The sequence below is a fragment of the Frigoribacterium sp. RIT-PI-h genome (assembly GCF_001297205.1).
Lineage (GTDB): Bacteria > Actinomycetota > Actinomycetes > Actinomycetales > Microbacteriaceae > Frigoribacterium.
Genome location: NZ_LHOZ01000059.1, coordinates 1 through 57,671, shown reverse-complemented (window position 1 = coordinate 57,671; position 57,671 = coordinate 1). Strand labels below are relative to the sequence as shown.

Annotated in this window: 50 protein-coding genes and 1 pseudogene (1 of these 51 running past the window's edge); 49 read left to right on the top strand and 2 right to left on the bottom strand. The window is 70.6% G+C overall.

From position 1 onward, the window contains the following. The 21 genes from argS to AEQ27_RS05670 all read left to right on the top strand — a co-directional run. Positions 1–703: the 3' portion of an arginine--tRNA ligase gene (argS, locus tag AEQ27_RS05770; protein ID WP_054145795.1), read on the top strand. Its footprint begins 959 nt before the window's first position; only the last 703 of its 1,662 coding nucleotides appear in the window; its start codon lies beyond the left edge, outside the window; its stop codon occupies positions 701–703. 83 nt (positions 704–786) lie between these two features. After that, on the top strand, positions 787–1,566 hold the full coding sequence (locus tag AEQ27_RS05765) for a DUF2993 domain-containing protein (RefSeq protein ID WP_054145794.1): 780 nt from the start codon (positions 787–789) through the stop codon (positions 1,564–1,566). A gap of 103 nt (positions 1,567–1,669) precedes the next feature. After that, a complete protein-coding gene (lysA, locus tag AEQ27_RS05760; RefSeq protein ID WP_152970192.1) occupies positions 1,670–3,064 on the top strand; it encodes a diaminopimelate decarboxylase in 1,395 nt (464 codons plus the stop codon). 69 nt (positions 3,065–3,133) lie between these two features. After that, positions 3,134–4,465, top strand: coding sequence for a homoserine dehydrogenase (locus AEQ27_RS05755; RefSeq protein ID WP_054145792.1), 1,332 nt, complete (start codon positions 3,134–3,136; stop codon positions 4,463–4,465). Further along, positions 4,465–5,547 carry a threonine synthase gene (thrC, locus tag AEQ27_RS05750; RefSeq protein ID WP_054145791.1) on the top strand — a complete coding sequence of 361 codons (1,083 nt, stop codon included), beginning with the start codon at positions 4,465–4,467 and terminating at the stop codon, positions 5,545–5,547. The genes AEQ27_RS05755 and thrC overlap by 1 nt, the downstream gene beginning before the upstream one ends. Next, positions 5,544–6,497, top strand: a complete 954-nt coding sequence (gene thrB / locus AEQ27_RS05745) for a homoserine kinase (protein ID WP_054145790.1) — start codon at positions 5,544–5,546, stop codon at positions 6,495–6,497. The genes thrC and thrB overlap by 4 nt, the downstream gene beginning before the upstream one ends. A 290-nt stretch (positions 6,498–6,787) precedes the next feature. Next, positions 6,788–9,094 (top strand): transcription termination factor Rho, encoded by a 2,307-nt coding sequence (gene rho / locus AEQ27_RS05740; RefSeq protein ID WP_054145789.1) that lies wholly within the window; start codon positions 6,788–6,790, stop codon positions 9,092–9,094. A 2-nt stretch (positions 9,095–9,096) separates the two neighbouring features. Continuing rightward, positions 9,097–10,179, top strand: a complete 1,083-nt coding sequence (gene prfA / locus AEQ27_RS05735; protein ID WP_054145788.1) for a peptide chain release factor 1 — start codon at positions 9,097–9,099, stop codon at positions 10,177–10,179. Continuing rightward, positions 10,176–11,066, top strand: coding sequence for a peptide chain release factor N(5)-glutamine methyltransferase (gene prmC / locus AEQ27_RS05730; protein WP_235450992.1), 891 nt, complete (start codon positions 10,176–10,178; stop codon positions 11,064–11,066). Before prfA ends, prmC begins: the two co-directional genes overlap by 4 nt. Before the next feature lie 39 nt (positions 11,067–11,105). Beyond that, positions 11,106–11,783 (top strand): L-threonylcarbamoyladenylate synthase, encoded by a 678-nt coding sequence (locus AEQ27_RS05725; RefSeq protein ID WP_054145787.1) that lies wholly within the window; start codon positions 11,106–11,108, stop codon positions 11,781–11,783. Beyond that, positions 11,780–13,060: an MraY family glycosyltransferase gene (locus AEQ27_RS05720; protein WP_054145786.1), complete on the top strand. Its 1,281-nt coding sequence runs from the start codon at positions 11,780–11,782 to the stop codon at positions 13,058–13,060. Before AEQ27_RS05725 ends, AEQ27_RS05720 begins: the two co-directional genes overlap by 4 nt. Continuing rightward, positions 13,057–13,482, top strand: a complete 426-nt coding sequence (locus tag AEQ27_RS05715) for a hypothetical protein (protein ID WP_054145785.1) — start codon at positions 13,057–13,059, stop codon at positions 13,480–13,482. Before AEQ27_RS05720 ends, AEQ27_RS05715 begins: the two co-directional genes overlap by 4 nt. Before the next feature lie 182 nt (positions 13,483–13,664). Further along, entirely contained in the window at positions 13,665–14,471 is an 807-nt protein-coding gene (gene atpB / locus AEQ27_RS05710) for a F0F1 ATP synthase subunit A (protein ID WP_043594504.1), read from the top strand. A gap of 54 nt (positions 14,472–14,525) precedes the next feature. Next, positions 14,526–14,759 (top strand): ATP synthase F0 subunit C, encoded by a 234-nt coding sequence (gene atpE, locus AEQ27_RS05705; RefSeq protein WP_043594505.1) that lies wholly within the window; start codon positions 14,526–14,528, stop codon positions 14,757–14,759. 20 nt (positions 14,760–14,779) lie between these two features. Beyond that, a complete protein-coding gene (locus AEQ27_RS05700) occupies positions 14,780–15,340 on the top strand; it encodes a F0F1 ATP synthase subunit B (protein WP_054145784.1) in 561 nt (186 codons plus the stop codon). Positions 15,341–15,342: 2 nt separating this feature from the next. Further along, on the top strand, positions 15,343–16,137 hold the full coding sequence (locus AEQ27_RS05695) for a F0F1 ATP synthase subunit delta (RefSeq protein WP_054145783.1): 795 nt from the start codon (positions 15,343–15,345) through the stop codon (positions 16,135–16,137). Between the two features lie 59 nt (positions 16,138–16,196). Further along, complete coding sequence (gene atpA, locus AEQ27_RS05690) at positions 16,197–17,834, top strand: F0F1 ATP synthase subunit alpha (RefSeq protein ID WP_054145782.1); 1,638 nt, start codon at positions 16,197–16,199, stop codon at positions 17,832–17,834. 44 nt (positions 17,835–17,878) lie between these two features. Beyond that, positions 17,879–18,778 (top strand): F0F1 ATP synthase subunit gamma, encoded by a 900-nt coding sequence (locus tag AEQ27_RS05685; protein ID WP_043594511.1) that lies wholly within the window; start codon positions 17,879–17,881, stop codon positions 18,776–18,778. Between the two features lie 41 nt (positions 18,779–18,819). Next, entirely contained in the window at positions 18,820–20,280 is a 1,461-nt protein-coding gene (atpD, locus tag AEQ27_RS05680) for a F0F1 ATP synthase subunit beta (protein ID WP_043594513.1), read from the top strand. Positions 20,281–20,282: 2 nt separating this feature from the next. Beyond that, the gene (locus tag AEQ27_RS05675; RefSeq protein WP_043594515.1) at positions 20,283–20,543 is read left to right on the top strand and encodes a F0F1 ATP synthase subunit epsilon; all 261 of its coding nucleotides are present in this window, start codon (positions 20,283–20,285) and stop codon (positions 20,541–20,543) included. 28 nt (positions 20,544–20,571) lie between these two features. Then, complete coding sequence (locus tag AEQ27_RS05670; RefSeq protein WP_054145781.1) at positions 20,572–21,327, top strand: YaaA family protein; 756 nt, start codon at positions 20,572–20,574, stop codon at positions 21,325–21,327. Positions 21,328–21,360: 33 nt separating this feature from the next. Here AEQ27_RS05670 and AEQ27_RS05665 read toward each other — a convergent pair whose 3' ends face one another. Continuing rightward, on the bottom strand, positions 21,361–21,921 hold the full coding sequence (locus AEQ27_RS05665; protein ID WP_082383277.1) for a methylated-DNA--[protein]-cysteine S-methyltransferase: 561 nt from the start codon (positions 21,919–21,921) through the stop codon (positions 21,361–21,363). A gap of 380 nt (positions 21,922–22,301) precedes the next feature. On the opposite strand from AEQ27_RS05665, the gene AEQ27_RS05660 reads away from it, so the two are divergent. The 9 genes from AEQ27_RS05660 (at position 22,302) to AEQ27_RS05620 (ending at position 38,562) form a co-directional block, all read left to right on the top strand. Further along, positions 22,302–22,658 carry an FHA domain-containing protein gene (locus AEQ27_RS05660; protein WP_054145780.1) on the top strand — a complete coding sequence of 119 codons (357 nt, stop codon included), beginning with the start codon at positions 22,302–22,304 and terminating at the stop codon, positions 22,656–22,658. Continuing rightward, entirely contained in the window at positions 22,655–23,452 is a 798-nt protein-coding gene (locus AEQ27_RS05655) for a PP2C family serine/threonine-protein phosphatase (protein ID WP_054145779.1), read from the top strand. Before AEQ27_RS05660 ends, AEQ27_RS05655 begins: the two co-directional genes overlap by 4 nt. A gap of 175 nt (positions 23,453–23,627) precedes the next feature. Next, positions 23,628–25,049: a serine/threonine-protein kinase gene (locus AEQ27_RS05650; protein WP_054145778.1), complete on the top strand. Its 1,422-nt coding sequence runs from the start codon at positions 23,628–23,630 to the stop codon at positions 25,047–25,049. Beyond that, positions 25,049–30,865, top strand: a complete 5,817-nt coding sequence (locus tag AEQ27_RS05645; protein ID WP_054145777.1) for an Ig-like domain-containing protein — start codon at positions 25,049–25,051, stop codon at positions 30,863–30,865. The genes AEQ27_RS05650 and AEQ27_RS05645 overlap by 1 nt, the downstream gene beginning before the upstream one ends. 36 nt (positions 30,866–30,901) lie before the next feature. Then, positions 30,902–31,873: a MoxR family ATPase gene (locus tag AEQ27_RS05640; protein ID WP_054145776.1), complete on the top strand. Its 972-nt coding sequence runs from the start codon at positions 30,902–30,904 to the stop codon at positions 31,871–31,873. A 125-nt stretch (positions 31,874–31,998) separates the two neighbouring features. After that, the gene (locus tag AEQ27_RS05635) at positions 31,999–33,333 is read left to right on the top strand and encodes a DUF58 domain-containing protein (RefSeq protein ID WP_054145807.1); all 1,335 of its coding nucleotides are present in this window, start codon (positions 31,999–32,001) and stop codon (positions 33,331–33,333) included. After that, positions 33,330–35,702, top strand: a complete 2,373-nt coding sequence (locus AEQ27_RS05630) for a transglutaminase domain-containing protein (RefSeq protein ID WP_054145775.1) — start codon at positions 33,330–33,332, stop codon at positions 35,700–35,702. The genes AEQ27_RS05635 and AEQ27_RS05630 overlap by 4 nt, the downstream gene beginning before the upstream one ends. Beyond that, positions 35,702–37,606: a zinc-ribbon domain-containing protein gene (locus tag AEQ27_RS05625; protein ID WP_054145774.1), complete on the top strand. Its 1,905-nt coding sequence runs from the start codon at positions 35,702–35,704 to the stop codon at positions 37,604–37,606. The genes AEQ27_RS05630 and AEQ27_RS05625 overlap by 1 nt, the downstream gene beginning before the upstream one ends. A 95-nt stretch (positions 37,607–37,701) precedes the next feature. Then, positions 37,702–38,562 carry a hypothetical protein gene (locus AEQ27_RS05620; protein WP_054145773.1) on the top strand — a complete coding sequence of 287 codons (861 nt, stop codon included), beginning with the start codon at positions 37,702–37,704 and terminating at the stop codon, positions 38,560–38,562. On the opposite strand, the gene AEQ27_RS05615 is transcribed toward AEQ27_RS05620, so the two are convergent. Beyond that, a complete protein-coding gene (locus AEQ27_RS05615) occupies positions 38,559–39,575 on the bottom strand; it encodes an asparaginase (RefSeq protein ID WP_054145806.1) in 1,017 nt (338 codons plus the stop codon). The genes AEQ27_RS05620 and AEQ27_RS05615 overlap by 4 nt on opposite strands. A gap of 69 nt (positions 39,576–39,644) precedes the next feature. On the opposite strand from AEQ27_RS05615, the gene AEQ27_RS05610 reads away from it, so the two are divergent. The 19 genes and pseudogenes from AEQ27_RS05610 to AEQ27_RS05525 form a co-directional block, all read left to right on the top strand. Next, positions 39,645–40,136, top strand: a complete 492-nt coding sequence (locus AEQ27_RS05610; protein WP_054145772.1) for an OsmC family protein — start codon at positions 39,645–39,647, stop codon at positions 40,134–40,136. A gap of 74 nt (positions 40,137–40,210) precedes the next feature. After that, the gene (locus tag AEQ27_RS05605) at positions 40,211–40,771 is read left to right on the top strand and encodes an FKBP-type peptidyl-prolyl cis-trans isomerase (RefSeq protein WP_054145771.1); all 561 of its coding nucleotides are present in this window, start codon (positions 40,211–40,213) and stop codon (positions 40,769–40,771) included. Between the two features lie 36 nt (positions 40,772–40,807). Continuing rightward, a complete protein-coding gene (locus AEQ27_RS05600; protein WP_054145770.1) occupies positions 40,808–41,821 on the top strand; it encodes an FKBP-type peptidyl-prolyl cis-trans isomerase in 1,014 nt (337 codons plus the stop codon). 86 nt (positions 41,822–41,907) lie between these two features. Next, a complete protein-coding gene (gene dxr / locus AEQ27_RS05595; RefSeq protein WP_054145769.1) occupies positions 41,908–42,984 on the top strand; it encodes a 1-deoxy-D-xylulose-5-phosphate reductoisomerase in 1,077 nt (358 codons plus the stop codon). 84 nt (positions 42,985–43,068) lie between these two features. Beyond that, a complete protein-coding gene (locus AEQ27_RS05590; protein WP_200908327.1) occupies positions 43,069–44,400 on the top strand; it encodes an RIP metalloprotease in 1,332 nt (443 codons plus the stop codon). 80 nt (positions 44,401–44,480) lie between these two features. Continuing rightward, entirely contained in the window at positions 44,481–45,629 is a 1,149-nt protein-coding gene (ispG, locus tag AEQ27_RS05585) for a flavodoxin-dependent (E)-4-hydroxy-3-methylbut-2-enyl-diphosphate synthase (RefSeq protein WP_171007237.1), read from the top strand. Positions 45,630–45,860: 231 nt separating this feature from the next. Further along, complete coding sequence (locus AEQ27_RS05580; RefSeq protein WP_054145768.1) at positions 45,861–46,784, top strand: MetQ/NlpA family ABC transporter substrate-binding protein; 924 nt, start codon at positions 45,861–45,863, stop codon at positions 46,782–46,784. An 84-nt stretch (positions 46,785–46,868) separates the two neighbouring features. Beyond that, positions 46,869–47,930, top strand: a complete 1,062-nt coding sequence (locus tag AEQ27_RS05575; RefSeq protein WP_054145767.1) for a methionine ABC transporter ATP-binding protein — start codon at positions 46,869–46,871, stop codon at positions 47,928–47,930. Between the two features lies 1 nt (position 47,931). Beyond that, positions 47,932–48,588: pseudogene (locus AEQ27_RS18040) on the top strand (methionine ABC transporter permease); the annotation flags it as partial. A 108-nt stretch (positions 48,589–48,696) separates the two neighbouring features. Further along, the gene (locus AEQ27_RS18035; protein ID WP_054145804.1) at positions 48,697–49,677 is read left to right on the top strand and encodes a MoxR family ATPase; all 981 of its coding nucleotides are present in this window, start codon (positions 48,697–48,699) and stop codon (positions 49,675–49,677) included. 5 nt (positions 49,678–49,682) lie between these two features. Further along, complete coding sequence (locus AEQ27_RS05565) at positions 49,683–50,570, top strand: DUF58 domain-containing protein (protein WP_054145766.1); 888 nt, start codon at positions 49,683–49,685, stop codon at positions 50,568–50,570. After that, on the top strand, positions 50,557–51,039 hold the full coding sequence (locus AEQ27_RS05560) for a hypothetical protein (RefSeq protein ID WP_054145765.1): 483 nt from the start codon (positions 50,557–50,559) through the stop codon (positions 51,037–51,039). The genes AEQ27_RS05565 and AEQ27_RS05560 overlap by 14 nt, the downstream gene beginning before the upstream one ends. Further along, positions 51,030–52,028: a VWA domain-containing protein gene (locus AEQ27_RS05555; protein WP_054145764.1), complete on the top strand. Its 999-nt coding sequence runs from the start codon at positions 51,030–51,032 to the stop codon at positions 52,026–52,028. Before AEQ27_RS05560 ends, AEQ27_RS05555 begins: the two co-directional genes overlap by 10 nt. Beyond that, positions 52,025–53,131: a VWA domain-containing protein gene (locus AEQ27_RS05550; RefSeq protein WP_054145763.1), complete on the top strand. Its 1,107-nt coding sequence runs from the start codon at positions 52,025–52,027 to the stop codon at positions 53,129–53,131. The genes AEQ27_RS05555 and AEQ27_RS05550 overlap by 4 nt, the downstream gene beginning before the upstream one ends. After that, complete coding sequence (locus tag AEQ27_RS05545) at positions 53,128–53,964, top strand: hypothetical protein (protein WP_054145762.1); 837 nt, start codon at positions 53,128–53,130, stop codon at positions 53,962–53,964. Before AEQ27_RS05550 ends, AEQ27_RS05545 begins: the two co-directional genes overlap by 4 nt. Before the next feature lie 25 nt (positions 53,965–53,989). Beyond that, on the top strand, positions 53,990–55,750 hold the full coding sequence (locus AEQ27_RS05540) for a proline--tRNA ligase (protein WP_054145761.1): 1,761 nt from the start codon (positions 53,990–53,992) through the stop codon (positions 55,748–55,750). Positions 55,751–55,914: 164 nt separating this feature from the next. Beyond that, positions 55,915–56,904 carry a transcription termination factor NusA gene (gene nusA / locus AEQ27_RS05535; protein WP_054145760.1) on the top strand — a complete coding sequence of 330 codons (990 nt, stop codon included), beginning with the start codon at positions 55,915–55,917 and terminating at the stop codon, positions 56,902–56,904. 92 nt (positions 56,905–56,996) lie between these two features. After that, the gene (locus AEQ27_RS05530; protein ID WP_054145759.1) at positions 56,997–57,299 is read left to right on the top strand and encodes a YlxR family protein; all 303 of its coding nucleotides are present in this window, start codon (positions 56,997–56,999) and stop codon (positions 57,297–57,299) included. Between the two features lie 89 nt (positions 57,300–57,388). After that, the coding region (locus AEQ27_RS05525; protein ID WP_152970188.1) for a translation initiation factor IF-2 N-terminal domain-containing protein at positions 57,389–57,671 on the top strand (283 nt) is incomplete at its 3' end.

The window sequence follows — 57,671 nt, the reverse complement described above, 5'->3', positions numbered from 1 at the left end:
CAAGCGCGAGCGCGGCTTCGAGCGCAACCTGATCATGCTCGGCGCCGACCACCACGGCTACGTCGGTCGCATGATGGCGATGTGCGCGGCGTTCGGCGACGAGCCCGGCGTCAACCTCGAGATCCTCATCGGCCAGATGGTCAACCTGTTGCGCGACGGCGAACCGATGCGCATGTCCAAGCGTGCGGGCACCGTCGTCACGATGGAGGACCTCGTCGACGCCGTCGGCGTCGACGCCGGCCGGTACTCGTTGGTCCGCAGCCCGGTGAACAGCTCGATCGACATCGACCTCGACCTGCTCACCAAGCGCAGCAACGACAACCCGGTCTTCTACGTCCAGTACGCCCACGCCCGCACCCGCGCGGTCGCCCGCAACGCCGAGGCGGCCGGGGTCACGCGTGACGCGTTCGACGCCTCACTGCTCACGCACGAGACCGAGAGCGCCCTGCTCGGAGCCCTGTCCGAGCTGCCGCGCGTCGTCGTCCAGGCCGCCGAACTGCGCGAGCCGCACCGCGTGGCCCGCTACGTCGAAGAGCTCGCCGGCACCTACCACCGCTGGTACGACACCTGCCGCGTCACGCCGCTCGGCGACGACGAGGTCACCGACCTGCACCGCACCCGCCTGTGGTTGAACGACGCGGCGGGCCAGGTCATCCGCAACGGGCTCGGCCTGCTGGGCGTCTCGGCACCGGACCGCATGTGACCTCCCGCGCCGCGCCTCCTCGGACTCGACCGCAGGAGGCGCGGCGTGAGCGATCCTCGCCGCCCGGCTGACAAGATGGCCCGATGAGCGACATCGACTCCGACTTCTTCGAGGCCAAGCCCGTCGCCCGCCGCCGAGGTCGAGGCTTCGGGATCTTCCTCTTCGTGCTGGTCGGTCTCGTGGTGGTCCTCGGCATCCTCGCTGTGGTCGCCGACCTCGTCGTCCGGACCGTCGCCGAGGACCAGGCCGAGAAGCAGATCTCGCAGCAGCTCGGTGACGCCGCCGGCCCCGTCGACGTGCAGATCGGCGGCTTCTCGATGCTCTGGCAGCTCGTGCAGGGCACCATCGACCAGGCCACCATCTCGTCCGCCGGGTCGTCGGGTGGGCTCTCGTTCGACTTCGACGTCCGGGACGTCCCGACCGACCTGAGCGGTTCGACCGGCGCGATCACCGGCACGGTCACCGCCGACGCGGCGACCGTCAACGGTCTGGCGGCCGTGCAAGAGAGCGGAGGAGCGATCTCGTTCGGCGACGGACAGGTCACCTACGCCCGCGACTTCACGATCCCGCTGGTGAACACGGTCGTCCCCGTGGACGTCGTCGCCACGCCCTCGATCACGAGCGAGGGCCGGGTCATCTCGCTCACGCCGACGACGGCGTCGCTCCGGGACACGTCGGTGTCGCTCGACCTCGCGCCCTTCATCGGCGGCTACGCCTTCGACGTGTGTGCGGCGCAGTACCTGCCCCAGGGCACCACCCTGACCGGCGTCGACGTCACGTCGTCGGCGGCGACCCTCGACGTCACGTCGCCGGGCCTGCCGATCTCGTCCAGCGGCATCGGCACCAAGGGCTCCTGCTCCTGACCTCGCCTGCGCCGTCGAGGGCGTCCCGACCGTGGCCGTCACGCCCGCCGGCGGTGGGTAGGCTCTGATGTCGTTCCCCGTCCTTCGAACCCCCGAGGTCCGCGTGTCCCCGAACCCCCTGGCCCCTGCCTGGCTCGTCGAGCCGACCGACGCCGACGCCCTCGATCCGGCGGTCTGGTCGGCCACGGCCCAGCGGTCGCCCGACGGTGAACTCGTGCTCGGCGGCGTCACCGCCTCCGACCTCGTGGTGTCGTTCGGCACCCCGCTGTACGTCCTCGACGAGGACGACGCCCGCACCCGGGCCGTCGAGGCCGTCCGTTCGTTCGAGCGCGAGGCCGCCCGCATCGGCACGACGGCGACGGTCTACTACGCCGCCAAGGCGTTCCTCTCGGCCGAGGTCGCCCGCTGGGTGGCCGCGGCGGGCACGGCCGTCGACAGCTGCCCCCGAGGCGCGTTCGCCCTCCCCCGGGCCGCGGGTGTCGCCCCGGCCCGCATGGGGTTCCACGGAAACAACAAGTCGCTCGCCGAGATCGACCGCACCGTCGAGGCAGGCATCGGCACCGTCGTCCTCGACAACGCTGCCGAGGTCGGCCGGGTCGCCGCGGCGGCCGAGCGTCACGGGCGCGTCCAGCGCGTGCGCCTGCGGGTCAATTCGGGCGTGCACGCCTCCACCCACGAGTACCTCGCCACCGCCCGCGAAGACCAGAAGTTCGGCGTCCCGCTCTCCGAGACCGCCGAGATCGTCGGCTCGATCCGCCGGCAGCCCTCACTCGAATTCGTGGGACTGCACTCGCACATCGGTTCACAGATCTTCGGTTCGGACGGCTTCGCCGAGGCCGCCCGTCGCCTGCTCGCCGTGCACGCCGACCTGCTCGCGACCGGCCCGGTCCCCGAGCTCAACCTCGGCGGCGGCTTCGGCATCGCCTACACGAGCGCCGACGACGCCCGCCCGCTCGACGACCTCGCCGTCGCCCTGGTCGACATCGTGCAGGCCGAGTGCCTCCGCCTCGGCGTCGACGTGCCGCTCCTCGCGGTCGAGCCCGGGCGCGTCATCGTGGGCCCCGCCGGCACCACGCTCTACGAGGTCGGCACCATCAAGGACGTCACGGTCACCTCCGACGAGGGCACCGCGGTGCGACGGTACGTCAGCGTCGACGGGGGCATGAGCGACAACGCACGGACGGCCCTCTACGCGGCCGAATACTCCGTGCGCATCGCGAACCGCACCTCCTCGGCTCCGCCCGCGCTCGTGCGCGTGGCCGGCAAGCATTGTGAGAGCGGCGACCTCGTCGTGCTCGCGGACTACCTGCCCGGCGACGTCGCCCCGGGCGACCTGCTCGCCGTGCCCGCCACCGGCGCCTACTGCCACAGCCTCGCGAGCAACTACAACCACGTCGGGCGTCCCCCCGTCGTGGCCGTCCGTGACGGCCGGGCCCGCGTGATCGTCCGGGGCGAGAGCGAGGCCGACCTCCTGGCCCGCGACGCCGGTCTCGACTGATCGACCCGCGCCTCCTGACCTCGTGCGAGCACCGCCCCCCGACGACGAAGCACCCGAGAACGGACTGACATGATCGAATACCGCAACGTGAGGGTCGCCCTGCTGGGCGCCGGCTCGGTGGGGTCGCAGGTGGCGCGGCTGCTGCTCGAGCAGGGCGACGACTTCGCCGGGCGCGCGGGCGCCGGACTCGAGCTCGTCGGCATCGGCGTGCGCGACGTCGACGCGCCCCGCGACGTCGACCTGCCGCGCGAACTGTTCACGACCGACGTCGAGTCGCTCATCGTCGGTGCCGACATCGTCGTCGAGCTGATCGGCGGACTCGAGCCGGCCCGCAGCTACGTGCTGCAGGCCCTCAACTCGGGGGCCGACGTCATCACGGGCAACAAGGCCCTGCTCGCGAGCCACGGCACCGAACTCTTCGACGCCGCCGAGCAGGTCGGCGCGCAGGTCTACTACGAGGCCGCGGTGGCCGGGGCCATCCCGATCATCCGCCCGTTGCGCGACAGCCTCGCCGGCGACCGCGTCCAGCGCATCATGGGCATCGTCAACGGCACGACCAACTTCATCCTCGACCGAATGGACACCGACGGCTCGAGCCTCGAGGACGCCCTCGCGACGGCCACGGCCCTGGGGTACGCCGAGGCCGACCCCACGGCCGACATCGAGGGCTACGACGCGGCTCAGAAGGCCGCCATCCTGGCCAGCCTCGCCTTCCACACGGCCGTCCCCCTCGCCGCCGTGCACCGCGAAGGCATCACCTCGGTCACGCACGACCAGGTGGTCGCCGCGCGCAAGGCCGGGTACGTCGTGAAGATCCTCGCGATCTGCGAACGCCTGGTCGACGACGACGGAGTCGAGGGCGTCAGCGCCCGCGTCTACCCGGCGCTCGTGCCTTTGAGCCACCCGCTCGCGGCCGTGCACGGAGCCAAGAACGCCGTCTTCGTCGAGGCGGAGTCGGCCGGCGACCTCATGTTCTACGGTGCCGGCGCCGGGGGAGTCGAGACGGCGTCCGCCGTGCTGGGCGACCTCGTCTCGGCCGCTCGACGGCACGTCATCGGAGGCCCCGGCGTCGCCGAGTCGACCCACGCGAACCTGCCCGTCCTGCCGATCGGCCGTGTGTCGACCCGGTACCAGATCACGCTCGACGTGGCGGACCAGCCGGGTGTGCTCGCCGAGGTCGCCGGGGTGCTCAGCGACCACGGCGTGAGCGTCCACAGCGTCGAGCAGACGTCGGGTGCGACGCCGGGCGTCACGGTCGAGGGTGACGCCGTGGCCACCGCTACGCTGATCATCGGCACCCACCGGGCGCGCGAGTCCGACCTCGCCGCGACGGTGACCGCCCTGAAGAACGCCACGGTCGTGAACTCCGTCACGAGCGTGCTGAGAGTCGAAGGAGCCTGATGGCCCACCAGTGGCAGGGTGTCCTGCGCGAATACGCCGACCGTCTCGACGTCACCGACGCCACCCCGATCGTCACGCTGGGCGAGGGCGGCACGCCGCTGATCCCGGCTCCGGCCCTGTCGAACCGCACGGGTGCCAAGGTCTACGTCAAGTACGAGGGCATGAACCCGACCGGTTCCTTCAAGGACCGCGGCATGACGATGGCCATCTCGAAGGCCGTCGAGCACGGTGCCAAGGCCGTCATCTGCGCCTCCACGGGCAACACGTCGGCCTCGGCCGCCGCCTACGCCGCCCACGCCGGCATCACGGCCGCCGTGCTCGTGCCCGAGGGCAAGATCGCCATGGGCAAGCTCAGCCAGGCCGTCGCGCACGACGGCCAGCTGTTGCAGATCCAGGGCAACTTCGACGACTGCCTCGACATCGCGCGCGACCTCGCCGCGAACTACCCGGTGCACCTGGTCAACTCGGTCAACAACGACCGCATCGAGGGGCAGAAGACCGGTGCGTTCGAGGTCGTCGACGTGCTCGGCGACGCCCCCGACTTCCACTTCATCCCGGTCGGCAACGCCGGCAATTACACCGCCTACACGCGCGGCTACCGCGAGGACCTCGAGATCGGTCGCGCCACCAAGCTGCCGCGCATGTTCGGATTCCAGGCCGCCGGCTCCGCGCCCATCGTCGCGGGTGAGGTCGTCAAGGCCCCCGAGACCATCGCCAGCGCGATCCGCATCGGCAACCCCGCCTCGTGGCAGCTCGCCCTCGAGGCGCGCGACCTGACCGACGGCTGGTTCGGCGCCATCACCGACGAGGCCATCCTCGCCGCGCAGAAGATCCTCTCGGCCGAGGTCGGCGTGTTCGTCGAGCCCGCGTCGGCCATCAGCGTCGCCGGTCTGCTCGAGCGAGCGGACGCCGGGGTCATCCCCGCCGGTGCCACCGTGGTGCTCACCGTCACCGGCCACGGCCTGAAAGACCCCCAGTGGGCCCTGCGTCGCGCCGACGGCAGCGACGTGCAGCCGACCGTGGTCGCGAGCGACACGGCCCGGGTGGCCGAGGTGCTCGGTCTCGCACCGGCCTCTGCATGACCTCCGGGGTCGTCGGGCGCTCGGTGCTGGTCAAGGTCCCCGCGACCTCGGCCAACCTCGGTCCCGGCTTCGACACGCTGGGCCTCGCGCTCTCGCTCTACGACGAGCTCGAGGTCACGGCTACCGATGAGCCAGGGGTCTCGGTCGAGGTCACGGGCGTCGGGGCCGGTCAGGTGCCCACCGACGGGTCGAACCTCGTCGTCCAGGCCGTCGCCGCGGCGTTCGCCTCGGTCGACGTCCCCTTGCCCGGGCTTCGCCTCCGGGCTCGCAACGCCATCCCGCACGGCCGGGGACTCGGGTCGTCCGCGGCCGCGATCGTCTCGGGCATCATGGCCGCCAAGGGGCTCCTCGAGGGCACGGTCGAGCTCGACTCGGCGGCGTTGCTCGCCCTGGCGACCGAGATGGAGGGGCACCCCGACAACGTGGCGCCGGCGCTGTTCGGCGGCCTCACGATCGCGTGGATGAACTCGCACGGCCCGTCGCACAAGCGACTGCTCGTGCACCGCGGTGTCTCGCCCGTGGTGTTCGTGCCCGAGTCGACGCTCTCGACCAAACTGGCCCGCAGCCTGCAGCCCGCCTCCGTCCCGCACGAGGACGCCACGTTCAACGTGTCGCGGTCGGCGCTGCTGGTGGCGGCCCTCGTGCAGAGTCCCGAGTTGCTGCTCGCGGCCACCGAGGACCGCCTGCACCAGAGTTACCGCGCCAGTGCCATGCCCGAGACCGACGCCCTCATCCGCATGCTCCGCGACGCCGGCCTCGCGGCCGTCGTCTCGGGTGCCGGTCCCTCGCTCCTGGTGCTCGGCAGCGACCCGGCGCAGCGCCTGTTCGCCGCCGAACTGGTGCGCGAACACGCCGTCTCGGCGTGGCGTCCGTTGATGCTGGCCGTCGATCTCAAAGGTGCTACAGTGGTGCCGCACCCGGTAGAAAACTCAGATTTCCTGGGCATCTAGCTTCGTCCCCGCCGTTCTTCGTGGGGGCTTCCGCGTGGGGTCACAAGTCTTCGAGTCCCCGGGTCGCACATCCCGTAGTGCACATCTAGCAGTGTTCGTCTGCCGATCCGGTCGGCGCGCACCGCACCTCCCAGGCCTCCTGCTCATCCCGAGCAGCTGCTCGTTCAGGGCAGAACCGGCACAGGGTCGCCCCCTCGGGGCGAACCCGATCAGTGCAGGTCCGAAGCCACGAGGTGTGACCAGCTCTGCCCCGCCGATCAACGCGGGGGAGCGAAAGGAACCCATCACTCGTGACTGACGTCCAGAACGGCGCCGCTGCGCCGTCCACGCCCGAACTCACCGCCATGCGCCTGCCCCAGCTGCAGGCCCTCGCCTCGTCGCTGGGCATCAGCGGCATCTCGAAGCTGCGCAAGGGCGACCTCGTCGCCGCCATCGCGGCGAAGCAGGGCGAGGGGGCCGCCGTCGAGGTCGCCCCCCAGCCGACGCTCGACGGGGTCGTCGACGCAGGCGTCCCGGCCTCGGTCGAGACCGCTGTGGCCGAGGGCGCCGAGGCTCCCGTGGTCGAGGCGACCACCGAGCCCGCCGAAGCACCGACCCGCGCCCGCCGCGGCTCGCGTCGGGCCACGTCCGCGGCCGGGGCCCCCGCGCCCCGTACCGCAGGCGAGCACGTCAACGCCCGCCAGCCCGGTGGCCCCCCTCCCGGCGCGGCCCCCGCCACCGAAGCCGCCACCGTCGAGGCGCCCGCCGCCGAGCAGGCCCCGACCGAGCAGGCTCCGACCGAGCCGGTCGCCGTCTCCGAGCGCCCGTCCCGCCGGCGTGGCTCGCGCCGCGCCTCCGACGCGTCCGTTGCCGCCGACGCGGCGCAGCCCGGTGCGGCGGCCGAGGCGCCCGCCGCCGCCGAGTCGGCCTCCGCCGAGACCGCCCCGTCCGCGACCGCCGACGAGGTCGGCTCCGACCAGCAGGGCCAGAACGACCAGCAGGCGTCCGACCAGCAAGCGTCCGACCAGCAGGGCGGCGACCAGCAGAACGGTGGCCAGCAGGGTGGCGGCCGCCGCAGCCGCAACCGCAACCGCGGCAAGGGTGGTCAGCAGCAGGCCCAGGCAGACCAGAACGGTGGCCAGCAGAACGGTGGCCAGCAGAACGGCGCCCAGAAGGCCGATGCGCAGCAGAACGGCCAGCAGCGTGGCGACCAGCAGCAGAACGGCCAGCAGCGCAGCGAGCAGCAGCGCGCGGACCAGAAGGCCGAGCAGCAGGCCCAGCGTGAGGCCGGCGAGAAGAACGACGCCGCCCGCGGTGAGCATTCCGGCAACGGCCCGCAGTCCGGTGGACAGAACGACGAGGGCGGCCGACAGGGGCGTGGCCGTCAGCGTGACCGCAAGCGCGGCCGTGGTGGTCAGAACGACGACGTCGAGCCCGAGATCGGCGAGGACGACGTCCTCATCCCCGTCGCGGGCATCCTCGACGTCCTCGAGAACTACGCCTTCGTGCGCACCACGGGCTACCTGCCCGGTGCGAGCGACGTCTACGTCTCGCTCGGCCAGGTCAAGAAGTACCACCTGCGCAAGGGCGACGCGGTCGTCGGCGCCATCCGTCAGCCCCGTGAGGGCGACCAGGGCCAGGGGCGCCAGAAGTACAACGCGATCGTCCGGATCGACTCGATCAACGGCCAGCCCGTCGACGAGGCGGCCAAGCGCGTCGAGTTCAGCAAGCTGACCCCGCTCTACCCCCAGGAGCGCCTCCGTCTCGAGACCGAGCCCCAGAAGCTCTCGACCCGCATCATCGACCTCGTGTCGCCGATCGGCAAGGGGCAGCGCGGTCTCATCGTCTCGCCGCCCAAGGCGGGCAAGACCCTCGTGCTGCAGTCGATCGCCAACGCCATCGCGATCAACAACCCCGAGGTGCACCTCATGGTCGTGCTCGTCGACGAGCGCCCCGAAGAGGTCACCGACATGCAGCGCACGGTCAAGGGCGAGGTCATCGCCTCGACCTTCGACCGTCCCGCCGAAGACCACACCACGGTCGCCGAGCTGGCCATCGAGCGCGCCAAGCGCCTCGTCGAGCTGGGCCACGACGTCGTCGTGCTGCTCGACTCGATCACGCGTCTCGGCCGGGCGTACAACCTGGCCGCACCCGCGTCGGGTCGCATCCTCTCGGGTGGCGTCGACTCGTCCGCCCTGTCCCCGCCGAAGCGCTTCTTCGGCGCGGCGCGCAACATCGAGAACGGCGGTTCGTTGACCATCCTCGCGACCGCCCTCGTCGAGACCGGTTCGAAGATGGACGAGGTCATCTTCGAGGAGTTCAAGGGCACCGGCAACATGGAGCTCCGCCTGTCGCGCCACCTGGCCGACAAGCGCATCTTCCCCGCCGTCGACGTGAACGCCTCGGGCACGCGACGTGAAGAGATGCTGCTCAGCCCCGACGAGGTCAAGATCACCTGGCGCCTGCGCCGGGCCCTGGCCGGACTCGACCAGCAGCAGGCCCTCGAGATCGTCCTGCGCAACCTGCGCGAGACGCAGTCGAACGTCGAGTTCCTCGTCCAGGTCCAGAAGTCGGTCCCCGCCTCGAACGGACACGACTCCGGCCACAAGGAGCACTGAGCGTGTTCGAGTCGGTGGCCGTGCTGCTGGCCGAGCACGACGACCTGCAGACGCAGCTCAGCGATCCGGCCGTCCACGCCGACGCCGCCCGCGCCAAGAAGATCAACCGCCGCTACGCAGAGCTCAGCCGCATCGTGGCTGCCCACTCGGCGTGGCAGCAGGCGGGTGAAGACCTCGAGGCCGCGCGCGAACTCGCGAAAGAGGACGAGGCGTTCGCCGACGAGGTGCCCGGCCTCGAGCAGGCGCTCGACGAGTCCCAGGAACGCTTGCGGCGCCTCCTGATCCCGCGCGACCCGGACGACGGGCGCGACGTGATCATGGAGATCAAGGGCGGGGAGGGCGGGGCCGAGAGCGCCCTGTTCGCGGCCGACCTGCTGCGCATGTACCTGCACTACGCCGAGTCGAAGGGCTGGAAGTCCGAGATGATCGCGAGCGACGACTCCGACCTCGGCGGCTACAAGAACGTGCAGGTCGCGCTCAAGTCGAACGCGTCCGACCCCTCGCAGGGCGTCTGGGCGCACCTCAAGTACGAGGGCGGCGTGCACCGCGTGCAGCGGGTGCCGGCGACCGAGTCGCAGGGGCGCATCCACACCTCGACCACGGGCGTGCTCGTGTTCCCCGAGGTCGACGAGCCCGAAGAGGTCGACATCAACCAGAACGACCTCAAGATCGACGTCTACCGGTCGAGCGGCCCCGGCGGACAGTCGGTCAACACGACCGACTCCGCCGTCCGCATCACCCACCTGCCCACGGGCATCGTGGTCGCGATGCAGAACGAGAAGAGCCAGCTGCAGAACCGCGAGGCCGGCATGCGCGTCCTGCGGGCCCGCATCCTGGCCCGTCAGCAAGAAGAGCAGGCGGCCATCGCGTCGGACGCCCGCAAGAGCCAGATCCGGGGAATGGACCGGTCGGAGCGCATCCGCACCTACAACTTCCCCGAGAACCGCATCGCCGACCACCGCACCGGCTACAAGGCGTACAACCTCGACGCGGTCATGGACGGTGCGCTCGACCCCGTGGTCGAGTCGTGCATCCAGGCCGACGAAGAGGCGCGTCTCGCCGAGATCTGCGACACCGCGTCGTGACCGACGCGATCGCCACGGCCTTCGACGGCGTGACGACGGTCGACGCGGCCCTCCGGGTCGCATCGGCCGTCCTCGCCGACGTCGGGGTGCCGTCGCCCGACGTCGACGCCGAACTCCTGCTCGCGCACGTCACGGGCCTGGCCAGGGGAGTCGTCCGGGCGAGGGCCGTCACCGCGGCGCCGTTGACGACGGACGAGCAGGAGGCGCTGGTCGCCGTCATCACGCGCCGCGCCTCCCGCGAGCCACTGCAGCACATCACGGGGCGGGCGTCCTTCCGACACCTCGAGCTGCACGTGGGGCCCGGCGTCTTCGTCCCGCGGCCCGAGACCGAAGGCGTCGCGCAACTGGCGATCGACGCCCTCCGCGCCGTGCCGGACGCGTCACCCGTCGCCGTCGATCTCGGAACCGGCAGCGGTGCCCTCGCGTTGGCGATGGCCTCCGAGGTGCCGACGGCGAACGTCACCGCCGTCGAGCTGTCTCCCGAGGCGGCGGTGTGGACCCGTCGCAACATCGCCGCGGTGGGCGTCGACAACGTGCGCCTCGTCGAGGGCGACCTCGCCGACGCCCTTCCCGAACTCGACGGCACGGTCTCGGTCGTGGTGTCGAACCCGCCGTACGTGCCCGTGGGCATGATCGCGCGCGACCCCGAGGTGCGCCTCCACGATCCCTCTCTCGCCCTGTACGGCGGCGAGGACGGCCTCGACCTCGTCCGGGCGCTGTCCCTCACCGCCCGACGACTCCTGCGCCCCGGGGGAGTGCTGGTCATCGAGCACGGCGAGCTCCAAGGAGGCGCGATCCGCGACCTCCTGACGGCCGACGGATGGCGATCCCCGGCCACGCATCCCGACCTCACCGATCGCGACCGGGCCACGACGGCGGTGCGCTGACCGGGTTCTCCCGGTCCGTCGCACTATCATCGTCAGGTCATGGCCACTTTTCACGACTGCTCCGTCGACTCCGAACTGCTCGCCGGCATGCGCATGGCGCGCGGTGCCATCGGGCGAGGCGAGCTCGTCGTCCTGCCGACCGACACGGTGTACGGCGTCGCGGCCGACGCGTTCGATCCGACCGCCGTGCAGCGCCTGCTCGACGCCAAGGGTCGTGGCCGTCAGTCACCGCCTCCGGTGTTGATCAAGGGGCAAGAGACCCTCGCCGCGCTCACCGACCGGGTGCCCGAGGTCGTCCGTCCGTTGCTCGACGAGTTCTGGCCCGGCCCGCTCACGGTGATCTTCCGTGCGCAGGCGTCGCTCAGCTGGGACCTCGGCGAGACGCGCGGCACCGTCGCCCTGCGCGTGCCGAGCCACCGGATCGCCCTCGAGCTGCTCGAAGAGACCGGCCCGCTCGCGGTGTCGAGCGCCAACCTCACCGGCCGACCCGCTGCCGAGTCGGCGGGCGACGCGCGTCGCATGCTCGGCGACTCGGTGTCGGTCTACCTCGACGACGGCCCCGCGGGCACGTCGTACGAACACCGGGTCGGCGCCAACACGGGGTCGACGATCGTCGACGCCACGGGGGGTGCCGACGGGGTTCTGCGCATCGTGCGCCACGGCGTCCTGTCCGACGCCGACATCATCCGCGTCGTCGGGGTCGACGCCCTCGCGTGAGGTACTACCTCCTCGCGCTGGCGATCTCGGCGGCGGTCAGCTTCGTGCTGTCCGTCGTCGTCTGGCGGGTGGGTCTCAAGTACCGCCTCTATCCCAAGATCCGCGAGCGTGACGTCCACCAGACGCCGACGCCACGACTCGGGGGCATCGCGATGTGGGCGGGCATCGTCGTGGCGCTGCTCGCGGCGTGGTTCGTCTTCCCGCTGATCTCGGGAGTCGACTACTTCCGTCTCGTCTTCGCCGACGCGGGGCCTCCGTTGGCCATCATCGGAGCCGCCACGATCATCGTCGTCATCGGAGTCGTCGACGACCTGTACGACCTCGACTGGATGACCAAGCTCGCGGGTCAGATCATCGCCGCCGGCGTCCTCGCCTGGCAGGGCGTGCAACTCGTCTCGCTGCCCATCGGCGGCAGCCTGGCCATCGGCTCGCCGTACATGTCCCTCGTTCTCACGGTCCTGACGATCGTCCTCGTGATGAACGCCGTCAACTTCATCGACGGTCTCGACGGCCTCGTGGCCGGTGTCGCCATCATCGCCAACGGCGTCTTCTTCGTCTACAGCTTCGTCATCTCGATCACCATCGGCCAGACCGAGTACTTCAACCTCGCGGCCCTGCTCTCGGCCGTGCTCATCGGAGCCTGTCTCGGCTTCCTGCCGCTGAACTGGCACCCGGCCAAGCTCTTCATGGGCGACGCGGGCGCGCTGCTCACCGGCCTCGTCATGGCGACGAGCGCGATCTCGGTCACCGGGCAGATCGACCCGGCCGGGATCTCCCGGACGGCCCTGCTGCCGGCATTCATCCCGATCATCCTGCCGTTCGCGATCCTCGTCGTGCCGTTGCTCGACTTCGGCCTGGCCGTCCTCCGACGACTGAGCGCCGGCAAGTCCCCGTTCACCGCGGATCGCAAGCACCTGCACCACCGCCTGCTCGACATGGGGCACTCACACTTCCAAGCCGTCCTGATCTTCTACGCCTGGACGATCGTGGCGGCCGTCGGCGGTCTCATGTTCCTCTTCGTCAAGCCGACCTACCTGGTCGCCGTGTTCCTCGGCGTCGGGTTGGTCGCCTGCACCGCTGCCACGTTGTCGCCGCTCAGCCGCCGCAAGAGGGTCGAGATCGCCGTCCAGACGACCCGCACGGATGAACTCTCGACGACGGAGTCCGACCGGTTCGACCCGCTCGACGCCGCCTCGGACGTCCTCGATCCGCACGACACCGACACCGCGGCCGAGGCCGTGGTGCCCGAACTGACGAACCCGAAGGACCACCCATGAACGCCAGCTCGATCTTCACCCAGATCCTGAAGTACACGGGCCTGCTCGCCCTCGTCATCGCCGTGGTCGGAGGGGGGCTCGGCTACCTCTTCGCCGGCACCGACGGCCTGTGGAGCGCCCTCGTCGGGGTGGGGCTCGCGATCCTCTTCGCGGCGATCACGGCCGCGAGCATGCTGGTGGCGATCCGGTTCACTCTCGGGGCGTTCTTCGGCATCGTGATGGGTGCCTGGTTGCTCAAGCTGGTCATCTTCATCGTGTTGCTCGTCGTGCTGCGTGACCAGCCGTTCGTGAACGACGTGGTGCTCTTCCTGGCCCTCGTCGTCTCGATCATCGGCACGCTCGCGGTCGACGCCCTCGTGGTCGTCCGGGGGCGCCTGGCGTACGTCAGCGACGCGGCGCTGCCCCCTGCTCCCCAGGACTGACGGTCATGCGTGCACACGGTGAAAATACCTCGACCGATTCGTGCAAGCAACCATTACCTTGATAGGGTTGGCAGTGTTCCCCGGCCGCGTCTCCAGCGTGCACGGATGACAAACCCCACCAATCGTCGCGACACTTCAGGGTGCTCGCCCCGACACAGGAGATAGCGCTGATAGCGAACGCTGTGAACCTGCTCTCCGCTGCCGAAGCCGGCCACGGGGACGGGGGATTCCACGCCCCGACTCTTGACGAGTTCTTCCCTCCCGCCATCTTCTTCGAGGGCACCCCCTTCGAGCTGAACCGCATCATGCTGGTCCGCCTCTTCGCGATCGCCGTCATGTTGCTGCTGTTCTGGCTGGCCCTGCGCAAGGGACGGCTCATCCCGTCCCGTGGGCAGAGCATCGCAGAGCTGGGCCTCGACTTCGTCCGCATCCAGATCGTCGAGGAGATCCTCGGCGAGAAGCTCGGACGCAAATACCTGCCGTTGCTGGCGGCGATGTTCTTCGGCATCTTCGCCATGAACATCACGGGCATCATCCCGGGTCTCAACATCGCGGGCACCTCGGTGATCGCCATGCCGCTGCTCCTGGCGGTCGTGGCGTACATCATGTTCATCTACGCGGGCTTCCGTGAGGCCGGCGGAGCGACGTTCCTGCGCAACGCCCTCTTCCCGCCCGGTGTGCCGTGGGTCATGTACATCCTGCTGACGCCCATCGAGTTCATCAACATCTTCATCGTGCGGCCGATCTCGCTGGCCCTCCGACTCCTCTTGAACATGATGGTCGGCCACCTCCTGCTGGTGCTCTGCTTCGCGGCGACGCACTTCTTCTTCTTCAGCATGAGCGGGGGCTTCATGGCCTTCGGCGCTCTCACCCTCATCGGTGGCTTCGTGATGACCATCGTCGAGATGGCCGTCGCCGTGCTGCAGGCCTACGTCTTCACGCTCCTCGCCTCGGTCTACATCCAACAGGCCGCGGCGAAAGAACACTAAATACAGACGACGCACGTCATCCGACGTGCATCGCCCAACCGGAAGGAAACACAAGTGGACACCACCACGATCCTCGCTGAGATCAACGGCAACATCGCGACCGTCGGCTACGGCCTCGCTGCGATCGGCCCCGGCATCGGTATCGGCATCGTCGCGGGCAAGACCGTCGAGGCCATGGCTCGCCAGCCCGAGCTGGCCGGCCGCCTCCAGGTCACGATGTTCCTCGGCATCGCGTTCACCGAGCTGCTGGGCTTCATCGGCCTCGCCGCCGGCTTTATCTTCTCCTGATCAGTTAGGACGACACACCGATGATCGAGACGATCCTCGCGGCCGAGGGTGGTGCGCCCGAAGGCGCCGCCATCTTCTTCCCCGCTGGTTACGACATCCTCTGGTCCTTGGTCGTCTTCGTGGTCATCGCCGCGTTCTTCGGGCTCTTCGCGATCCCCAAGTTCCGCAGGATCCTCGACGAGCGTGCCGAGCGCATCGAAGGCGGCATCAAGCACGCCGAGGCCGCACAGGCCGAGGCTGCCAAGGCCCTCGACGAATACAAGAAGCAGCTGGCCGACGCTCGTGCCGAGGCGGCCCGCATCCGTGAGGCCGCGCGCGCCGAGGGCAACGAGATCATCGCCGAGCTCAAGCAGCAGGCGCAGGCCGATGCCGACCGCATCACCGCCTCTGCCCACGCGCAGATCGAGGCCGAGCGTCAGGCCGCCGTGGCCTCGCTCCGGTCCGAAGTCGGCTCGCTGGCGATCGACCTCGCGTCGGGCGTCATCGGTGAGTCGCTGAGCGACGATGCCAAGGCCTCGGCCGTGGTCGACCGCTTCCTCGCCGACCTCGAGGCGGACGAGAACGCTAAGGCGGGCAACTGACGATGGGTTCCATGTCCCGAGAAGCACTCGGTTCGGCGCGGTCGGTCCTCTCCGATCTCGGCGGGTCGGTCGACCTGACGACGGGTGAGCAACTGCTCGACGCCGGCCGGGTCGTCGGCGGCTCCGTTCAGCTGCAGTCGTACCTCGCCGACCCCGCCGTCGACGTCACGACGAAGAAGCAGCTGCTCGACCGGCTCTTCGGGTCGTTCTCCGAGTCGACACGAGCGGTGCTCGTGTCGGTCGTCGGCAGCCGCTGGTCGTCGTCCGACGATCTGCTCGCCGGCATCGAAGAGGTCGCCTTCCGGGCGATCGCGTCGACCACCCCGGCCGACAGCAGCATCGAGAACGAGTTGTTCGCCTTCGACGCCGCCGTTCGCACGGACGCGCAACTCGAACTGGCCATCGGCTCCAAGCTGGGCGACCCGGACGCGAAGGCGGCCCTGGTCCAGCGTCTCCTCGGAGGCAAGGCCAGCCCTCAGACGATCGCCATCGCCATGCACCTGGTGCGACAGCCTCGCGGTCGTCGCATCGGCGAGTTGTTGCGTCATGCGGCCGACGTCGTCGCCGACCAGTCCGACCAACTCGTCGCCACCGTCACGAGTGCCGTCCGTCTCGACGAGGCCCACGTCACACGACTGCAGCACGGTTTGGCCAGGCAGTTCGGGCGTAGCCTGCGCATCAACCAGGTCATCGATTCCGCCGTCGTCGGCGGTCTCCGGGTCCAGGTGGGCGACGAGGTCATCGACGGCACCGTCGCGACCAAGCTCAGCCTGCTCCGCCTGCAGCTCGCCGGCTAGTCACGCTCTCACACACAGACTCGAGGCCTCCCGAAGCCTCGCTACGAATAGGAATCACAATGGCAGACATCAAGATCAGCCCGGATGAGATTCGCGACGCGCTGAAGGACTTCGTCTCGTCGTACGACCCTTCGAAGGCCTCGACCACCGAGGTCGGCCACGTCACGGACGCAGCCGACGGCATCGCCCACGTCGAGGGGCTCCCCGGCGTCATGGCCAACGAGCTCATCCGCTTCGCGGACGGCACGCAGGGCCTGGCCCAGAACCTCGACGAAGACGAGATCGGCGCCATCGTGCTCGGCGAGTTCTCCGGCATCGAAGAAGGCATGGAGGTCACCCGCACGGGTGAGGTCCTGTCCGTCCCCGTCGGCGACGGCTACCTGGGTCGCGTCGTCGACCCGCTGGGTGCTCCCATCGACGGTCTCGGCGACATCGCCACCGAAGGACGCCGCGCCCTCGAGCTGCAGGCTCCCGGCGTCATGCAGCGCAAGTCGGTCCACGAGCCCATGCAGACCGGGATCAAGGCGATCGACGCCATGATCCCCGTCGGACGTGGCCAGCGTCAGCTCATCATCGGCGACCGCCAGACCGGCAAGACGGCCATCGCGATCGACACGATCATCAACCAGAAGGCCAACTGGGAGTCCGGCGACGAGAACAAGCAGGTCCGCTGCATCTACGTCGCCATCGGCCAGAAGGGCTCGACGATCGCCTCGGTCAAGGGCGCCCTCGAAGAAGCCGGAGCCATGGAGTACACGACGATCGTCGCCGCTCCCGCCTCGGACCCCGCCGGCTTCAAGTACCTCGCCCCGTACACCGGTTCGGCCATCGGCCAGCACTGGATGTACAGCGGCAAGCACGTCCTCATCATCTTCGACGACCTGTCGAAGCAGGCCGAGGCCTACCGTGCCGTCTCGCTCCTCCTGCGCCGTCCGCCGGGACGCGAGGCCTACCCGGGTGACGTCTTCTACCTGCACTCGCGTCTCCTCGAGCGTTGCGCGAAGCTGTCCGACGAGCTGGGCGCCGGTTCCATGACGGGTCTGCCCATCATCGAGACCAAGGCCAACGACGTGTCGGCGTACATCCCGACCAACGTCATCTCGATCACCGACGGTCAGATCTTCCTGCAGTCGGACCTCTTCAACGCCAACCAGCGTCCTGCGGTCGACGTCGGCATCTCGGTGTCGCGCGTCGGTGGTGACGCCCAGGTCAAGTCGATCAAGAAGGTCTCGGGCACCCTGAAGCTCGAGCTCGCCCAGTACCGTTCGCTCGAGGCCTTCGCGATGTTCGCGTCCGACCTCGACGCGGCGAGCCGCCGTCAGCTCGCACGTGGTGCTCGCCTGACCGAGCTCCTCAAGCAGCCGCAGTACTCGCCGTACCCGGTCGAGGACCAGGTCGTCTCGATCTGGGCCGGTACCAACGGCAAGCTCGACGAGGTCCCCGTGCCCGACATCCTGCGCTTCGAGCGGGAACTTCTCGACTACATGGGTCGCAACACGTCCGTGTTGTCCGATCTCCGTGAGAAGAACGTCCTGACGGACGAGATCGTCGCAGCTCTCGAGAGCGGCATCGACTCGTTCAAGCAGGAGTTCCAGACCGGTGAGGGCAAGCCCCTCGCTTCGGTGGGACGCGAAGAGTTCGAGGCCACCGACGCCGACGACGTCAACCAGGAGAAGATCGTCAAGACGAAGCGCTGACGCGCCCGTTCGACGTTCACGACTGACGAGACAACAGGAGAGTAATGGGAGCCCAACTCCGGGTCTACCGGCAGAGGATCCGCTCTGCGCAGACGACCAAGAAGGTCACTCGCGCGATGGAGCTCATCTCGGCCTCGCGCATCCAGAAGGCGCAAGCCCGGATGAAAGCCTCCGGGCCGTACTCGCGGGCCATCACGCGTGCGGTGTCGGCCGTGGCGACGTTCTCGGACGTCGACCACGTGCTGACCACCGAGCCCGAGACGGTCGAACGTGCCGCGATCGTCGTGTTCACGTCCGATCGCGGTCTCAACGGTGCGTTCAGCTCGAACACGTTGAAAGAGAGCGAGCAGCTCGCACAACTGCTGCGGAGCCAGGGCAAAGAGGTCGTCTATTACCTCGTGGGTCGCAAGGCCCAGGGGTACTTCGCCTTCCGACGTCGTGACGCCGAGCAGGTGTGGACCGGCAACACCGACCAGCCCGAGTTCGCCACGGCGAAAGAGATCGGCGACGCGGTCGTGTCCAAGTTCCTCACCGAGGCGGCCGAGGGCGGCGTGGACGAGATCCACATCGTCTACAACCGCTTCGTGAACATGGTCAGCCAGGTCCCCGAGGTCGTCCGTCTGCTTCCCCTCGAGGTCGTCGAGGGCATAGAAGAGCCCGGCGAGGACGAGGTCCTCCCGCTGTACGACTTCGAGCCCGACCCGACCGAGGTCCTCGACGCCTTGTTGCCGGTCTACATCGAGAGCCGCATCTTCAACGCCATGCTGCAGTCGGCCGCTTCCGAGCACGCCGCCCGTCAGAAGGCCATGAAGGCAGCCAGTGACAACGCCGACACCCTCATCCGCGACTTCACCCGCCTGGCCAACAACGCGCGCCAGGCCGAGATCACGCAGCAGATCTCCGAGATCGTGGGCGGCGCAGACGCCCTCGGGTCGGCCAAGTAGAGCTCTGCACCACAGCATCATCATCCGAAGAGAGAGAAGCCATGACTGACACCGCAACCGCACCGGTCGCGACCGAGTCGGCTCCCGGCGTCGGGCGCATCGCCCGGGTCACGGGCCCCGTCGTCGACATCGAGTTCCCGCACGATGCCATCCCCGGCGTCTACAACGCGCTGACCACGAAGATCACCATCGGTGACACGACCACGCAGATCACGCTCGAGGTCGCCCAGCACCTCGGCGACGACCTCGTCCGTGCCATCGCCCTCAAGCCCACCGACGGCATCGTCCGCGGGCAAGAGGTCATCGACACCGGCGCCCCCATCTCCGTGCCCGTCGGTGACGTCACCAAGGGCAAGGTCTTCAGCGTCACGGGCGAGATCCTCAACCTCGAGGGTGACGAGACCGTCGAGATCACCGAGCGTTGGCCGATCCACCGCAAGCCCCCGAAGTTCGACCAGCTCGAGTCGAAGACCCAGCTCTTCGAGACGGGCATCAAGTCCATCGACCTCCTGACGCCTTACGTGCAGGGCGGCAAGATCGGCCTCTTCGGTGGTGCGGGCGTCGGCAAGACCGTCCTCATCCAAGAGATGATCCAGCGTGTCGCCCAGGACCACGGCGGTGTGTCGGTGTTCGCCGGTGTCGGCGAGCGTACCCGTGAGGGCAACGACCTCATCGCCGAGATGGACGAGGCGGGCGTGTTCGACAAGACCGCCCTGGTCTTCGGCCAGATGGACGAGCCGCCGGGAACCCGTCTCCGCGTCGCGCTCTCGGCCCTCACCATGGCCGAGTACTTCCGTGACGTGCAGAAGCAGGACGTGCTGCTCTTCATCGACAACATCTTCCGCTTCACACAGGCCGGTTCCGAGGTCTCGACCCTTCTCGGTCGCATGCCCTCGGCCGTGGGTTACCAGCCCAACCTCGCCGACGAGATGGGAGTGCTCCAGGAGCGCATCACCTCGACGCGTGGTCACTCGATCACCTCGCTTCAGGCGATCTACGTGCCGGCCGACGACTACACCGACCCGGCCCCCGCGACGACCTTCGCGCACCTCGACGCGACCACCGAGCTGTCGCGCGAGATCGCGTCGCAGGGTCTCTACCCCGCGATCGACCCGCTGACGTCGACCAGCCGCATCCTCGACCCCCGTTACCTGGGCCAGGCTCACTACGACACGGCCATCCGGGTCAAGGCCATCCTGCAGAAGAACAAAGAGCTGCAAGAGATCATCGCCATCCTCGGTGTCGACGAGCTGTCCGAAGAGGACAAGATCACGGTGTCGCGTGCCCGTCGCATCCAGCAGTTCCTCTCGCAGAACACCTACATGGCGAAGAAGTTCACCGGTGTCGAGGGGTCGACCGTCCCGCTTAAGGACACCATCGAGTCCTTCACCGCCATCGCCGACGGCGAGTTCGACCACGTCGCCACGCAGGCGTTCTTCAACGTCGGTTCCATCTCGGACGTCGAAGAGAAGTGGGCTCAGATCCAGAAGGAGAACGGCTGATCGTGGCTGCTCTCACTGTCAGCGTCGTCTCGGCCGACCACGAGGTGTGGTCGGGCGAGGCGTCGTCGATCGTCGCTCGCACCGCCGAGGGTGAGATCGGAATCCTTCCCGGTCACGAGCCGATCCTCGCCATCCTGGCCTCAGGCCAGGTGAGGGTCCGGTTGTCCGACGGCACCACCGTCGAAGCGACCGCCGACGACGGCTTCCTCTCCGTCGAGAACGACACCGTGACGGTCGTCGCACGCAACGCGCAGCTCAACTGATCACCTGTCGTCTGCACCACCGAGCTCCATGCTGTTCCTGCTGCCCCCGTCCGAGACCAAACTCGACGGGGGCAGCGTCGGTTCACGGCTCGATGTGGCGGCACTGTCGTTCGACGGACTCGAGGGCCCTCGCCGCGCCTCCTTGGCCCTGCTCGACGAGATGTCGGAGGACGTCTCGGCGGCCGCCGTCGCCCTCAAGCTCGGACCCACCCAGGCGCACGAGGTCGAGCGCAACCAGCGTGTGGAGGTGTCGCCCACGATGCCGGCTCTGGCGCGCTACACGGGCGTCCTCTTCGATCCCCTCGGCGTGGCACTGCTCGGTGCCGACGCATGGAGCTGGGCCCACCGACACGTGGTGGTGCACTCGGCCCTGTTCGGTTTGCTCCGGGCCGGCGACGAGATCCCGGCCTACCGGCTGTCGCACGATTCCAAGCTGCCTCGGACGTCGTTGAAGAAGCTCTGGCGCGGGCCGGTGTCCGACGTGCTGGCCGACGTCGACGAATTCGTCGTCGACCTGCGATCGGAGGGATACGTCGGCCTCGGGCCGACAGGTCCCCGATCGACGTACGTCCGGGTCGTCTCGGACGCGGGCGACCGACGTCGGGCCCTCAACCACTTCAACAAGAAGAGCAAGGGGTTGTTCGTCCGGGCTCTCCTGGCGGATCGCCCCGAACTGTCCGACATCGACGACCTGACGCACTGGGCCCGCGGTCGGGGCTTCGTGCTCGAGCCAGGGGACGAGACCGTCCTCGTGGCCGAGTCGGTCCTCGAGGCATCGGTCTGATCGTCGGCCGAACGACCTGTCGCCGTCCCCGGCTCAGTCGAGGGGCACAGGACCGTCTCGGAACGCGATGCCCTCGTGGCGGAGGAGCCACTTCTTCGTCTCGACACCTGCACCGACGGTGTAGCCGGTGACTCCGCCCGTCCGACCGAGCACGCGGTGGCAGGGGACGAGCAGGGGCAGCGGGTTCGCCGCGACGGCTCCACCGACGGCTCGCCCGGCCCGGGGGTTGCCGAAGGTCCCGCCGAGCCGTCCGTAGGTCGTGGCCCGTCCCCACTCGACGTCGAGCAGCGCGGACCAGACCGAGCGCTGGAAGCTCGAACCGACCAGGCGGAGGGGGAGGTCGAAGCGGGTGCGCACCCCTTCGAAGTAGCCGTCGACCTGTCGCCGGGCGGCATCGAGCAGACTGTCGGGCCGTTCGGGTTGATCGTCGTGGGGCAGCACGCCGCCGCGCTCGATCGCCAGGCCCTCGACGGCGAAGTGCCGGCTGACGATCTCGATGCGTCCGACGGGGGAGTCGAGCCGGACCAGTCCCGGCGGTTCGTCGGCGCCGGCTCGGCCGGGCGGCAGCGGGGGCACGAGGACGAGGTCGGTCATGGCGTCACGCTAGGGCCGGAATGCGACCCGGATGATGGTGCACGGCGCCGATGTGCATCGACGGCACCCCGCCGAGCATGGGGAGGAGGCGTCGCGCGGCGCCACGCCGACGCGGTCTGCGTCACTCCGCGCGCTAGCGTGGAGGTCGTGGTCGCCGACGCGCGCCACGGCCCCGGGGAGAGGAACGAGATGTCCGCCGCACAGTCACCAGACCCGGGCACGAACGCCACGGGATCGACGACACGGTCGGCGGCCGTCGCGCCCGCCCCTCGGACGCCGCGGCCGCGGGCGCCACGGCCCCCCGGGTGCCCCCGCCGGGGCCCGCGGCGACGGGCCGGGAGCCGGACGCGCCCCCCCGCCCCGCACCGCGCCTCCACGGCGTGAGGGTCGCCGGGCAGGACCTGCTGCTCGACGCGCCCGTCGTGGTGGGGCGTCGGCCCGCCGGGCCGCGCGTCGGCTCGGGGCCCGTCCCACGGCTGGTGACCGTGCCGTCTCCCCGCCAGGAGGTCTCGGGCGCCCACGTGGACGTGCGCCAGCAAGGAGGCATCGTCGTGGTCACCGACCTGCGCTCGACGAACGGGACCCGGGTGATCGAGCCGGGACGCGTTCCCGTGGTTCTCCGGCAAGGCGAGTCGCTCGTCGCGCGTGCAGGCACGATAGTGGACGTAGGTGACGGGAACCTTCTCGAGATCCTGCCTCCCCAGCGCATCATCCCGACGAAAGAACCCCTCCTGTGACAGAGCTCGGCCGCCCCACGACCGCCCACGCCCTCGGCCTCGACGGCCCGGGGCTCACCTTGGACTGGGCGGGGGTGACCGACGTCGGCCGTCGCCGAGCCCACAACGAGGACAGCTACCTCGCCGAGGCCCCGCTCTTCGTGGTGGCGGACGGCATGGGCGGGCACAGCGCCGGCGACGTGGCCAGCGACGCGGTCGTGCGCCGCATGAGCGAGATCGCGTCCCGGCCGTTCGCCACGACGGGCGACGGCGAGACGGCCCTGCGCGTCGCCCCCGAGGACATCGCCGGCGCGGCTGCCGACACCGAGCTCGGGGTCGGCACGACGGCCACCGGGGCGTTCCTCTCCCGCGAAGCAGACGGTGCCGAGGTCGACTTCACGGTCTTCAACGTGGGTGACTCGCGCGTGTACATGTTCGAGGACGGTCGTCTGCGCCAGGTCACCGTCGACCACTCCGTCGTCCAGGAGATGGTCGACGCCGGGCTCCTGCACGCGGACGACGCCGAGAAGCACCCCGACAGCAACGTCATCACCCGGGCGGTCGGGTTCGACGTCGACCCGCGACCGGACTACTGGCGGGTCCCCGCCCGACCCGGCCTGCGCCTCCTCGTCTGCTCGGACGGCCTCACCAAAGAGCTCTCGGCGGATCGGATCGCCGAGGTGCTGGGCGGTGTCGAGGGTGCCGAACCGGCGGCGACGGCCCTCGTCGCGGCCGCCGTCGAGGCGGGCGGGCGCGACAACGTCACGGCCCTCGTCGTGGACGTCCGAGGCGTGGAAACATCTGAGGCCGACTAGGCCCGACACGCACCCGTGCACGACCCGGCCCCCGAAATGGGGGGACCCGGGCTGTCCACAGGGTGGCTCTCGGGCCTCTCGGGCGTCAGGGGCCCCCGCGTAGAATGGCTGCGGTCGGACCGACGCCGACCGGCTCCACCCAGCCGACCCGGCATCGATCCCCAGAGGAGGCGACGTGGCTCGACGACTGCCTTCGGCGCCCCCCGTGCTGCCGGGCTTCTCGCACGTGCGCGTGCTGGGATCGGGCGGCTTCGCCGACGTGTTCCTCTACGAACAGAACATGCCACGCCGGCAGGTGGCGGTGAAGGTCATGCTCAGCGAGGTCGTGAACGACCAGGTCCGGCAGATGTTCCAGGCCGAGGCGAACCTCATGGCCCAGCTCAGCGCCCACCCGTCCATCCTCACGGTGTTCCAGGCCAGTGTCTCGGCCGACGGCCGCCCCTACCTGGTGATGGAACTCTGCTCGTCGTCGCTGAGCGAGAGGTACCGGCGCGACCGCATCCCCGTCGCGGACGTCCTGCGCATCGGCGTCAAGATCGGCAGCGCGGTCGAGACGGCCCACCGGCAGGGCGTCCTCCACCGCGACCTCAAACCGTCGAACATCCTCATGACGGCCTACGGCCATCCCGTGCTGTCCGACTTCGGCATCGCCGCGTCACTCAGCGAGAGCGAGCCGCAAGAGGTCGTCGGCATGTCCATCCCGTGGTCGGCGCCCGAGGTGTTGCTCGACGAGACGAACGGCACGATCGAGTCCGAGGTGTGGTCGCTCGGCGCGACGGTGTACTCGTTGCTCGCCGGTCGGAGCCCGTTCGAGGTCCTCGGCGGCGACAAGAACGGCGCCTCCGACCTGATCGGCCGCATCGACAAGGCCAAGCTCGTGCCCACCGGTCGGACGGACGTCCCGCCCACGCTCGAGCGACTGCTCGCGAGGTCCATGTCGCGTCGCCCCGAGAACCGCCAGGCCAGCGTCCTCGAGTTCGTGCGCGAGCTGCAGCAGGTCGAGAGCGAGATCGGCGTCGTCCAGACGCCCATCGAGGTGGCCGTCGACGACTGGGCCCTCGCGACCGTGGCAGACCTCGAGGACAAGACGCGCCTCCGAGGGGTCACCCCCGTGCAGGCCTCCCGGCGTCGTCGCCGACGTCGGGCGACCGAGGCGCAGGTCCAGGCGCAGCACGGCGGTTCGCCCCAACAGAGTCGCGCGGTTCCTCGCAGCACGGGAACGCGCCCGGCGCGACGTCGGTCCGTGCTCGTCATGACCTGGGCCCTCGTGGCGGTGTCCGTCGTGGGCATCGGCCTGGCGGCCGCAGCGACGCTCGTGCTCGTCCGCTCGACGTCGACCGACATCCCCCGGGTGGCCGACGTCGCGTCGTCGAGCGACGGGTCTTCGGTGGTCTTCACCTGGAGCGACCCGGGACTCCGGGCAGGTGACACCTACGTCATCTCGACCGGCGGGCAGACGAGCCAGCAGTCCGCCGACCGGTTCGTCGCCACCCCCGCCGACCCGGGGGACGAGGTCCGCATCACCGTCACCGTGAGCCGCGGTGGGTCGACCGGCCCGGCGAGCAACGAGAACTGCGCAACGGCGGGTCAGGGCTGATGGGGCGGCGGCGCGACTGGGCCGCCCGTCGCCGATCCGCCGTGGTCACCGGCGTCGGGGTCGTTGTGGTGGCCGCGCTGGTGACGACGATCGCCGTGGCCAGCAACGGCTACGAGGCCCAGCGCGTGGACCTGTCCGACGGCACGGTCTGGGTGGCGAATGGTGAACGGTCCGCGATCGGCCGGGCCAACACCGACGTCCTGCAGCTGAACTCCGCCGTGCGCGGCACCGGTGCCGACCTCTCGGTCGTGCAGCGCGGGCAGGACGTCCTCCTCGTCGACCGCAGCAACGCGACGGTCGGCGTCGTCGACACCGCGACGGCCGAGGTCGCCGAGAGCGTCCCGCTGCCCCCGGAGTCACCCGACGTGTCGATCGCGGGCGACCGGGCGCTCGTCGTCTCGCAGGGTACGGGCGAGGTGTGGAGCCAACCGCTCTCCGACCTGTCGTCCTTCAGCAACGAGGTCGATCCCGACCTCAGCCTCGGCAAGGGACTGGTCACCAGCGTCACGGCCGACGGCACCGTGGCCGCCTATTCGACCGACACCGGTCAGGTCTCGCTCTTCGACGGCACGGTGTCACCCGATGTCACCGAGACGCACGACGTGCCGGCCTCGTCGTCGGCCGGGTACCAGGTGGCCTCCGTGGGCAGCCACTGGGCCGTGCTCGACGCCGTCACGGGGGCCCTGGTCGTCGACGGACGTCAGGTCGACCTGTCCGATCGGGCCTCGGGTGGGCTCGCCCTGCAGGCCGGGTCCGACACGGGCGACGAGGTCCTCGTCGCCACGTCCACCGGCCTCCTGTCCGTGTCGACCGACTCGTCGCGGGTGACCGAGGTCGTCGGCGGACGCGCGGGCAAGCCCGCGCGACCCGTGGTCGTCGGCGACTGCCGTTTCGCCGCCTGGGCGGGCGGTTCGGCGTGGAGCGACTGCGCATCGGCCCGCGGGGGAGTCCTCGACCTCGACCAGGCCACCGGAGGCGCGGACCTCGTCTTCGACGTCAACGCACGTCGGGTCGTGCTGAACGATCCGGCGACGGGGCGGTCGTGGGCCGTCCAGCGCTCCGGCCAGCTGATCGACAACTGGTCCGACCTCTTCCAGGAGGACCGCGACCAGGAGGAGCAGCAGGAGAACGACGACGAGCAACCGCCCGAGCTCGATCTCGACCAGAAACCACCGGTCGCCGTGGACGACGCGTTCGGTGCACGACCGGGTCGGGCGAGCACCGTGCCCGTCCTGCTCAACGACTACGACCCGAACGGTGACCCGCTCGTGATCGACGACGTGTCCACTCTCGACGACTCCGTCGGCCGACTCGACCTCGTCAACGATCGGCAGCAGGTGCTGCTCACCCTCGCCGACTCGGCTTCGGGCACGTTCACGTTCGACTACACGATCTCCGACGGCCGTGGCGGCCAGGCGAGTGCGACGGTCGCCGTCACCGTGCGACAGCCGTCCGAGAACTCGCCGCCGCAGCAGGCGCGCAGGACGACCGCGTCGGTGTCGTCGTCGGGGCGCGTCACCACCTCGGTCCTGGGCGACTGGATCGACCCCGACGGCGACGCCTTCTACCTGACCTCGGCGGGTGGGGTGGCCGGGGTGTCGTACAAGCCGTCAGGCGACGTCGTCTACCAGGACGCCGGTGCGGGCGAGACGACCGTCGACGTCCCGTTGACGGTCTCGGACGGCCGTGACGAGGGGCGGGGGGCGCTCTCGATCGGCGTGATGGGGGCGGGCCAGGTACCGCTCGAGGCCCTGCCCTTCTCACAACAGGCCTACGCGGGCCAGCAGCTGACCGTGCGACCGCTGACCTACGCACGGGGCGGCACGGGCACGATCAAGTTGAACAGCGTCCCGGCGAAGGACGGCGTCACCGTCACGCCGAACTACGAACAGGGGACGTTCCGGTTCCTCAGCGACGCGCCGGGGACCCACCTCCTCGAGTACACCGTGACGGACGGCGACCAGACGGCGACCGGCACGGTCCGGGTGGACGTCCAGTCCCCTCCGGATGCGGGCACACCACCGATCACGACGCCCAAGACGATCTTCGTCGAGACGCTGGGCACGCAGACGCTCGACGTCGTGGCGACCGATCGAGACCCGGCCAACAACGTCCTCATGCTCACGGCGACCGACGTCGTACCCGCCTCGTCCGGCATCAGGGTCGAGACACTCGACCAGCGCTACGCCCGCATCACGCTCGCAGCTCCGCTCGACGACGGGCCGGTGACCTTCGGCTACACCGTCAGCAACGGCCTCGCCTCGGCCACCGGTACGGTGACGGTCGTCGAGATCCCGCGCCGGGCGATCACCCAGCCCCCGATCGCGACCGACGACCAGGTGACCGTCCGGGTGGGGGACTCGATCGACATCGACGTCCTCGCGAACGACGAGCAGCCCGACGGCGACGAGCTGACGCTGGTGCCACGACTCGAGAGCGACGTCCCGGCCGGCAGCGGGTTGCTGTTCGCGTCGGGCAACCGTCTCCGATACCTGGCCCCGTCCACCCCGGGCAACGTCACGGCGACCTACACCGTCGAGGGCCCGGACGGGCAGCGGGCGTCCGCCCAGGTCGCCATCGCGGTCCGTGAAGTCGACGCCGGCAGCAACGCGGCGCCTGCACCCCAGTCGGTGACGGCGCGCGTCGTCGCCGGCGAGACGGTCCGCGTGGGGGTCCCCCTCGACGGGATCGATCCCGACGGCGATTCGGTCCAGCTGCTCGGGGTGGGCACGAACCCCGAGAAGGGCAGTGTGTCGACCGTCGGCACCGACTACGTCGAGTACCAGGCGAACGCCAGCTCGGCGGGCACCGACAGCTTCACGTACACGGTCGTCGACGGGTTGGGTGCCCGGGCCACCGGTACGGTCCGCGTGGGCATCTCGACCCGCGCCGACGGGTCGCGCAACCCGATCGCGGTCGCGGACGCGGTCACGATGCGACCGGGGGGTTCCATCACGGTCCGGGTGCTCGACAACGACTCGGACCCCGACGGGGGCGTGTTGTCGGTCGACGCGGTCGAGGCGAACGGCGAAGGCATCGTCGCCAAGGTCGTGTCGGGGACGATGGTGTCGGTGACGCCTCCCGAGACACCGGGCACGTACGGTCTCGTCTACACCGTGTCGAACGAGCGCGGTGGCCAGAGCTCGACCTTCGTCACCGTGACGGTCGATCCGGACGCGCCGCTGAACTACCCCCTCGCCGACGACACGGTGCTCGGACTCAGCGACATCTCCGGTCGGCAGACCGTCACGGTCAACCCGCTGACGAACGTGTTCTTCTCGGACGGCAGCACGTCGCAACTCGACCTCGGACTGGCGCCGGGCTTCGGCTCGACCGCCCAGGTGACACCGAACTCGCGCGTCACCGTCCGCATCACCGACTCGAGCCAGATCATCCCGTTCTCCGTCTCGAGGAAGGACGACCCCGGCATCCGCGCCTACGCGTTCATCGTCGTGCCCGGTTTCGACGACGCCCTCCCACAGGTCGACCGGACCGTCCGGCCGATCACGGTCGAGAGCGAGAAGGCCGTCACGATCGACCTCGACCGTTACGTCATCTCCGCCGGTACCAACGGCGTCCGACTGACCGACCCCGGAACCGTCCGGGCGACGAACTCGAACGGTGACGATCTCGTCGTCGACGACACGACCCTCCGCTTCACGTCGGCCGACCTGTTCTCGGGCACGGCCTCGATCTCGTTCCAGGTGACCGACGGCCGCTCGGCCGACGACCCGGACGGACGGACGGCGTCGCTCGTGTTGCCCATCACGGTGACGTCAAGAGAGAACCAACCGCCCGTCTTCAACGGCACCTCGATCGACCTCGAACCGGGCCAGTCCCGCACGCTCGACCTCGCCAGGCTCACCACGTATCCCTATCCGGACGACGTCGACGAGCTCAGCTACTCGATCGAGCAGAGCGGTGCGGCGGGCTTCGGCTTCGACCTGTCGGGGTCCAAGCTCACGGTGTCGGCGGACGCGGGCACGGCCAAGGGGACGAGCAGATCGCTGCCCGTCGCCGTCAGCGACGCACTCAATCCGGGCCGGAGCGGTGCCGTCACCCTGTCCGTGGTGGGATCGACCCGACCCCTCGCCCAACCGGCGGCCGACCGTGCCGTCGTCAAGCGCGGGGCATCGACCACGGTCGAGGTGCTGCAGAACGACCAGGCCACGAACCCCTTCCCCGGCCAGGCGCTCCGGGTGGTGGCGATCCGGGGACTGAACGGGTCGTCCGTCCCGGCAGGTGTCTCCATCACGCCGAGCGGTGACAACCGCAGTCTCGCCGTCTCGGTCGCGGCCTCCGCCGCCCCGGGCGACACCAACCTCCAGTACCAGGTGGCCGACGTCACGAACGACCCCGACCGCTACGTGTGGGGCACCGTCACGATCAGCGTGCAGGACGTTCCGAACGCCCCCAACGCACCGGTCCGGTCGGGCACGTTCAAGGGGGGACAGCTCACCCTCAGCTACACGGCTCCCGCGGCCAACAACTCGCCGCTGACCGGCTACCGTCTGATCGGCACCGGCTCGGCCGGCGGTTCGTATTCCAAGGACTGCGGTCTGGCCACCGTGTGCACCCTGACCGACCTCGACCCCGAGCAGACCTTCCGGTTCTCCGTGACCGCGGTCAACGGCATCGGCGAGTCGCCTGCCAGCGCGTCGAGCGCCCCGTACAGCGCCGACTACGTGCCCGCGGCACCGACCGGGGTGAGGGTCGTGCCGACCAGCACCGCCGGTGAGCTCCAGATCTCCTGGAACGCCGTTCCCAAGCCGAACCCCGGCACCGCGGTCGCGGGCTACACGGTGGAGGGCACGGGCCAGAACGCACCTGCACGACGTGACACGACCTCGACGTCGATGGTCGTCGGCGGGCTCGTCCCGGGGCAGCCTTACACCTTCAGGGTCTTCGCCCGGAACGCCGCCCAGGTCACCAGCGACACCGATTGGGCGCGGAGCGACGCCGCGCAGGCCTCCGCTTTCGGTCCTCCCGGTCAGACGGCCCCGAGTGCCGTCGTGCAGGCCGACGGTTCCATCCGGGTCTCGTGGTCGGATGCGTCGCCGGCCGGGTCCGCACCCGTCAGCTACTCCCTCTGGCGAAGCGAAGGCAACGTCGCGAGTACGGACTGTTCCCCGTCTCGGACACGACTCTCGTCGAACGCGTCCAGCCCCTCGGACGACAAGACGGCCGAGAACGGCAAGCGCTACACGTACTTCGTCTACGCGGACAACACCGTCTTCTGCTCCGCCTCGGCAACGTCCGTCTCCAGCCTGCCGGGGAAGGCGCGAGGAACGGTCACCGTCGAGAACAGCGGACAGGACCGGTTCGACGTGCGGGTGACGGATCTCGCCGTCGAGGGTGACGCCGACGGCGTCTTCTTCCAGGCGAAGTTCGGGGACAAGGACTGGGTGACCCCCTCGGCGGACGGTTACGTGACGTCACTCGCCGACTCGTCCGTCTACGGGCGCAACGCGTCAGTGGTCATCCGAGCCTGCCGGGCGACGAGCTGTTCCAACCAGAACTCGGATGCGAGCGCCGGCGTCACCCCGCTCCAGACCGTCGGGGAGATCACCTCGTGTCAGCCGGCAGGGAGGCTGAACACCAACGATCCTCGAAACAGCGGCGGTAGCACCTCCACCACGTTCGAGATCCAGTACAACGTGCCGATCCTCGGCATCACCAGCTGGCGGAACGCTTCGTCCGACGATCCGAGGGCCGTTCCGGAGGACGCCGAGCAGGTCCGGATCAGGGCGACGGTCGTCCCGGCGAGCGGCGATCCGCAGACTGCAGCGGGCTGGGTCACGGCAAACTGTGGCTGACGCCGCGACTCCCTCCCTCGAGAAAGACACGACACGATGAGCATGACCCCCGAGCAGGCGACCTGGTTCTCCGACATCTTCGGGCGCCTGGTGGCCAACGTCGACCAGGTGCTCCTAGGCAAGACCTTCGTCGTGCGGCTGTCGTTCACGGCTCTGCTGAGCGAGGGGCATCTGCTGCTCGAGGACTTCCCGGGCACCGGCAAGACCTCGCTCGCCCGCGCGATCGCGCAGAGCGTCCAGGGCACGAGCAACCGGGTCCAGTTCACGCCCGACCTCCTGCCCGGTGACATCACCGGCGTCAGCATCTACGACCAGAAGGCCGGTGAGTTCGAGTTCCACCGCGGGCCGATCTTCTCCAACATCGTGCTCGCCGACGAGATCAACCGGGCCAGCCCCAAGACGCAGTCCGCCCTGCTCGAGGTCATGGAAGAGAGCCGCGTGACGGTGGACGGCATCAGCCATCCCGTGGGTTCGCCGTTCATGGTGATCGCCACGCAGAACCCGGTCGAACAGGCCGGCACCTACCGTCTTCCCGAGGCCCAGCTCGACCGGTTCATCATGAAGACCTCGATCGGCTATCCCGACCACGCGGCGACCGTGCGCATCCTCGAGGGCTCGGCCACACGCGTCCACGAGGGCACCCTCAACCCGATCGTCCAGGCGGGGGTCATCACCGAGATGGCCCAGCTCGCCCGCACGGTGCACGTCGAGCCCACCATCAGCGACTACGTCGCCCGACTCGTCGACGGCACGCGCACCGCCCAGGAGGTCCGTCTCGGCGTGAGCGTGCGAGGTGCGCTGGCCCTCGTCCGCTCGGCCAAGACCTATGCGGCGTCCCTCGGCCGCCACTACGTGATCCCGGACGACGTCAAGTCGCTCGCCGAGCCCGTGCTCGCGCACCGTCTCGTGCTCGACCCCGAAGCGGAGTTCGACGGCGTCACGCCGTCCAGCGTCGTCAGCCAGCTGCTCATCGAGACGGCGCCACCCGCCGAACGGGTAGCCGTGTGAGCGAGCGTCCCCGAGGCACCGACCGGGCCGCCCGGCCCGTGCCGGGGTCGACCGCGGACGGCTCCCGCGCCGGTCGCACACGACCGCGGGGCGGCACCCGTGGTGTCGACCAACGCTTCGATTCCGTGTTCTCGACGGGAACACAGGGGCTGACGAACGCCCGCACCCGGATCGTCGGCGATCGCACCGGCATCGGAGCAGACCTCCTCGTCCTGCTGGTCAGGACGACCCGTGGGGCTCGCCGGGCCGTCCGCGGGGCCTTCACCAGCGCCTCCTCGGTCGTCACGCCCTTCGGGTGGTCGATGCTCGTCGCCGCACCGGTGGCGCTGCTCGTCGGCTACCTGCTCGGCTGGACCGAGTTCGTGGTGGTCGGTTTCGCCGCGATCGTCCTGCTGCTCGTCGCGGGGCTGGCGCTGATCGGTCGGAACTCCGTCCGCATCACCCTCGAGATCCCGCACGAACGGGTGGCCGTGGGCGCAGAGGCCGCCGGCACCGTGCGGGTGCGCAACGCGAGCGCCCGCCGGATCCTCGGCGTGTCCGTCGAGGTCCCCGTCGGCCCGGGGCTCGCCGAGATCGACCTGCCGAGCCTGCGATCGGGCGACGAGGTCACCGAGTCGTTCGATCTGCCCACCACGCGCCGAGGTGTCATCGCCGTGGGACCGGTCAGCACCGTCCGCGGCGATCCGGTCGGCCTGGCCCGACGTGAGATCGAGTGGACCGGCGTCACCGAGGTGTTCGTCCATCCCCGCACCATCGGCATCCCGAGCACGAGCACGGGTCTCATCCGCGACCTCGAGGGAAACCCGACGCGCGACCTCTCGCCCAGCGACATCTCGTTCCACGCCCTGCGTGAGTACCAACCCGGTGACGAACGACGGAACATCCACTGGAAGTCGACCGCCAAGACGGGCACCTACATGGTGCGGCAGTTCGAAGAGAGTCGTCGCAGCCACCTCGTCATCGCCCTGAGCCTGGCGGCCGGCGACTTCGCCAACGAGGACGAGTTCGAGCTCGCCGTCAGCGTCGCAGGCTCCCTCGGCGCCCGGGCGATCAGGGACGCCCGCGAGGTGAGCGTCGTCGTCGGCGAGACCACCGCCGAATTCGCCAAGCGCAAGAACCTCGAGATCCGCTCGCTGAGCACCCTGACGCGCAATCGTCTGCTCGACGAGCTCGCGGTCGTCGCCACGGCCGAGTCCGCCCTGGCCATCACCGACGTCTCGCGGGTCGCCGGCGACCAGGTCGTGGGGATCTCGGTGGCGTTCCTCGTCGTCGGGTCCACGACGACCGTCACCGAGATGCGCGCCGCGGCCATGCAGTTCCCCCTCGGGGTCGAAGCGGTCGCGATCGTGTGCGACCCCGAAACCGTCCCCGGCATGAGGCGCATCGCCGATCTCACCGTGCTGACCATCGGGTTCCTCGAGGACCTGCAGAAGTCCCTTGCCCGGACGGCGAGTGCATGAGCGCCGTCGACGAAGTCCGGACGCCCGCAGGGCCGGCGACACCTCCTCCCCGCGTCCGGTCACGCACCCGGCCGTCGCGACTGCGAGCGCCGTTCGTCACCTCCGTCGTCGCGTTGTTCGCCGCCTCACTCGGCACGGCGACCGCGACCTTCTGGCCGGTGTATGAGAGTGCCGCCTTCGTGGTGCTCGTCGTCGTCGCCTTCGCCGTCGGTGTGGCCATCGCGCTCGGCTCGGCCGTCCTCCGGCTGTCGAGCATCTGGGTGTTCGTCGCCACGGTCGTGGCGTACCTGCTGCTCGGCGTGCCGCTGGCCGTGCCGTCGCAGGCCCTCGTCGGCGTGCTGCCCACGGGCAGGGGCCTCCTGACGTTGGTCTCGGCGACGGCTCTCGGCTGGAAACAGCTCGTCACCATCGCCTTGCCGGTGGGCAGCTACGAAGCCCTGCTCGTGCCGGTCCTCGTGTTGGTCCTCGTCGGCACGGTCGTCGGTCTGTCCGTCGCGCTCCGCGGCCGACGCGGAGAACTCGCCGTCGTCGTCCCCGTCGTCGTCTGGATCGCGGCGATCGTGCTCGGTCCGGGCGAGGCCTGGTGGCCCCGCGCCACGGGAGTCGCCGTGCTCGTCACGGTGGTCGCCTGGGTGGTCTGGTGGCGCCTGCGTCGGCGTCGCGTCGCCCTCGACGCGCTCACCGCCCGTGACGCCGCGAGGTCGGCCGGGCACCGCCCGGTGGCGGTCCGGGCCGTCGTCGGCACGCTCGCCACGCTGGTCGTCGCCGCTACAGCCGGCACGGTCGCCGTCGCGGCGGTCCCGCCGGCCACCTCACGGACGGTGGCCCGCACGGTCGTCGAGCAACCGTTCGACCCCCGCGACCACGTCAGCCCCCTCAGCGGCTTCCGGGCCTACGAACAGGAGCCGACCGTCGACCAGACGCTCCTCACGGTCTCGGGCCTGCGCGACGGACAGCGACTGCGCGTCGCCACGCTCGACACCTACGACGGTGTCGTCTACAGCGTCGGCAGCGGCGAGGTCGACAGCGCCTCCGGGTTCTTCACGCGCGTGCCGTCCGACGTCGACCAATCCGAGGTCGACGGAGATGCGACCACTGTGGACGTCACCGTCGGTGCCTACGACGACCTCTGGCTGCCCACCGTCGGCCGACTCGAGTCCGTCTCGTTCGACGGAGCCACGGCGGACGCGCGGCGGGACGCGGTCTTCTACAACGACAACACCGGCACGGCGGCGGCCCTCGGCGGCCTCCGGCGGGGCGACTCGTACCGGCTGGACGCGGTCGAGCCCCGCCAGCCCGGCGACGACGAGCTCGACGAGCTCACGCCGGGGACGGCCACCGTGCCGACGCCGCGGGACGTGCCCGACGAGCTCTCCTCCTCGCTCGAGGAGGCCGGCGCGGGGGTCCAGGGGTCGGGGGCGCGCCTGCAGGCGGCGCTGAGTGCGCTGCGCGAGGACGGCTACGTGAGCCACGGGGTCACCGCCGACGAGCCCGTCAGTCGATCGGGGCACGGGGCGGACCGCATCGCCCAGCTCTTCACCGACCCCGTCATGATCGGCGACGCCGAGCAGTACGCGACGGCGGCCGCCCTGATGGCCGATCAGCTGGGGTTCCCCGCGAGGGTGGTCATGGGATTCGCGCCCGAGACCGACGGCGGCAGCGTCGAGGTCACCGGGTCGAGCGTGACCGCGTGGATCGAGGTCGACACCGCCCAGCACGGCTGGGTGGCCCTCGACCCGAACCCGGCCGAGCGACCGATCCCCGAGGACCAGGTGCAGGACCCCACCCAGATCTCCCGTCCGGAGTCCGTCGTCCAGCCTCCGCCCCAGGACCCTCAGGTGCGGGACGACCAGACTCCGCCGCAATCCGAGCAGGACGACCCCGAGACCCCTCCGGCCTGGTTGGCCGTCGTCCTGGCGATCGTCCGGATCGTCGGCTGGAGTGCCCTCGTCGCAGGCCTGCTCGCGGCCCCGTTCGTGACGGTCGTCGCCCTCAAGGCGCACAGGAGACGCCGCCGCCGGACGGCGACGAGTCCCTCCGCCCGCATCAGCGGCGGCTGGCACGAGTTCCAGGACGCCGTGGTCGACCACGGCATCCGCACCCCGCCGGCCGCGACGCGGAGCGAGGTCGCCGCCGTGGTCGGCGGTTCGCGTCCCGCGGTGCTGGCCCGGGTGGCCGACCGTGCGGTCTTCTCGCCGACCCCGCCCGCCGAGTCCGACGCCGACCGCGTCTGGACGGCCGTCGCCGAGATGCGGCGGGCCCTCGGGGTGGGGCTCACGAGGCGGCAGCGGTTCGCCGCGGCGGTCTCGCTCCGATCTTTGCGTGGTTACCATGGGCGCACCCCTCCCGAGCGACAGAGGAACGACTGATGTACTGCCCCACCTGTGCCAGCCCCCTGCCCGTCGGCGCGATGTTCTGCGGCGAGTGCGGTCGGGCGGTCTCGAGCGCAGACCTCGCGGCCGCCCGCCGTCGGGCCGATGCCGCCGCCGAGCACGTCGACGCCACCAGCGCGCCCGACCTGCCCGAGGCTCCCTCGCGTGTGGCGCCGCCCCCCCGCCGCGACGCTGCGGAGCCACCGTGGTGGGTGCGCGACCGTCAGACCGACACCGGCGCGGCCGAGGCCGGGTCGCCCGGCCCCGCCCACCCCCGGGCCGTGGTGCCCGCGTCGGCCCCCGAGCCCCCGGCGTGGCCCGTCGACGACCGACCGGTCGAGCGCAGGGCCGAGAGCCACCGTCGAGCACCCTCCGAGGAGGCGCGGGTGGAGTCCCCGAGTTCCCCTCGCCCCGACGGTCCCGCGATCCCCGATGGTCAGGTCGACGCCCCCGGAACGGTGGCCCCTGATGCGGTCGAACCGCCCACGCCGCTCCGATCGCCCGCCAAGCACCCCGACAACGGGCCACGCCCCACATCGGCCCCACTCTGGACCGCGTCGCTGACGCCCGTCGGCTCGGACGAGCCGTCTCTCGACGCAGCGTCAGTCGCCGAGCACCCGTCCTCCGAGGCCACCGACGTCCGCCCGGACGCCGAGGTCGGGAATGCCGAGGTCGAGTCGTCCGCCACCGACGAGGGCGCACGTCCGGTCGATGTCGACGACGGTCAGGTCGCCGGCGGCCGCGAGGTCGCCGTGTCATCCGGCGAGCCCGCTCCCGCATCCGTTGCCACCCCCGAGCCCGCTCCCGCATCCGTTGCCACCCCCGAGGTCGCCCCTGTCGACCAGGCCGCGGCTCCCGCGGCTCCCGTGGGCCACCCGCCTCTCGTGCGGCCGACGGCCGACGCGCCCCGGGACGGCGACACCGCCCCGGTCGCCCCGCTCGGCCGCGACTTCCGTCCGCCGATCCCGAGCGGGTCGCGTCCCGCTCCCGACGAGTCCGGTCGTTCCGCGCCCGTCCCGCTCGTCGAGCCCGCGCCGCTCGTCCCACCGGGTTCCGCCGTCGTGCCCGAACGGTGCACGCACTGTGGCGCTGCCATCGACGAGGACGACATCTTCTGCGGTGAATGCGGTGCGGTCGTGCAATCCGTCGCCCTGTCGTTCACGGGCCCGGTCGTCCCGCTCCCACCCGAATGGCGACCGGACGACGAGTCCGTCCACCGCCGGGGTCCCGCCACCGAGGACGGCGAGGCCGTCCGGTCGGGTGCCGACGATGCCGGCACCGACGGCGTCGCAACCGGCCAGGGCGATCCGGCATCCCACGGCGACGTCCCCGCACCGGGTGATGCCGACGACCAGCAGGAGGCGGCACCACGCCCGGCCCCCGAGCCGATCGACCACGTCCCGGGCTTCCGGGCCGAGCGACCGGCCGTGACGCCGAGGCCGACCGTCGCCGACGTCCCACCGGCCCCGACCTCGTCGTCGGCCCCGCCGTGGCGTCCTCGTCGTCCGCCCGTCGACCTGCCGGTGGACGACGACGACGTCGACGAGACGCGCATCGTCCGCCGTGGCGGCCTGGGGACCGAGTACGTCCTGCAGTTCAGCACGGGTGAGAGCATCACGGTCGACGGCACGGGTCTCGTCGGACGTGCACCGACGCCCCAGCCTGGTGAGCGCTTCGACCAGCTCGTGCGCATCGTCGATCCCGGGAAATCCGTGTCGAAGACGCATCTCGAATTCGGTCAGGAGGCCGGAGCCCTGTGGGTCAGCGACCGGTGGTCCGGCAACGGCACGGTCGTCCGCCCTCGTGACCTCCCGCCCCGTCGTGCCGATCCGGGCGTCCGCGTCCGGGTGACGCGTGGCACCCGCGTCGAGATCGGCGAGCAGTTCTTCGTCGTCGTCTGACCGACGACTCGTCCACACGTGGCAGGGTCGACGGGTCCCCCCCGACCCCGCCCGACCGGCCCCGACCACGCTAGCCCGTCCGCTCCACTGGAGGCATGGAGTCCTCCCCCCCCGTGACGTCCCCGGCCGTCGCATCCCGCGTGCGGCTGCCGTCGGCACCGGTCCGACCCCGTCCGACGGCCGCGCCGGTCGCGGCGATCTCGACGGGCGCCGTCGTCTCGGGATGCGGTGCTCTCATCCCCTGGACCGGCCCGCCGGCCGTCCTCGTGTCCTCGTTCGCGACGGCTCTCGCGGTCCTCGTCGGCTGGGCCGTCGACCGTGTCGTCGGGGCGACCCTCACGGCCCGTCGCGAACGATCACGATTCCTGGAGTCCCTCGACGAGGTCGACGAGGTCGTCACGCGCCTCCGGGCGGCACGGTCGCGTGAACTGGCCGAGTGGTACCCGACGGCCGATCGGCTCGGTGCGTCCGACGCCGCACGTCGTCCGACCCGGGTGCTGGTGCTCGGGGTGGGTCGCGCCTCCAGCGGGCTCGTGCTCGAGGGGCGTCCCGAGGACGACCTCGAGCCGGGCGACCCGGCTGTGGCACAACTGGCACGCCTCCGGGCCGAGGCGGCCACCCTCGACGAGGCGCCGCTCTGCGTGCCCCTCTCGTCGACCGTCCGGGTCGTCGGACCGCCCGTCGTGGCCGAGGCCGTGGCATCGGGCCTCCGCCGTCAGCTGCGGGCGGCAGGGGCGTCGGCGGCCCAGGCGGCCGAGGCCGTCGACTGCGTGCTCGTCGGTGCGGTGCCCTCGGTGGGGGCCCCGCCCTCGGCCGAGCCGCCCCCGGTCGACACGGTCGTCGTGATCGGTCCGGACGGCGAGGCCACGGTCCCCCTCAAGGACGGCCGGCCGTGTCGGCAGAGCCGGCGGGTCGCGTTCGTGGCGGTGCCCGACGGCGCCGCGCGATGCTTCTAGCGGTGGAGCCCGCCCCCGAGAGGGATGCGGCCGGCGAGCCCTTCCCCGCCGGTGACCTTCTCGAGCGTGCGCTCGATCACGCGATCGGCGGCGGCCGCGTCGACAGCCCCCTCGTCGACCAGGAGGCGCAGCGCGACCAGGGTGCCGGCCCTCACGTTCCCGTCGAGCACCTTCACGGCCACCGCGACGCCGTCGGTCGTGCCCATCACCATGACGCCCTCGGCGCCCAGCTTGGCCAGCACGCCCAGCTCGTCGATCGTCACCGTGTTGGCGCGACCGGGGCCGTCGATCGCCCAGGCGTCGCCGAGGACGGCCTCGACGAGGTGCGCCGCGTGCTCGTCGCGTCCCGTGCCGGTCGGGCGGACCGACCCGGTGATGCGGGCGATCGCCCGGGCGAGGCCGACCACGGTGGTCGCGATCACCGGGGCGCCGCAGCCGTCGACACCGGCGTGGTCGACGGTCTCGCCGGTGAACTCGGCGACCGTCTCGCGGACGGCGGCCTGCAGGGGGTGGTCGGTGGCGACGTAGGTCGACGGGTCCCAGCCGTTCTCGGCGCAGGCGAGCAGGAACGAGGCGTGCTTGCCCGAGCAGTTCATCGCGAGGCGGCGCTTCGCGGACACCTCGCGCGCGCTGGCCCGGTCGCCGGGCCAGTCCGGGGGGCAGAGGAGGTCGTCCTCGGTGCTGCCCGAACGGCCGAGCAGTGCCTCGACCACGTCGAGGTGGGCCCGCGTGCCGGCGTGGCTCGCCGTCGCCAGCACGGCCTGCGGACCGTCGAGCGAGACTCCGGACCGCAGCATCGTCAGCGCTTGCAGCGGTTTGAGGCACGAGCGCGGGTAGATGGTCGCGTCGGCGTCCCCGACCCGACGCAGTTCGTGCCCGTCGGCATCCACGACGACGCCCGCACCGAGGTGACGGCTCTCGTCCCAGCCCGATCGTTCGAGCACGGCCAGCTCGACGCTGCCCGAGGCGGTCAGGGGGTGACGGGAGGGCACGGAGGGGCGGGGGTCGGTCATGATGGGGAGTGTACCGAGGCCCACCACGCGACCACGTCGCACCGACGAGGGGCCCGAGAGGGAGGCAGCATGCTCGACCACGACTACGCCGTCGACGTCCGGTGGACGGGCGACCGGGGCGAGGGCACCACCTCGTACCGTTCCTACGGCCGGGACAACACGATCGTCGCCACCGGCAAGCAGCACGACATCCTGGCGTCGGCCGATCGCACGTTCCACGGCGACGCCGACCGGTGGAATCCCGAGGAGCTGCTGCTCGCCGCACTGGCACAGTGCCACCTCCTCAGCTACCTGCACGTCGCCGCCACCGCGGGCGTGGTCGTGGTCGCCTACGAGGACGCCGCCGTGGGGCGCATGACCCAGACGCAGGACGGCGGCGGTCGCTTCACGTCGGTGACCCTGCGGCCCCGGGTGACCGTCGCCGACGACGACATGGTCGAGCGCGCCCTCGAGCTGCACGCCGAGGCGAGCCGCAAGTGCTTCATCGCGGCGTCCGTCGCCTTCCCCGTCGGTCACGAGCCGACCGTGGTGGCGGCGTCCAGAGAAGCCGACCGGGCGTGAGGCAGAATGGCACGGCACCTCCGCCGCGCCGAGTCCCACGGCGCGAGCCCTGTCCCTCCGACCGAGAGATCCCCATGCGCCGCTCCCTCGCCCTCCTGGCCGTCCCCGCCCTCCTCCTGTCGTTGGCGGCCTGTGCCGGCGACGCCGGTGGGTCGTCCGACACCGCGACGCCGACCAGCTCGGCGTCGGCGACCTCCGACGCCCCGCTGCGGGCCTCGGGTGAGCCCCAGGCTCCGCAGGCCGGCTTCCCGACCGTCGAGCTCGACGCCGACGGCCGTCCGACGGTGACCGTCCCCGATGCGGACGCCCCGACCGAGCTCGGGGTAGAGACCCTGATCAAGGGCGACGGCGCCACGGTCCAGGCCGGTGACACCGTCACGGTCCAGTACCAGGGCGTCATCTGGAACACCGGCGAGATCTTCGACGAGAGCTGGTCCCGCGGCGCGCCGGCCACCTTCTCGACCGACCAGGTCATCACCGGTTTCGCGGACGGCATGGTCGGACAGACCGTGGGGTCGCAGACCGTCGTCGTCATCCCGCCTGCCGACGGCTACGGCGAGTCCGGGCAGCCCCAGGCCGGCATCTCGGGCACCGACACGCTCGTCTTCGTCATCGACATCCTCGCCGTCTCCTAGCCGGCCGTCGCCGTCGACCTCCGAGACGACTCCTCGATGACCCGCACCGCGCCTCCTCGTCCGTCCACCCGTGTCCGTCGAGGACGGCTCGTCGCCCTGGCGGCCGTCCCGCTCGTCGCTCTCGCCCTGAGCGGTTGCACGGGTGGTTCCGACCAGCCGGCGCCCACGGCGAGTGGTGCGTCCGGCGACTGCAAGGCGCCCGAGTCGGGGTCGTTGTCCGACGGCGTCGACGTCACGGGCGAGGTCGAGGCCGCGCCCGAGGTCAGCTTCGACACCCCGCTCGACGTCACGTCGACCCAACGCACGACCCTGGTCGAGGGCAGCGGCGAGGTCGCCGCTCAGGGCGCGGTGGCCAACGTCCGCATCGCGGTCTACGACGCGACCACCGGGGCCGAGGTCACGTCGGCCGGTTTCGACGAGGGCCAGCAGCCCACGCAGCTCACGGTGAGCACCGACTACTACGTGCCGGGCATCGTCGACGCGATCGCCTGCGTGCCCTCGGGCAGCCGAACGGTGACCGTCGCCTCGGCGGCCGACATGACGACGGCGACCGCGGGGGAGCAGGCCGCCACGCCCACGCCCGTGGTCATCGTCGCCGACGTCGTCTCCATCGTGCCGACCAGGGCGACGGGTGAGGCCCAGCCTCCGGCGGACGGCTTCCCGGCGGTCGAGCTCGCCGACGACGGTCAGCCGACCGTGACCATCCCGCCCGGCACCGACCCGCCGTCCGACCTGCGGATCGAGGTCCTCAGGAAGGGCGACGGTCCCATCGTCCCCGACCCCGCGAACGTCACCGTCCAGTACCAGGGCGTCAACTGGACCACCGGCGAGGTCTTCGACCAGAGCTGGGGCAAGGGCACGCCGACGCCGTTCTCGACCGACCAGGTCGTGCCCGGGTTCGCCGAGGCCATGATCGGTCAGACGGTCGGCTCGCAGGTCGTGGTGATCATCCCGCCCGCCGAGGGCTACGGCGAGGCCGGTCAGCCCTCGGCCGGCATCGGCGGCACCGACACGCTCGTCTTCGTGATCGACATCCTCGCCGTCGCCTAGCCGTGGGTCTCCGGCCACGGGTCCCCCCGCCACCGGCCCCCCGTCGCGGCGAACGGCCCCGCCGGTGCTCGCCCTAGGCTGACCCCATGCGTCGCATCACGATCCTCGGCTCCACCGGTTCGATCGGGGTCCAGGCCCTCGACGTCGTCCGGGCCCACCCCGACCTCTTCGAGGTTGTCGGCCTCTCCGCCGGCTCCGACCGCCAGGGCGTGGCCGCCCAGGCGGCCGAGTTCGGCGTCGAGCACACGGCCCTCGGCACCGACGAATCGGTGCAGCTCGTCCGCGACGTCCAGGCCGACGTCGTCCTGAACGGCATCACGGGCTCGGTCGGCCTCGCGCCGACCCTCGCCGCCCTCGACTCGGGTGCCTCGCTCGCCCTGGCGAACAAGGAGAGCCTGATCGTCGGTGGCGACCTCGTGACGCAGCGGGCCGCCCCCGGTCAGATCGTGCCGGTCGACTCCGAGCACTCGGCGATCGCGCAGGCCCTTCGGTCGGGCACCGACCGCGAGGTGCGGCGGCTGGTCCTGACGGCGTCGGGCGGGCCGTTCCGCGGTCGCACGCGGGACTCGCTGGCCGACGTCACCCCCCGCGAGGCGCTCGCGCACCCCACCTGGGACATGGGCCTGGTCGTCACGACGAACTCGTCGACCCTGGTCAACAAGGGGCTCGAGGTGATCGAGGCGCACCTGCTGTTCGACGTCGACTACGACCACATCGACGTCACGGTGCACCCTCAGTCGATCGTCCACTCGATGGTCGAGTTCGTCGACGGCTCGACCATCGCCCAGGCCTCGCCCCCCGACATGCGCCTGCCGATCTCGCTCGGACTCGCCTGGCCGGACCGCGTCGACGGGGTGGGCGTCCCGCTCGACTGGACCCGCGCCTCCACCTGGACCTTCGAGCCGCTCGACGAGCAGGCCTTCCCGGCCGTCCGGCTCGCCAAGCAGGTCGGGCGGGCCGGGGGCACCTACCCGGCCGTCTTCAACGCGGCCAACGAGCAGGCCGTCCTGGCGTTCCACGCGGGACGCGTCGGGTACCTCGACATCCTCGACGTCGTCGAGGCCGTCGTCGACCGGCACACCGCGGGCGAGAGCAGCCTCGAGGGCGTGCTCGACGCCGAACGCTGGGCACGGGCCGAGGCGGACGCGCTGCTCGCCCGCTGAGCCCGCCGCCCCAGTTCGGGGCCCCCAGCGTCGTCATGGCATCGGCGCGGTGGACGTCCGGCCACGGGCGGCTACCCTTGCCCGGTGCAGACGATCCTCCTCTTCGTGCTCGGCGTCCTGGTCATGGTCGTCGGGTTGGCCGTGTCGATCGCCCTGCACGAGGTGGGCCACCTCGTGCCGGCGAAGAAGTTCGGCGTGAAGGTCGGCCAGTACATGATCGGCTTCGGGCCGACCGTCTTCTCGCGCAAGAAGGGCGAGACCGAGTACGGCGTCAAGGCGCTGCCCCTCGGCGGCTACATCTCGATGTCGGGCATGTTCCCTCCGGGCAAGACCGGGGGAGGCGCGCGCCAGTCGAGCACCGGTTTCTTCAACACCCTCGTGCAGGACGCCCGGACCGCCAGCGCCGAGACCGTCGACGAGGGCGACGAGTCGCGCACCTTCTACCGCCTGCCCGTGTACAAGCGCGTCGTCATCATGCTCGGCGGGCCCTTCATGAACCTGCTCATCGCGATCGTGCTGTTCGCCGTGCTGCTCTGCGGCTTCGGCGTCCAGCAGGCGAGCACGACCGTCGGCAGCGTCAGCACCTGCGTCCTGCCCGCCGGGTCGACCGAGACGAGTTGCCCGTCCGACGCACCCGAGGCCCCCGCCTACGCCGCGGGCATGCTGAACGGCGACCGGATCGTGTCGATCGACGGCACGACCGTCACCGACGGCGACCAGATCACGAGCATCCTGCAGCGTTCGCCCGGTGACACCCTCGACGTCGTCGTCGACCGCGACGGCACCGAGCGCACGCTGCAGGTGACGCCGGCGCTGTCCGAACGCTACGTGACCACGTCGAGCGGGGCCGTGGCGACGAACCCCGACGGCGGCTCGCAGACGCAAGAGGTCGGCTTCGTCGGCATCGGCTTCGCCTACGAGAAGGTGCGCGAGCCCGTGACGGCCGTGCTGCCGGCCGTCGGCGACAACATCGCACACGTCGTCGACGTCATCGTCACGCTGCCGCAGCGTCTCGTCGGGGTGGCCCAGGCCGCCTTCGGCGGGGCCGAGCGCGACCCGAACGGCCCCGTCAGCGTCGTCGGCGTCGGGCGCATGGCGGGCGAGATCGCGAGCCTCGACACCATCCCGGTGGTCGACCGCATCAGCACCCTCGTCGGTCTGCTCGCGAGCCTCAACGTCGCGCTGTTCGTGTTCAACCTGGTGCCGCTGATGCCGCTCGACGGCGGCCACGTGGCCGGCGCCCTGATCGAGGCGATCCGCCGCGGCTTCGCCAAGCTCTTCCGCCGTCCCGATCCGGGCCCCGTCGACACGGCCAAGGCCATCCCCGTGACCTTCGCCATCGTGATCCTGCTCGGGGGCATGACCGTCCTGCTGACCTACGCCGACATCGTGAACCCGATCGACATCTTCGGCTGACGACCCGTGGCGAGCGTCGCGTGACGGGCCGGTCACCCGCCCGTCACGCGGCGTCCAGCGCCGAGGTTTACGATGACACCGTGCCAGCAGTCAATCTCGGAATGCCGAAGGTCCCCGAAGTCCTCGCCCCGCGCCGCAAGACGCGGCAGATCAAGGTCGGCAAGGTGCTCGTGGGTGGCGACGCCCCCGTCAGCGTGCAGTCGATGACCACGACTCCGACCCCCAACATCAACGCCACCCTGCAGCAGATCGCCGAGCTCACGGCCAGCGGCTGCGACATCGTGCGCGTCGCCGTGCCGAGCCGTGACGACGCCGAGGCCCTTCCGATCATCGCGAAGAAGAGCCAGATCCCGGTCATCGCCGACATCCACTTCCAGCCCAACTACGTCTACCAGGCGATCGACGCCGGTTGTGCGGCCGTCCGCGTCAACCCCGGCAACATCCGCAAGTTCGACGACCAGGTCGGCAAGATCGCCGCTGCGGCGAAGGCGGCCGGCGTCTCGATCCGCATCGGCGTCAACGCCGGCTCGCTCGAGCCCAGCATCCTGCAGAAGTACGGCAAGGCCACCCCCGAGGCGCTCGTCGAGTCCGCCGTGTGGGAGGCCTCGCTGTTCGAAGAGCACGACTTCCACGACTTCAAGATCTCGGTCAAGCACAACGACCCGATCGTCATGGTCAAGGCCTACCGCCAGCTCGCCGAGCGCGGCGACTGGCCCCTGCACCTCGGCGTCACCGAGGCCGGTCCCGAGTTCCAGGGCACGATCAAGTCGGCCACGGCGTTCGGCATCCTGCTGAGTGAGGGCATCGGCGACACCATCCGCGTCAGCCTCAGTGCCCCGCCCGCCCAAGAGGTCAAGGTCGGTCTGCAGATCCTGCAGTCGCTCAACCTGCGCGAGCGCAAGCTCGAGATCGTCAGCTGCCCCAGCTGCGGTCGTGCCCAGGTCGACGTCTACAAGCTCGCCAACGACGTCACCGACGGGCTCGAGGGCATGACCGTGCCCCTGCGCGTCGCCGTCATGGGCTGCGTCGTCAACGGCCCGGGCGAGGCCCGCGAGGCCGACCTCGGCGTCGCGTCCGGCAACGGCAAGGGCCAGATCTTCGTCAAGGGAGAGGTCATCAAGACCGTGCCCGAGTCCGAGATCGTCCAGACGCTCATCGACGAGGCCAACCGCCTCGCCGCCGAGATGCCCCCCGGCGAGCTGGGCTCGCCCGAGGTCGTCACCGTCTGACCCGGTACGCCCCGGGGGCGACGCGACCCCCTGCAGGAGGCGCGGTGCGAGTGTTCTCGCACCGCGCCTCCTGCCTGTGGTCGCGTCCGTGCCCGGGGTCGCCCCGGCCGTGTGTCGTCGTGTGACGCCCCGATGTGACGCGCCCCGGGGCGTCGGCCAGCATGGACGACGCACCGCGACAGCCTCGGCCCACCCCCGAGCGGTGCTCCCGCAGCGCCCCGAGAGGAACCCATGACCAGCAGCGCCCCCCTGATCGACGCCCCCAAGAAGGGCCCCGGTCGCCTGATCGCCATCATCGTCGCGGTCGTCGCCGTGCTCGCCGCCGCCGGCATCGCGAGCGGACTCACCCGTGGCGGTGGCGACGACGAGACCGTCCGCATCGGCGTCGTCGGCGCGAGCGACCCCTACTGGGCCGACTTCGTCCAGGCCGCGGCCGACGAGGGCATCACGGTCGACCTCGTGGACTACTCGGACTACGAGCAGCCGAACCCGGCCCTCGCCGACGGCGAGATCGACCTGAACCAGTTCCAGCACATCGTCTACCTCGCGCAGTACGACGTGGCCTCGGGCAACGACATCGTGCCGATCGGTTCGACGGCGATCTACCCCCTGCCGCTGTACTCGTCGAAGTACACCGAGCTGAGCGACTTCCAGCAGGGCGACACCATCGCGATCCCAGACGACTCGAGCAACCTGGCCCGCGCCCTGCTCGTGCTGCAGTCGAACGGCCTGGTCTCGCTGAAGGACGGCGGGACGATCTTCTCGGGCGTCAACGACGTCGACGAGTCGAAGTCGAAGGTCAAGGTCGCCACGGTGAGCGCCGACCTCGCCGCCACGTCGCTGCCCGACTACGCCGGCGCGATCATCAACAACGACTTCGCGACGAAGGCCGGCCTGTCGACCGACGACGTCATCGCCCAGGACGACCCCAACGACCCCTCGTCGGTGCCGTACGCCAACGTCTTCGCCGCCCGTGCGGAGGACAAGGACAACGCCACCTACCAGAAGCTCGTGCAGATCTACCAGGACACCAAGGCCGTCACCGACGGCGTCGTCGACAACTCGGGCGGCACGGCGATCATCACGAAGATCCCCGTGAGCGACCTCGAGAAATCGCTGACCGAGACCGAGAAGCTCGTCGAACAGAACGGCTGACCCCACCAGGTCGCCACCCCCGGCCCGGACCGCGCGCAGGCACCCGCCCGCGGTCCGGGCCTCCGCCCGTGCCGAGGAGAACGCGTGCCCGCCATCACCCTGACCGACGTCGTCAAGACGTACCCGCCCCGCGAGAAGGGCGCCGCACCGCTGACCGCGGTCGACGGCGTCAGCCTCGAGATCGCCGAGGGCGAGATCTTCGGCATCATCGGCTACTCGGGAGCGGGGAAGAGCACCCTGGTGCGCCTCGTCAACGCCCTCGAGCCCACGACGAGCGGGAGCATCCGCGTCGACGGTCGCGAGATCACGGGCCTGCGTGAGCGCGACCTGCGCGGGGTCCGGGCCGGCATCGGCATGATCTTCCAGCAGTTCAACCTCTTCTCGTCGAAGACGGTCTGGGGCAACGTCGAGTTCCCGCTCAAGGCGGCGGGCGTGCCCAAGGCCGAGCACCAGCGGCGCATCAGCGACCTGCTCCACTTCGTCGGCCTCGGCGACAAGGCCCACGCGCGGCCGGACCAGCTCTCGGGTGGACAGAAGCAGCGCGTCGGCATCGCCCGGGCGCTCGCGACGAACCCCCGCATCCTGCTGGCCGACGAGGCGACGAGCGCGCTCGACCCCGAGACGACGAGCGAGGTGCTCGCGCTGCTCAAGCGCGTCAACGCCGAGCTCGGCATCACCATCGTCGTGATCACCCACGAGATGGACGTCATCAAGTCGATCGCCGACCGGGTGGCCGTGATGGACTCCGGCCGTGTCGTCGAGACCGGCCCCACCTTCGAGGTGTTCTCCGACCCGCAGCAGGCGTCGACCAAACGGTTCGTCTCGACCGTCATCGCGGGCACGCCCCACGGCGACGAGCTCGAGGCGTTGCGAGGCCGGCACGACGGCACCCTGGTGTCGGTGCGCATCGCCGAGGGCGGCGTCGACCAGCGAGACGTCTTCGCCCTGCTCGCCCGTCACGGCCTCTCGTTCGAGATCGTCTTCGGTGGCGTGAACGACATCCAGGGGCGCACCTTCGGCACCCTGACCCTCGCCGTGACCGGCGACGACGAGGCCGTCCGCGCGGCCGTCGCCGAGCTGGGCGACAACGCGACCGAACTGCCCGCCTCGCCGACGACCTCGGCCGCACCCACGGAAGGACGCTGACATGGACTCCCTGATCGAGCTGCAGCCGATGCTGTGGCAGGCGGCCGTCGAGACCGTCTACATCGTCGCCCTGACGCTGCTCTTCGGTGGCATCGGCGGGCCCGTGCTCGGCCTGGCGCCCTCCCCGCCGCGGGCCGGGGCGCTGTTCGCGAACCGCGTCGTCTCCGGTGTGCTGAACGTGGTCGTGAACGTGTTCCGACCGATCCCGTTCATCATCTTCCTGGCCGCGGCCCAGCCGTTGGCGAGGTTCGTCATCGGTTCGGGCAGCGGCAACCCGGCCATCATCTTCACCCTGTCGCTCGCCGCATCGTTCGCGATCTCGCGCATCGTCGAGCAGAACCTGCTCACCGTGCAGCCGGGCGTCATCGAGGCGGCCCGAGCCGCGGGGGCGGGCCCGGCCCGCATCATCGGTACGGTTCTGCTGCCCGAGGCGCTCGGACCGCTCGTCCTCGGGTACACGTTCATCTTCGTCGCGCTGGTCGACATGTCGGCGGTGGCCGGGTACATCGGCGGGGGGGGGCTCGGCAACTTCCCCCCGCTCTACGGCTACCGGCAGTTCGACCCGGTCGTGCCCTGGGCCGCGGTGCTGCTGATCATCGTCCCGGTGCAGCTCGTCCAGTTCCTCGGCAACGGGCTGGCGGGGCGCGCGCTGCGTCGAGGAGGCCCGGGGCCGTGGGCCCCGGGGCTGTCGGGGGACTGGTTTACAGGGGGGCGCGCGCCCGCCGCCGCCACTGCCGGCCAGACCCCGCCGCCGGCCTCGGCCCCCGTGACGCCCGCCGAGCTCGAGCGGGCCCGGCAGATCGTCGGGGCGGTGTCGCAGGCGTTCTCTCGCAAGGTCGTGGGTCAGACGGCCCTCCGTGACACCCTGCTCGTCGCTCTGATCACCGGCGGGCACGGCCTGCTCGAGAGCGTCCCGGGGCTGGCCAAGACGACCCCCGCCCAGACCATCGCCCAGTCGATCGACGCCAGCTTCCGGCGCATCCAGTGCACGCCCGACCTGTTGCCGAGCGACATCACGGGCACCCAGATCTACGACGCCCAGAAGTCGACGTTCGTCACCCAGCTCGGGCCGGTCCACTCGAACTTCGTCCTGCTCGACGAGATCAACCGGTCGAGCGCCAAGACCCAGAGCGCCATGCTCGAGGCGATGCAAGAGCGGCAGACCACCATCGGCGGCACGGTCTACCGGCTGCCGTCGCCTTTCCTCGTCCTGGCCACGCAGAACCCGATCGAGCAAGAGGGCACCTACCAGCTGCCCGAGGCGCAGCTCGACCGCTTCCTGTTGAAAGAGATCCTCGACTACCCGACGCCGGCCGAAGAGGCCGAGATCATCCGGCGCATCGAGAGCGGCGTCTACGACGAGGCCGCCGCGCCGTCCACGGGCGTCGGCCTGGCCGACGTCGTCTACCTGCAAGACTTGGCCAAGCGCGTCTACGTCGACGCGTCGATCGTCAACTACATCGTGCAGCTCATCTACGTCACGCGGCACCCGCAGCAGTACATCCCGGCCACCCTCGCCGACTACGTCGAGTTCGGGGCCAGCCCCCGGGCCAGCATCGCTTTCATGCAGGCGGCCCGTGCCCTGGCCCTGCTGCACGGTCGCGACTACGTCATCCCCGAAGACGTCAAGCACCTGCGGCACTCCGTGCTGCGACACCGCATGATCCTGAACTACGAGGCGACCGCCGACGAGGTCGCGCCCGAGACGATCATCGACGCCGTGTTCGGCGCCGTCCAGACCCCCTGACGCCGGTGGCCAGCCTGCTGTTGCGCGTGCGGACGAAGATGGGACTCTTCGCCCATCGCCGCACCATCGACCTGCTCGAGGGCGGCTACGCCTCGGTGCACCACGGGCGCAGCCACGACTTCGACGACCTCCGGGCCTACGTCCCGGGCGACGAGGTGAAAGACATCGACTGGAAGGCCACGGCCCGTCACGGCGAGCCGCTGGTCAAGCGGTACATCGCCAGCCGACGGCAGAACCTCGTCCTGGTGATGGACACCGGTCGCAACATGGCGGCGACGGCCACGAGCGGCGAGTCCAAGAAAGACATCGCGCTGATGGCGGCGGGCGCCCTCGCCTACATCGCCGCGAAGCACGGCGATGTCGTTTCCCTGGTGGCGGGCGACTCGTCCGGTACTCGCGCACACCCGGCCGGCGCGACCGAGGCCCACCTCGAGACCCTCCTGCGGCAGGTCGACCGACGGGTCGACCTCGACGCCCCGACCAGCGACCTCGCCTCGGTCCTCGAGTGGGTCGCCCGCGGCATCCGACGCCGCTCGATGCTGCTGGTGGTCACCGACGACGTCGCGATCGACGAGCGCATCACCCGCTTGCTCCGCCGTCTGCGCGCCCAGCACGAGGTCGTCTGGCTGACGATCGGCGACGCCGACCTGATGACCCGTGCGGGCCACGCGGGCGAGGTCTTCGACGTGCGAGAGATGTCCGGGCTGCCGGCCTACCTCCGCGAGAACGCGCAGCTCCGGCGCGAGTTCGACGAGTCGTCCCTCCGCCGCACGGGCGACACCGAGCGCGAACTCCTGGCCCTCGGCATCAGCAGCCAGCGACTCGGCAGCCAGGCCGAGGTCGTGCCGGGCCTGTTCGCCCTGATCGAGAAGCACCGCCGTGTCGGGCGCTGACGACTTCTTCGGGCCCTACCAGTACCCGCTCTGGGTGCTCTGGCTCGTTCTGGGCCTGGTCGGGCTGGCCCTCGTGGTCGCCTGGTACGTCTTCGTGTTCCGTTTCTCGGCACGCCGACTTCCCCCGGCGCGGCGAGCGGCCCAGGCGGCGTCCCGACCGGCTGCCCTCGCCGACACCAAGGCGAAGTACCTCGCCCTCATCGACGAGGTCGAGACGGCCGCGATCTCGGGGCGGCTCAACGACCGCGGGGTGCATTCCCGGCTCAGCCTGCTGTTGCGGTTCTTCGCGCACGAGACGAACGGCGTCGACACGCACGTGATGACCCTCGCCGACCTGCGCGAGTCGAACCTGCCCCGGCTCGTCGGCGCGGTCGAGCAGTACTACCCGCCGGCCTTCCGACTCGAAGAGCCCGGCGACACCACCCGTGCCGTCGCCACCGCGAGAGACCTGGTGTCGTCATGGGGCTGATCTTCTGGTGGTTGCCGCTGGTCGCACTGGCGGTCGTGGCGGTGGCGGCGTGGCTCTACGTGCGGTGGAGGCGCCGAGACAGGGCGCGCCTCCGTCGTCTCGGCGTCCCGGTCGCTCACGGCGAGCGACTGACCGCGCTGCCCGCCTACCAGCGCGTCGTCCGGCGCTACCGTGCCGCGCTCGCGGTCGTGCTCGTCGCCATGGTGGCGCTGACCGGCCTCAGCGTCCTGCTCGCGGCCCGCGTCTCGAGCACCGACGTCGTCGAACCCCAGTCGTACAAGCGCGACATCATGCTCTGCCTCGACGTGTCGGGCTCCATGACCGAGGTCGACTCCCAGATCGTCGACACGTTCTCGACCCTCTCGCAGGGGCTCGACGGCGAACGCGTCGGGCTGTACCTCTTCGACAGCTCGGCCGTGCAGGCGTTCCCGCTCACCGACGACTACGACTTCGTCCGGACGCAACTCGAGCAGTACCGCGACTCGTTCGACACGATGGGCGAGAACGGGACCCGTTACTGGACGGGCACCGACCTCGGTGACGGTGCCTCGTTGATCGGTGACGGCCTGGCCTCGTGCGTGCTCGGCTTCGGCGACGACGACAGCACGCGACCCAAGTCGGTGGTGCTGGCCACCGACAACTACGTCAACGGCAAGGCCCTGCTCACGCTCACCGAGGCAGCCGACCTGGCGACCGAGCGCGACGTCCGCGTGTACGCCGTGAACCCCGCCGACCACGCAACGGACGCCGTGGCCGACCAGGTCGCCGCCGAACTGCGCACCGCGGCCGAGTCGACCGACGGTGGCTACTACGCCCTCGACGATTCGACGACCGTGCCGCAGATCGTCGACGAGATCGACGCCCGCGAGGCGGGGCTGTTCACGGGGGCCCGACGGCTCGTGGTGACCGACCATCCGCAGGCTCTGGCGATCGCCGCCTTGCTCGTCGCGATGGGCGGGCTCGTGATGCTCTGGCGGGTGCGGCTGTGATCGCCCGCGCGCTGGTCTTCCAGCCCGTGCTGCCCTGGTGGCTCCTCGGCGTGGCCGCCGTCGCCCTGCTCGGGTTCACCGGCTGGCGCGTCGTGGCCGAGCGGGGCCGACGACGGGCCCTGCTCACCTGGGTACGGCGTCTCGTGATCGTCGCCCTGCTCCTCGTCGTCGCCGTGCGGCCGAGCCTCCCCGGCGGGTCGGCCCAGGCGTCGGTCGCCCAGCTCAACGTCTTCTTCGTGGTCGACACGACCTCGAGCATTGCGGCCGAGGACTGGGGCGACGGCCAGCGTCGTCTCGACGGGGTGCGGGCAGACATCGCCGAGATGACCTCGCAGCTGGCGGGCGCCCGGTTCTCGCTGCTGTCCTTCGACAGCACCGCCGTCTTGCGGACGCCGCTGACCGACGACGCCTCCGCCGTGGTCGCCGCTGCGGACGCCATGAACCAAGAGGTCACCTACTACTCGAGCGGCAGTTCCGTCAGCGAGGCGAACGACCTGCTGGCCGAGCGGTTGACCGAGGCTCGGCAGAGCGCCCCCGAGCGGGCCAACGTCGTCTACTACCTCGGTGACGGCGAGCAGACCAGCGGCACCGAGCCCGAGAGCTTCGCGGCCTCGGCGGGCGACGTCGACGGCGGGGCCGTCTTCGGCCACGGCACCGAGCAGGGGGGCAAGATGCGCGTCTTCGACGGCTACGGCGACGAGTACTCGACCATGGAGTACATCCAGGACCGCACGCAGCCCGGCGATCCCGACGCCGTCTCGACGATCGACGAGGACGTCCTCCGGCGCATCGCCGATCAGCTCGGCGTGCCGTACGTGCACCGCACGGCCGACACGTCCGTCGATGCCGCCGTCGCGGACGCCCGGGACGGGGCCGTCACCTCGGACGAGGGGCGGGCCGACAGCCTGATCGACCTCTACTGGATCGCCGCGATCCCGGCGTTCCTCCTGCTCTTGATGGACGTCGCCCTCGTGGCCAGGGCCCTGGGCGAGGTCCGCCCGACCCGGACCCTGCGCGACGAGCGTGGGCCGGGCCGTGGGCGTGGCCGTGCCGCGACGTCGGCCGTCGACGACACCCGACCCTGGAGGGGAGCACGCCCGTGACCGACACCCTCGTCCCGCCGCCCGTCGACGAGATCCGCCGCGCCCACGAGGCCGAGGCCGGTCCCACCGTCGAGCAGTACCGCAAGCGCCTCCGGCGTCGGCTGCTGCTCTGGTCGGCCCCGGTCGTCCTCGTGGTGCTGCTCGTCGCGCTCAAGCTGCTCAGCCTGCCCACGTTCGCCGCCCTGACGCAGTGGTCGTACGGTGATGAGCAGTTCGAACGCAGCGTCTCCCTCTCGGAGCCGCTCGGCGTCGCCAACGTGGTCGAGCCGTGGGTGCACCACTTCGACCGGGGCACCGCCTACGCGCAGATCGGCGTTCTCGACGTGGCACGGCAAGAGTTCGTCACGGCGCTCGACCTCGCCCCCGAGGACGCGACGATCTCGTGTGTGATCCGGGTCAACCTGGTGCTCACGATCGAGGCGCAGGGCGACGCCGCCCTGCTCGAACTGCGCTACGCCGACGCCGAGGCGTTGTACGAACTCGGGCAGAAGACCGTCGACGAAGCGCCCGAGGGTTGCTTCCAGCCGCCGGAGGACCCCCGGCAACCCGACACCTCGGAGCCGCTCGACGACGCTCAGCAGCGCCTCGACGAAAAGGGGCAGCAGGCCCAGGGGGGCCAGGGCGACGAGCAGCAGCCCGGAGGCGACGACGGCAGCGATCCCGGTGCCGGGGGAGACGCGCCGGGCGAGGGCGAGGGGCAGGCCAAGTCCGACGACCCCCTCGACCAGCTGCAGCAGAAGGGCGAGCAGAGCCAGCAGGAGCAGCAACAAGACACCGACCGCGACCGCTACTACGAGCAGAACCCGGGCGACTACGACGGCAAGCCGTGGTGACCCGGGGCGGCCCTAAGCTGGACGGGTGTCCACACGTCTCTCCCAGCTCTTCGTCCGCACCCTCCGAGAAGACCCCTCCGACGCCGAGGTGACCAGCCACCGGCTGCTCGTCCGAGCCGGGTACATCCGGCGTCAGGCGCCGGGCGTCTTCGCCTGGCTGCCGCTCGGCCTGCGCGTCAAGGCCAGGATCGAGGCGGTCATCCGCGACGAGATGCAGGCCGCCGGTGCCCAAGAGGTGCACTTCCCCGCCCTGCTGCCCCGTGAGCCCTACGAGGCCACCGGGCGCTGGACCGAGTACGGCGACGGCATGTTCCGGCTGAAGGACCGCAAGGACGCCGACTACCTGCTGGCCCCCACTCACGAAGAGGCCTTCACCTTGTTGGTGAAAGACCTCTACTCGTCGTACAAAGACCTGCCCCTGACGCTGTTCCAGATCCAGGACAAGTACCGCGACGAGGCGCGGCCCCGGGCCGGCCTGCTGCGTGGCCGCGAGTTCACGATGAAAGACGCCTACTCGTTCGACGCGTCCGACGCCGGGCTCGACGAGAGCTACCAGAAGCAGCGCGACGCCTACGAGCGCATCTTCACCCGTCTCGGCCTCGAGTACGTCATCGTCAAGGCCGACGCCGGGGCCATGGGTGGCTCGCGCAGCGAGGAGTTCCTGCCCCCGACCGTCATCGGCGAGGCCCCCTTCGTCCGATCGGCCGGCGGTTACCCCGCGAACGTCGAGGCCTTCACGCCGATCGCCCCCGACACGGCCCCGCTCGAGGGCCTCGCCCCCGCCCGCCGCCTGGCCCCCGCCGACACGCCGACCATCGACTCGCTCGTGGCCCAGCTCAACGCCGACGAGGCTCGGGACTCCGGCCCCTGGACGGCCGCCGACACGCTGAAGAACGTCGTCGTCGCGCTCAGTCACCTCGACGGAAGCCGTGAGCTCGTCGTCGTCGGCCTGCCCGGCGACCGCGAGGTCGACATGAAGCGGCTCGAGGTCGCATTCGCCCCGGCCGAGGTCGAGGCCGCCGGCGACGCCGACTTCGTGAAGAACCCCGTCCTGGTCCGCGGTTACCTCGGCCCCCAGGTGCTCGGCGGCGAGTCCGACTCGGGCATCCGGTACTTCGTCGACCCCCGCGTGGTCGAGGGTTCGGCCTGGGTCACCGGGGCGAACGAGAAGGGCGTGCACGTCGCCGACCTGGTCATGGGTCGCGACTTCACCGCGGACGGCACCATCGAGGCCGCACAGGTCCGCGAGGGCGACCCCGCACCCGACGGCTCCGGTCCGATCGAGACCGCCCGCGGCATGGAGATCGGCCACGTCTTCCAGCTCGGTCGCAAGTACGCCGAGGCGCTCGGCCTCAAGGTGCTCGACGAGAACGGCAAGCAGGTCACGGTCACGATGGGGTCGTACGGCATCGGCGTCACCCGCATCCTCGCGGTGATCGCCGAGGCGAACAACGACGCCAAGGGCCTGATCTGGCCCGCGAACGTCGCCCCCTTCGACGTGCACGTCGTGGCCACGGGCAAGGACCCCGTGGTCTACGAGGTCGCCGAGAAGCTCACCGCCGAGCGCGAGGCCCACCGCCTCGCCGTCCTCTCCGACGACCGTCCCAAGGTCTCGCCCGGCGTCAAGTTCGGCGACGCCGAACTTCTCGGCGTGCCGCAGATCGTCGTCGTCGGCCGCTCGGCCGGCGAGGGCGTCGTCGAGCTCTGGGACCGCCGCACGGGCGAGCGCACCCCGGTCCCCGTGGCCGAGGCCGTCGCGACCCTGACGGCTCCGCGGGCGTCCTGAGCGCCGGCACCGCGCCTCCTCGTCCCGGTCGGGACGACCCCGAGGAGGCGCGGTGCCGACCCCGGCGAACGGTCCGCCGGGCACCGCGCTCTCGGGTACCGTAGAGCCATGCTGTGCGCGCCATCGTGCGTGCAGCCTGCAGATCTGAATAGTGGAGGCCCTCAGTGGACATCGACCTGAGCGTGCTGCGTCTCATGGAGCGCGAGCGTGAAATCCCCTTCGACGAACTCGTGCGCATCATCGAGCAGGCCATCCTGACGGCCTACCTCAAGCACACGAACCAGCCCGAGAGTCGCATCCCGGCTGCTCGCGTCGAACTCGACCGCAAGACCGGGCACGTCTCGGTCTTCGCCATCGAACGCGACGACGAGGGCGAGGTCGTCGGCGAGTCCGTCGACAGCCCCAGCGACTTCGGCCGCATCGCCGCCTTCGCCGCCAAGCAGGTCATCAACCAGCGCCTGCGCGACATCGGCGACGACAAGGTGCTCGGCCAGTTCAAGGGCCGTGAGGGCGACATCGTCGCGGGCGTGATCCAGCAGGGGCCCAACCCCCGCATGATCCACGTCGACCTCGGCACGGTCGAGGCGATCCTGCCGCCCGAAGAGCAGGTGCCGGGTGAGAAGTACACCCACGGCTCGCGCATCCGCGTGTACGTCACGGGCGTCAGCAAGGGCACGAAGGGGCCGCAGATCACGGTCTCGCGCACCCACCCGTCGCTCGTGCGCAAACTCTTCGCCCTCGAGGTGCCCGAGATCGCCAGCGGTGTCGTCGAGATCGTCTCGCTGGCCCGCGAGGCCGGTCACCGCACCAAGATGGCCGTCCGCGCGACCGAGCCCGGCGTCAACGCCAAGGGTGCCTGCATCGGCGAGATGGGGCAGCGCGTCCGTGCGGTCACCACCGAACTCAACGACGAGAAGATCGACATCGTCGACTACTCGAGCGACCTGCCCACCTTCGTCGCCAGCGCGCTGTCGCCGGCCAAGGTCTCGTCGGCCTTCGTGATCGACGCGTCCACCAAGGCCGTCCGGGCCCTCGTGCCCGACTACCAGCTGTCGCTCGCGATCGGCAAAGAGGGGCAGAACGCCCGCCTCGCCGCGAAGCTCACGGGCGCGCGGATCGACATCCAGCCGGACAGCATCCTCGAAGACGACTGATCGCTCCGACACGGCCGCGACACGACGAGGGCGACCGGCGCACCACGCCGTTCGCCTTCGGCGTCTCCCGTCCGGCGACCCGAGGGGGTAGGGTGGAACCCGTTAGAACGTGCATCGGTACTCGAGCGCGCGCTCCGCGATCCGTACTCGTGCGGGTCGTCGCCCGAAACGGACGTCTCGTGGTCGATCCGACCGCGACCCTTCCCGGGCGGGGTGCGTGGTTGACGCCGTCGATCGACGCGTTCGAGTCGGCAGTGAAGCGCAGGGCTTTCCGTCGTGCACTCCGCCTCGACTCCGAACCCGACGTCGACGACCTCCGCGCCCACCTCACGCGGATCACCACGTCACGACCCATCGCCACGACAGAACAGGCTGAACGGCACATGGACAACTGATGAGCAACCACCAATGAGCGGCTCGAAATGAGACCCGTCCAGAACTGAGGGCTCCTCCCGTCTCGGGAAGGGCCCGAGACAGGAGAACTGTGGCTAAACCACGCGTACACGAGATCGCCAGCGAGCTGGGGATCGACAGCAAGACCGCACTAGAGAAGCTCAAAGAGATGGGCGAGTTCGTCAAGGGACCGTCGTCCAGCGTCGAGCCTCCCGTCGCCCGCAAGCTCCGCCAGGCCTTCGCCGGCGCCGCGAAGCCCGCGACCCCCGCTGCCAAGGCCCCCTCGGCCGGCGCTGCCACGCAGCCCGCGAGCTCGGCACCCAAGCCCGTCGGCCCCCGCCCGGCAGCCGGTACGAGCGGGCACGCAGCGTCAC

What these genes read in the sequence shown, in the direction of transcription:
- AEQ27_RS05765 (WP_054145794.1), top strand. Translation starts at nt 787, where the DNA reads ATGAGCGACATCGACTCCGACTTCTTCGAGGCCAAGCCCGTCGCCCGC.
- AEQ27_RS05755 (WP_054145792.1), top strand. Translation starts at nt 3,134, where the DNA reads ATGATCGAATACCGCAACGTGAGGGTCGCCCTGCTGGGCGCCGGCTCG.
- thrC (WP_054145791.1), top strand. Translation starts at nt 4,465, where the DNA reads ATGGCCCACCAGTGGCAGGGTGTCCTGCGCGAATACGCCGACCGTCTC.
- thrB (WP_054145790.1), top strand. Translation starts at nt 5,544, where the DNA reads ATGACCTCCGGGGTCGTCGGGCGCTCGGTGCTGGTCAAGGTCCCCGCG.
- AEQ27_RS05725 (WP_054145787.1), top strand. Translation starts at nt 11,106, where the DNA reads ATGGCCACTTTTCACGACTGCTCCGTCGACTCCGAACTGCTCGCCGGC.
- AEQ27_RS05715 (WP_054145785.1), top strand. Translation starts at nt 13,057, where the DNA reads ATGAACGCCAGCTCGATCTTCACCCAGATCCTGAAGTACACGGGCCTG.
- AEQ27_RS05700 (WP_054145784.1), top strand. Translation starts at nt 14,780, where the DNA reads ATGATCGAGACGATCCTCGCGGCCGAGGGTGGTGCGCCCGAAGGCGCC.
- AEQ27_RS05695 (WP_054145783.1), top strand. Translation starts at nt 15,343, where the DNA reads ATGGGTTCCATGTCCCGAGAAGCACTCGGTTCGGCGCGGTCGGTCCTC.
- atpA (WP_054145782.1), top strand. Translation starts at nt 16,197, where the DNA reads ATGGCAGACATCAAGATCAGCCCGGATGAGATTCGCGACGCGCTGAAG.
- AEQ27_RS05685 (WP_043594511.1), top strand. Translation starts at nt 17,879, where the DNA reads ATGGGAGCCCAACTCCGGGTCTACCGGCAGAGGATCCGCTCTGCGCAG.
- atpD (WP_043594513.1), top strand. Translation starts at nt 18,820, where the DNA reads ATGACTGACACCGCAACCGCACCGGTCGCGACCGAGTCGGCTCCCGGC.
- AEQ27_RS05670 (WP_054145781.1), top strand. Translation starts at nt 20,572, where the DNA reads ATGCTGTTCCTGCTGCCCCCGTCCGAGACCAAACTCGACGGGGGCAGC.
- AEQ27_RS05665 (WP_082383277.1), bottom strand. Translation starts at nt 21,921, where the DNA reads ATGACCGACCTCGTCCTCGTGCCCCCGCTGCCGCCCGGCCGAGCCGGC.
- AEQ27_RS05645 (WP_054145777.1), top strand. Translation starts at nt 25,049, where the DNA reads ATGGGGCGGCGGCGCGACTGGGCCGCCCGTCGCCGATCCGCCGTGGTC.
- AEQ27_RS05640 (WP_054145776.1), top strand. Translation starts at nt 30,902, where the DNA reads ATGAGCATGACCCCCGAGCAGGCGACCTGGTTCTCCGACATCTTCGGG.
- AEQ27_RS05630 (WP_054145775.1), top strand. Translation starts at nt 33,330, where the DNA reads ATGAGCGCCGTCGACGAAGTCCGGACGCCCGCAGGGCCGGCGACACCT.
- AEQ27_RS05625 (WP_054145774.1), top strand. Translation starts at nt 35,702, where the DNA reads ATGTACTGCCCCACCTGTGCCAGCCCCCTGCCCGTCGGCGCGATGTTC.
- AEQ27_RS05620 (WP_054145773.1), top strand. Translation starts at nt 37,702, where the DNA reads ATGGAGTCCTCCCCCCCCGTGACGTCCCCGGCCGTCGCATCCCGCGTG.
- AEQ27_RS05615 (WP_054145806.1), bottom strand. Translation starts at nt 39,575, where the DNA reads ATGACCGACCCCCGCCCCTCCGTGCCCTCCCGTCACCCCCTGACCGCC.
- AEQ27_RS05610 (WP_054145772.1), top strand. Translation starts at nt 39,645, where the DNA reads ATGCTCGACCACGACTACGCCGTCGACGTCCGGTGGACGGGCGACCGG.
- AEQ27_RS05605 (WP_054145771.1), top strand. Translation starts at nt 40,211, where the DNA reads ATGCGCCGCTCCCTCGCCCTCCTGGCCGTCCCCGCCCTCCTCCTGTCG.
- AEQ27_RS05600 (WP_054145770.1), top strand. Translation starts at nt 40,808, where the DNA reads ATGACCCGCACCGCGCCTCCTCGTCCGTCCACCCGTGTCCGTCGAGGA.
- dxr (WP_054145769.1), top strand. Translation starts at nt 41,908, where the DNA reads ATGCGTCGCATCACGATCCTCGGCTCCACCGGTTCGATCGGGGTCCAG.
- AEQ27_RS05580 (WP_054145768.1), top strand. Translation starts at nt 45,861, where the DNA reads ATGACCAGCAGCGCCCCCCTGATCGACGCCCCCAAGAAGGGCCCCGGT.
- AEQ27_RS05555 (WP_054145764.1), top strand. Translation starts at nt 51,030, where the DNA reads ATGGGGCTGATCTTCTGGTGGTTGCCGCTGGTCGCACTGGCGGTCGTG.